Consider the following 57,671-nt stretch of genomic DNA (forward strand, 5'->3'; position numbering starts at 1 on the left):
ATGGATATCATCGATCAGTACATTGTTCAGCATCTGACCCGGAAAATTTCCGTGTCGCAGCTTGCTGGTCTGGTGTTTCTGGGAGAAAGTCAGTTCCATTTCCTGTTTAAAGAACAAACCGGTATGACTCCGCACCAGTATGTACTGAAAAAACGTCTGGAATTGGCGCGTGAGCTGATTGAAGAATCCAAACTGAGTGTGGCGCAGGTTGCCCACAGTACCGGCTTTGCCAGCCAAAGCAGTTTTACCCAGTCATTTACCCGTCTGTTTGGTAAGCCACCGGCACGTTATCGCAAAGATAATCAGGGCTATTGAGCCAGCGTTCCGCTGTTTGCCCACAAAATCTGTCTTCTTGTTTTTTGTTTGGTTAAGTGTCGAGCTTTCAACCCTCTCACCTTCATTTCTTGTGACAACAGTGCGTTTACGACAATGCTTGCGGCCTCTCTCGGCACTGCCGCATGAGTGGCTGAATCGTAAATGGCCACTGTCAAATCAGGCGTTGTTTCTGTAACAACTCAGCCTTGTTCAGAATGGCTGATGTTACCCGCTGTTAGCCTTCTTTTTACATTTTCCCGTCAGCGCACTGTACCCGTGTATGGCTTTTATCCTTCCGTGATCATCGTTCCACCTCTCTGGTCTGTTTCTGACCATCGTTAACTGGTGGGTTTGTGACCTTTTTTATGCTACCGGTTAAGTAAAAATGCATCATTTCTAAAAATCCTGGGTCGATTTTTGTTAAAGGCCGGACTTTTTCTAAAAATTATCGGAGAATACAGCAAGACTCCAGGGTTGCCGGAAAATAAAATCTCCTCAACAGTAACACTGATGTAACATTTATCCTGGGGAAGGACATTCAGCCAACATATCTGCTGAGTTCTGGATCAGGTTCAATCATGAGGGAATCACTTATGTTCAATGCGGCAGAAGTACTTCAGCCTACTTTTATTGAGCGTCCATTAAGCGACTTGTGGTCGCTGATTTCACCGTTGTACGCGGTGGATGAGTCGCAATGGCTGAACCAGCTTATCCCGCTGGCAACACCGACCGAGCAAGAGCTGCAATACACAACGGAACAGGCTACGACCCTGATTGAGCGCGTTCGTGCCGATCAGAATGCGATCCAAATGATCGATGCGCTGCTGCTTGAATACAGTCTGGATACCAAAGAAGGGATCCTGCTGATGTGTCTGGCTGAGGCCCTGATGCGAATTCCGGATGCTGAAACTGCTGACGCGCTGATCCGCGACAAACTCAGTGTGGCAGATTGGAAATCGCACCTGAAGAACTCTGATTCGTTGTTTGTAAACGCTTCTACCTGGGGTCTGATGCTGACCGGTAAAGTCGTGACTATGGATGCCAAAGAAGACGGTACGCCAGGCCACGTGATTAACCGCTTGGTCAACAAAATGTCTGAGCCTGTGATTCGTCAGGCGATGAATCAGGCGATGAAGATCATGGGCCACCAGTTCGTGCTGGGCCGTACCATCGCCGAAGCGATGAAAAACGGTAAGACCAAGCGTGAGCAGGGCTTTACGTATTCCTTTGACATGCTGGGTGAAGCGGCGCTGACTGCCCAGGATGCGGATAAATATTTCAAAGACTACATCATGGCCGTCGAAGCCGTTGGCCGTGAAAATGACAAGAACAACTTCAGCCGTTCGCCAGACCCAACCGTGTCGATCAAGCTGTCTGCACTGCATCCACGCTATGACGTATCGAACGAAGCGCGTGTGCTGGATGAGATGTACGTGTCAGTGCTGTCGCTGCTAAAACGTGCACGCGAACTGAATGTCGGCATCACTATTGATGCGGAAGAAGCTGACCGTCTTGAGCTATCGCTGAAGCTGTTTGAAAAACTGTACCGTTCTGATGTCGTTAAAGGCTGGGGACGTTTTGGCCTCGTGGTTCAGGCTTATTCCAAGCGCGCGCTGCCGGTGCTGACTTGGCTGGCTGCTCTGGCGAAAGAACAGGGTGATGTGATCCCGCTGCGTCTGGTAAAAGGCGCCTACTGGGACAGCGAACTCAAGCTTTCTCAGCAAAGTGGTTACGCCGGGTACCCGGTCTACACCCGCAAAGAATCAACGGATACCTCTTACCTCGCGTGTGCCCGCTTCCTGCTGTCGTCTCACCTGAAAGGGTTGATCTATCCGCAGTTTGCCAGCCATAACGCCCACACGGTATCGGCGATTGTCGCCATGTCTGGCGGTAACCGTAACTTTGAGTTCCAGCGTCTGCATGGGATGGGTGATGCGCTGTACAACCATGTGATGGCCATGCACGGCACCAACGTGCGTATCTACGCGCCGGTAGGCAGTCACAAAGACCTGCTGCCATACCTGGTTCGTCGTCTGTTGGAAAACGGGGCTAACAGTTCGTTCGTTCACCGTTTGGTGGATGCAAACTGCCCGGTTGAAACGCTGACTCAGCATCCGGTGGATGCGCTGCTGTCACGTCCATCACTGAACAACAGCCTGATTCCATTGCCGTCGGCGATTTTCGGAGAGTCACGTAAGAACTCTGCCGGGGTTAACATTGAGATTGAATCGGAATGGGCACCGTTTGCGGCGTCGGTTGCGAAGTTTGCTGAACATCAGTGGCAGGCCGGCCCGATTATCAACGGTGAAGTGCGTACCGAAACCAAACAGGGTTTCGGCGTTAAAGCGCCGTACGATCGTCGTGAAGCGGTCGGGCACGTCGCTTTTGCTGATGCTGAGATTGCTGCTGAAGCTATTTCCGTGGCTGAGCAAGCGTATCCGGAATGGTCCACCCGTCCGGCCAGCGAGCGTGCAGTCTGCATCCAGCGCCTGGCTGACCTGCTGGAAGACAATCTGGGTGAACTGGTTGCTTTGTGTCATCGCGAAGCCGGTAAAACCATTCAGGACAGCATTGACGAAGTGCGCGAAGCCGTAGATTTCTGTCGTTACTATGCGGATCAGGCGTCTGTGAATTTCAGCCAGCCGAAAGCGGTAACGGGTTTTGATGGCAATGTGAAGCAAATCAGTTATCAGGGACGCGGTGTCTTCACCTGTATTAGCCCGTGGAACTTCCCGCTGGCCATTTTCCTGGGACAAGTATCTGCAGCACTGGTGGCCGGCAATACGGTTGTGGCTAAACCCGCAGAGCAAACGTCGCTGATTGCATTCCGTGCGATTGAGATGATGCTTGAAGCTGGGGTCCCGGCTGGTGCGGTTCAGCTGGTACCAGGACGTGGTCGTGAGGTGGGTGCTCCGCTGACATCCGATGTCCGCATCGCTGGTGTGGCTTTTACCGGTTCGACTGAAACGGCTCAGGCGATTAACCGTAGCCTGGCGGCGCGTGACTGTGCACCGGTGCCGTTTATTGCTGAAACCGGTGGCCAGAATGCGATGATCGTCGACAGTACGGCCCTGCCAGAGCAGGTGGTACGTGATGTTGTGCGTTCATCCTTTGCTTCTGCCGGTCAGCGTTGTTCTGCCCTGCGTGTACTGTTCATTCAGCAGGATATTGCCGATCGTGTGATTAGCCTGATTAAAGGGGCTATGGCTGAGCTGTCTGTGGGTCGCCCGCAGTTGCACTCAACCGATGTCGGCCCGGTCATTGATCTGACTGCCCGCAATAAACTGATGACGCACATTCAGTCCCTGAAGAACCAAGCCAAGCTGGTTGCCCAGGCGAAGCTGGATGATAGCTGCCAGCACGGTGATTTCGTGGCGCCTACAGCGTTTGAAATTCCGTCTATTGATGTGCTGAAGAATGAGAACTTCGGACCAATCCTGCACATCGTTCGTTTTAAAGCCTCCGAACTTGATCAGGTCATTGACCAAATCAACAACACCGGCTTTGGCCTCACGATGGGGGTTCACAGCCGTAACGAACGTACCTACACCCATATTGAGCGTCGTGCTCGTGTGGGTAACTGCTACATCAACCGTGATCAGGTCGGTGCGGTAGTTGGCGTTCAGCCGTTCGGCGGACAGGGGCTGTCTGGTACAGGCCCGAAAGCAGGTGGTCCACACTATCTGTACCGCTTTACCAAAGATGTTGTTGAAGCCTGATGGCGGTCGAGAAATTTAAGGAGTGATCATGACTATTGCGACGTTAGTAAAAAACAGCTCGGCAGCTTGGGAAGGGTGGAACAACCTGGGGTTTGAAACCCGTATCGATATCCTGCGTCGCTGGACAGAGCAATTGCCGGCGGAAGGCCGCGCAATGGTGGAGTATCAGTGCCGTAATGCTGAGGAACATGTTGCTAAAACGGAACTGATGCCGGGGCCAACGGGGGAAACCAACGAGCTTTACTGTGCTGGCCGTGGTGTATTTGTGGTTACGGCTGACAATGATGCACCGCTGGTCGCGGTACTGGGTCAGTTGGCTACTGCGCTGCTGACCGGTAACACCGTACTGGCATGTTTCCCGGCGGGCTTTGCCCTGTCGGCTAAAGAAGTCGTCACACAGCTGGAACACTGCGGCTGTGTTGGTGGTGTTATCACTGCCATTGACAGTGACCAGCTGTCTGAGCTGGTCAGTCATCCGGCGGTAGCGGGCGTTGTGTACGCCGGTTCACCGTCAACCACTATGGTGCTTGCGCGCCAACTTGCTGCCCGTGACGGACAATTAGCGCAACTGATCAGTGAATCTGATTACGCGCAGTTGCCGGTGATTGGCAGTCCAACGTATTCACTGCGCTTTGTGACCGAGCGGACACGAACCATCAATATTACGGCAGTAGGCGGTAACGCGACTCTGCTGGAGTTGGGGAGCGGTGAAGAACATTAATCCATAACTGCTCAACGGGGTTTAGGGAAGGTTGTTTTTCTGACCCCCGTTGGTAACAGCAGTGTGCTGCACAACAGCAAATAAGCAAAAAGCCCCTGCTATGGACAGGGGCTCAAAGTGAGGGAACTCAATAATGATAGAAAATAGCTTCGCTATTACCGGCACGTTTATCGCGTACCTGATTGCCATGTTGCTCATCGGTTACGTGGCGTACAAACGTACCTCGAACTCCGCAGATTACTTCCTGGGTGGCCGTACACTGGGACCGTGGCCTGCGGCTCTGTCGGCAGGTGCATCAGATATGAGTGGGTGGCTGCTGCTGGGTCTTCCGGGTTATGCCTTTGCGGCGGGTCTGGAATCGCTGTGGCTGGCTGGTGGTCTTCTCCTGGGAACATATCTGAACTGGCTAATCTGTGCGAAACGTCTGCGTACTTACAGTATTACGACGGAGAACGCATTGACGATGCCTGAGTTCCTGGCACGTCGCTTCGATGACAACTCCAAACTGATTCAAACCATCTCAGCGTTCTTTATTCTGATGTTCTTCCTTTTCTACACCAGTTCTGGTTTGGTTGCAGGTGGTAAACTGTTTGAGACCGTATTCGGTCTGGACTACTCGATTGCGGTTATCGTCGGTACAGTGTGTGTGGTGTCTTACACCCTGTTTGGTGGTTTCCTGGCGGTATCCTGGACTGACCTGGTGCAGGGGCTGCTGATGGCCGCGGCACTGATGATCGTACCCATTGCGGCTATGTCAGGTGGGCCAGTTGATCTGGCGGATTCGCTGTCAGCGAAAAACCCAGAACTGATGACGCTGTTTAATGACGTGAAAGGCCAGCCGTTGTCTGCCATTGCGATTATCTCGCTGGCAGCATGGGGTCTGGGCTACTTCGGTCAGCCGCATATCCTGGCGCGTTTTAAAGCGACACGCAGCAATGCCGATATCAGTACGGCGCGTCGTATTGCGGTGGGCTGGACGGCTCTGTCAATGGCCGGTGCGATTCTGGTTGGCCTAGTAGGTATTCTGTATGTTGATAACCAACTGGCAGGTAGCCTGGATGACGGCGAGCGTATCTTTATGCTGCTGGTTAACTCAATTTTCCACCCTGTGATGGCGGGTATCCTGCTGGCCGCGATTCTGGCGGCAATCATGAGTACAGCGGATTCGCAACTGCTGGTATCGTCATCGGCGCTGGCAGAAGACTTCTACAAACAAGTTTTCCGTCCAGACGCGTCGTCTGATGAGATCGTTATGGTTGGTCGGGTTGCGGTTATCGTACTGTCTATCATTGCCCTGGTACTGGCGATGAACCCGGACAGCACAGTGCTGGGTCTGGTGTCTTATGCCTGGGCTGGCTTCGGTGCGGCATTTGGTCCTGCATTGCTGATTAGCCTGTTCTGGAAAGACATGAACCGTCATGGTGCTCTGGCTGGTATCATTACCGGTGCCCTGACGGTGGTGATCTGGAAACAGCTGAGCGGTGGTATTTTTGACCTGTATGAAATCGTCCCTGGTTTCATCCTGGCGAGTGTGGCTATCGTTGCTTTCAGTAAAGCTACCGGCGGTGCACCGCAGAAAGTCAAAGCCCAGTTCGACACTTACGAAAAGAATCTGGTGGAATTTAAGTAATTCGGCCTGAGGGTAATACAAAGAAGCCACTGCATATGCAGTGGCTTTTTTTTATGTGCTGTTTTTGTTCGGGGACGATTGATATGAGGCCGATTATTCACAAGGTGGAGCCAGGTGGATCATTGCCAGTCCGCCCAATGACGTTTCCCGGTATTTCTTGTTCATGTCTTTCCCGGTCTGGTACATCGTCTCAATGACTTTGTCGAGGGAAATCCGAGATTTGCTGTTGCGTTTCAGAGCCATGCGCGAGGCGTTAATGGCTTTGACAGCACCCATGGCATTTCGCTCAATGCAGGGGATTTGCACGAGTCCGCCAATCGGGTCGCAGGTCATGCCTAGCGAATGCTCCATCGCAATTTCTGCCGCCATGCAGATTTGCTCGTTACTGCCGCCACGAATGGCCGTCAGGCCGGCAGCCGCCATAGACGATGACACGCCGATTTCGCCCTGACACCCAACCTCAGCACCGGAAATTGAGGCATTCATTTTATAGAGCATTCCGATGGCGGCTGAGACGGCGAGAAACTCCCGCAGTTGTTTCAGTTCAAGTTCACAAATGAACTGGTTGTAGTACATCAGGACTGCCGGGATCACCCCCGCCGCCCCATTGGTCGGTGAAGTTACAACCTGGCCACCCGCCGCGTTTTCTTCGCTGACGGCAAATGCAAACAGGTTTACCCAGTCAAGGACCGTCATCGGGTCATTATCAATGCCCTGACTTGAGACCAGTTTTTTCAGCAATGCGGGGGCTCGCCGCACCACATGCAATCCTCCTTCCAGCACGCCTTCTGTTTCAAACCCTTGTTCCATGCAGTTGGTCATGACCTCCCAGACCTGCAGGGTTTTGGCATCAAATGCCTGCTGAGTGCGAAAGGCCAGCTCATTGCGCTGAATCATGGCCCCCAGGCTGATCCCTTCTTTCTCGCTGAGGGTCAGTAAATCATCCGCACTGTGGAATGGATAGGGCACCTTAACCTGGCTGCTGCTGATGCCGTTTTGCAGTTCGTCGGCGGTTGCGATAAATCCTCCGCCGATAGAGTAATAGGTTTCCAGCAGGATTTGCTCACCAGCCGCGTTAAACGCGGTGATCGTCATGCCGTTCTCATGCAGCGGCAGATTTTCCTGATGAAAAAGCAAATCGGTTTGCTCATCAAAGGGCACGGTGTGTTGTCCGGCGAGAGAGAGGCTTCGCGTTGTTCTGGCATCACTGAGTGCCTGATTGGCAGTTGCAATGTCGATGGTATCCGGCTGATTACCCATCAACCCTAACATCGTGGCCCTGTCGGTGTGGTGCCCTCTGCCGGTCAGTGACAATGAACCGTACAGATTCACCTGTACCCGGCTGATAACATCTAATAACGGAAGGGCTTTCTGGCTGAAATCAAAGCCGGCCAGCATAGGCCCGTTGGTGTGTGAACTGGAGGGACCAACCCCCACTTTGAAAATATCGAAAATTGACAGCATGCTTCATTCCCTGCCTGTCCGAATCATCATCGAACGTAATTACATCTTGATAAATAAAGCATATACGCCGCTTCGCCGGTTGGTGCAGAAAAGCAGTAAATTGTGCGTTCAGGCAGGTTGCCAGCGGATAAATGGCTGACAAACAGGAGAGAGCCAAACCCAACATGAGTCACTGAAGTTTGTGTCATCGAACGGGGCAAGAATGAAAGGGGGGAGAAACAGGCACCAAACGGAGGGAATGTTCGGTGCCAGAATCAGTAGCAGGCGCATGCCCAGCTCGGATCAGTGATCAAGGAACAGGTAGTTTTGCCAACTCTTCATGCGTATCAGCACTTTTCGCATGATGGAAACATGTTCGAAACTGTCGGAATACACCGCAATCTCGACGTTAGCTCCCTGCGGCAGATGATAGGAGGAAATGTCATCCGTGATGATCAGCTTAACCAGAGGTCGTCCCTGATTGAGCAGACGATCGCTGCCATACAGCACGCCGGATGCCTGGATTTGGCTTTCGCCGATAGCAGGCAGCACCTCGACCACTTCACCCTGGAACGTTTGCCCCGGCAGTGCCCGGAAAATGAAATCCGCTTTGAAGCCCGGCTGCAGGCGCATCAGGGAATTCTGCCGGAAAGCCCCGACGAAGTACTGGTCTTCTTTGTGAATAAAGGTCATCACCGGGCGCAGCGGAAGGGGGACAGCCATCATTCCGGGGCGCAACGCTACCTGTGTGACATAGCCGTCAGTCGGAGCCCGGACCACCGTTTCGGCCAGGTTAAACTCAGCTTGTATCAGTTGGGCACGGACTTTGGCGATACTGGTATTTTCTCCCATAATTTCGGATTCATACGCCAGCTTAGCCCGGCGCTCTTCCGCCCGTGCCGCGTCAAGCGTTGCTTCGGCGCTGAGAAAGAACTGGCGCCGGTTATCCACTTCCGCGGCGGTAAAGGCACCACGTTTGAAGCCTTTTTCATAGCGCTTGAACTGCTCGTAGGTGCGATCCCGCTCTGCGATCGCTTTGGCGGTTGTGGCTTGGGCAGCTTTAAATGAAGCCTCCAACCCTAATACATTCTGCTTGGCTTCAGCCAGTGCTGCTCGTTGCAGGTTCACTTCGGCCTGATAGGTAGTGGCATCGATTTTGAAAAGAATATCGCCCTTGTGGATCAGGGTGTTGGGAGTTACCGGCACTTCTGTCACCTTGCCTGTAACGACCGGGACGATGGGGGTCGTAACAAAAAACTGCCCGCCAAGATTGGTATGCGGATGGTTGTAGTTCATTAGCAGAATCAAGGTACCTATCAGCAGGATGCCACCCAAGGCGGCAGTGGGGACGGTCCATTTGTTGAGTGGAATCTTGAAGATTTTAAAAATCGCCACACAAAGGGCGACGTATGACAGGATGAGTAATAAATCCATTAGCGCTCATCTCCCTGTTGTGGTTTCTGTGGTCGTGGCGTTGGATTACCAGAACTGGCCGACGGGGAATGATGGGTGTGGCGGTGCTCCAGCTCCGTTAGTTTCTCGCTCAGTTGCTCCACTTTTTGGCTGAGCTGCAGGACTTCATGATGCAGCTCGTTTTGTTCATTCTGAATCTGGGTGAAACCCCATCCCCTGTCCTCTCGCCACAGCGTGGCCCAAATCCACAAAAACGGCCACAGGACATGAAGGGTGAACAGGCTGACCCAGCCTGCATAATGGATCGCATCCTGATGCGGATGATTACGTTTCTTGGCGATTTCATACGGAATATCGTGAATCGCGATAATGCCGTAGAAGAGTACAAACGCCACAAAAAACAGCATACCCAGGGCAAAATAGTCGAGAAACATCCTTGCTCCTTATAATCAGAGTGATAGGTGAGGATGATGTTTAAGTCATAGACGCATTGCGTAATATTTAGCGCTTCATTTAATTTAGCACTCAATCCTGTGGGTAGTTGATTTAGCTGCAATTAATCGTCAGTCTCAGAGAGAGGGCAACAGGCACAGAACCCGGAAATTTCCTCCAGTTTTGTTCACATTGGCCGATAAACGGACTAATAACTCAAATATCAAGAAAAGTGCAGTTGAGGGACTATGGATAACCTTCTGATTGGCCTGAGTGTGGCTGGCGGGCTGCTTGGGTGGGTGATCTACCGGTACTTTGTGGCCAAAGATAATGATAAAAAAGCGGCCATTGAGAAACGGCTTAAAGAGGAAAAATACCGTCTGGTGTTGGAAAAAGCCAGGCTGGCGGAACGTGAAGAAAAAATCTTTAAGGCGCAGACCGGCCATGTGCCTAGCCAGTTGTCGCTGGCCAAGGAATACGAACTCAGCAATATTCGCGAGGCATTGCAGTGGTACACCAAAGCGGCGTTGCTGGACAATGATATAGCGCAGAACGCGCTGGCGAGACTGTGTAGCAGCGACAGTAACGATCCCCTGGGGGAAGCGAAGTCGGCGTATTGGACACAAGTGGTCAAAGCCAAACACAATGATCCGATCGCCAAATTTGAGCTGGGCAGTTTCCAGCTACGTGGCTACGGTACGGATGTTGATGAAGACGCCGGAATAGCGAACATAACTGCTGCCGCTGAAAGTGATTACTTACCTGCGATGTTGTTACTTGGAGACTGGTACTTGGCTGATACCACATCTCAAAAGAAACCTGAGGAAGCATTTCTCTGGCGGTTGCGTGCGGCGCTGCTGGGGGATAATAAAGCCTGTATCAAAATGGCTTATTGCTACCAGGCTGGTATTGCTGTCGCGAAAAACCGGCTGCGGGCGGTGTACTGGCTGGAACGAGCGGCTGAGCAGGGGGATACCGAAGCGCAGTATCTGGTGGCTAAAATGTTGGGAGAAGGCGGGGAAAACGATAAAGCGGTTGCTTACATCTGGCTGTCTCTCGCCTATGCCGGAGGTAATCGCGACGCCAAAGTTTTGCGCGATAACGTGGTGCAGTACATCGGTGTTGACGCGATTGTCGGGGTGCAGAATGTGGCAAATACCATATATCGGGTAATGCGCCAGGGAAATGTAAAGCCACATGGCATTATTAACTTGCTGGATCAGGTGTATGGCCGGGAGGGATACCGCCCGGATGAAGAAACCCTGGCAAGGCTGGCTGCCGGCGATTTAAGCAGTGAGCAGGCTGCGGAGCCGGACGACTCTGGTTTGGTGAAAGCAGAAACAACGACAGGCGGAGGTGAATACGCCGGTGCTACGAAAGCTGAACTAAATAAAAACGATGCCATAGAGAAATCTGGGCCAATCGCGGATTCCCATAGTACAGAGCTACATCGTCAGGAAAAGCAAGATAAACCCGGTAAGCGAACACATACTTCAAATAGTCAGTCATCAACGGCTAACTGGGACAGCAACTGGTCAGGTTGGCAGACCGAACAAGGCGATAGCTTTGCGGTACCTGACGTTACATCGCCCCGTAAACCTGAGCCGGATTAAGCGTCTCGTCTGTTTTTATCATTTGTTTATCTCTTACTCTTTCGCAAAAAACGGCCGCGCAGGCCGTTTTTTGTTTTGATCGTAAGTGATTTGAGCCTAGGTATTTTGATTTCAGGTGACTTGCTCTCAGATGCTTGAATTTCATTCAGGTGCTTTAATCTCAGGTGCTTTGAGTGTCGGTGTGTCACGGTTCCAACAACGTGACTCGCTCACGGACAGCCTGATAAATCGCCTCCCCATTACCCAGCGCATTGCGCAAATCCACATCCCGCTCTTCAAATTGTCTGCGGCGCGTCGTCTGTGTCTGCTGTTGTGACGGGTATTCGGAGCCTGAGGCGGTTTGGTTGCGGCCTCTACAATGGAAATAAATGTCATTGAGAATGCCGGGATCGAATTTATTGACGATATGCACCCGCTCCCGGATGAGGCGAGGAAACTGGCTGATGGTGATATCAACAAACTTATCGTCTACTTCGACCCAGACATGACTAAGGATTTCCGGGTAGTCAGCCAGATCATTGCGACACCAGATGATTTTAGGATTGTAGCCTTGCTCACGCAGGTAAAGCGCCAGCATGTTGTTTGCCAGATCGCAGGATCCTAAAGGGAAGGCGTTCAGTTCTGGCCAGCGTGGTTCATGGCAGAGCCGGTGTGATTGGGTATCTATGATAGCCGTTAGTGCATTTCGGAATACATGTACATAATAATTCAGCAATTGTCCCTCCTGCTGCCTGGTAAAACAGTCTCTCCTGTAAAGTGATGACGTTAAATGCGTCTGTTGTGAGTATAGGCAAAGTGCTCTTTGGCTGCCGTCTGACGTCGTGATTCAGAGGGCAGTGTGAACCGACCCATGTTCGAGCCGGTAATGACCGCGGATTGACGGAAGCAGGGGTGTGTTTGATGCTTACGACGGTTGCACTAGATGAAAATCGCCCGCGAAAGTTTTGCTGCTTGGTTCACGCCTTCTGCATCAGTTTTAGGAATTCAGCTTCCGTGGCATAGTCAGCTTTGTCGGCGCGGTCGAGAAAAACAATGCCGTTCAAGTGATCCAATTCATGCTGGAAGATACGGGCGATAAAGCCTTCCATTCGGGTGCTGACCTCTTCGCCAGTGAGGGTGAGGTAGCGCACCTCGATAGACGTGTGGCGGTTAACCCTGGCCCGCATTCCCGGAATACTCAGGCAACCTTCCCAGTCTTTTTCCATGTCATCGCTTGTCCAGATAAGTTCGGGATTTAGCATCAGCGTCGGTGACATCAGTGGCGCATACGGATAACGGGCGTTCGGACGGGAGGCCACGATAAAGGCCCGGACCGATTCACTGACCTGAGGGGCGGCAATGCCGACGCCGTTGTGGGCCAACATTTTTTGCTCTAATGCCGTAAAAAAAGGAGCCATGTCTCGATACTGGGCGGTGCTTAATGCGCGAGCATGTTCTCGCAGAATCGGGTTACCCAGCTGCGCAATGGTCAGAGATGGTGGGGGCGGAGAATACGTCGTTGTGTCCATGATTCTTGTCCTTTGTCCGGCGACCGGTTTCAGCAGATCAGCTTGTGTTTCTGATGGCTCTTCGCGGAAACATATAGCTTAATAATAATTAGCCTTGATGCAAACAGGGAGCCGGAGCTCCCTGTGAATCAGGTCTAACTTTGCCCTTACGCGGCACTTACGCCCTTACATTGTTGGCGTGTTTTTCCCGTGCCCACCCCTGCAGTAGGTAACCAAGCTGGGTAGTGTGGTTTCGCTAGTCTTTCATGCAAAAAATAATCACGGCGGCCAAGGCCAGGAACGCGGTCATCATCAGGAATACGTCGTTATAGGCCATAATCGCGGCATCACGCTGCATGGCAGCGGCCAGCGCCGACTGTGCCTGCATCAGGGCCGTGCCGCCGTCACTGCCGGTTCGGACAAAAAACTCACTTTGCTGCAACAGCTGTTGCCAAGCATTGGTGCTGACCGCAGGCAGTGACTCTTTGATGTGCGTGAGATGTTCGCGGGCTTTGTTGTCCAGCAGGGTCGCAATAAACGCAATACTGAACGCGCCACCCAGATTACGCATGACATTGGTCAGCGTTGAGGCGTCAGGTGTGTCGGCCTTGCTGATGTTTTTCATCGCAACCAGTGACAACGGTACCATAATGAACGGACTGCCTACGGCGCGAAGCAACATTGACAGGATCAATTGATCGCCGCCGAAATCAGCACTCATGTGAGTGTTGACGTAGCAGCTCAGGCCATACATGGCGAAGCCAAAAGTGACCAGATTCTTGGGTTTGATGACGCGAGTCAGTTTGGGCACAATCGGGAAAAAGATCAGCTGGGGGAAGCCCATCCACATCAGCACCTTGCCGATTTCCATGGCGTTGTATTGCTGAATCTGCGTCAGGTACAACGGCAGGACATAAATGGATCCAAACAGTGCCATGCCAAGGATCAGGTAGGCCAGGCATGACATCGCAAATTGCCCCTGCCGGAGCAGGCGCAGGTTCACCAGCGGTTGCTTGTGCTGTAACTCATTGATCACGAAATAGACCAGACTAACCGCAGCGATGATGCTCAGAGTGACAATAAAACCGGAGCTGAACCATTCTTCCCGATTCCCTTCTTCAAGCATCACTTCCAAACAGCCGAGCCCAAGCCCCATGGTCAGAATCCCGATCCAGTCTGCTTTGAGCAGGGTGCTGAGGTTCAGTGGCTCCTGATCCAGCCCGTACCGGATCATGCTGATCACTAGAATGGCCGGCGGAATATTGATGTAAAAAATGTAATGCCAGGACAGATTTTCCGTCAGCCAGCCACCGAATGTTGGACCGACTGCCGGCGCAAAGGTGGCGGTGATGCCAAACAGGGCCATCCCGACGGCCCGTTTATGGATGGGCAGCAACTGGACCACCAGTGAAAATGCCAGCGGGATCAGGGCACCGCCACTGAACCCCTGCATCGCCCGAAAGGTGATCATCGAGCCCAGATTCCATGACATGGAACAGAGGAAAGATGACAGGGTAAAGATCGCGGTCGTCCAGGTGAGGTAGCGTCGTTTGCCCAGAGAGCGAGAGAGCCAGCCACTGAGCGGGATCGCAATCATCTCCGCCACCAGATAGGACGTCGAGATCCACGAACTTTCATCCAGGGTAGCAGAAAGCGCCCCCTGAATGTCTTTCAGTGAGGAGTTGGTGATTTGGATATCCAGAATCGCCATAAATGCTCCGAGCAGCCCGCCGAACAACGCGATCCAGTGACGACGGGGCACTGATGTGCTGGTGGGGGTAGCTAGGCTGTCAGGGGCGACAGTAACGGCACTCATGGTCAGCCTCGGGTATCAACGGTGGCAACAACAGACAGCCCCGGGATTAGCCGGCCTGCCAGCGCTTTTTGATTCGGGATGGTGATTTTGACCGGCACCCGCTGAACAATTTTGGTGAAGTTGCCGGTCGCATTCTCCGGCGGCAACAAAGCAAATTTGGCGCCAGTAGCCGGAGAAAAACTGTCGACAACCCCTTCCAGGGGCTGATTCGGAAAGGCATCCAGCTCAATGGTGACTTTCTGCCCCTGATGAATACCGTTGAGCTGAGTTTCCTTGAAGTTAGCCTCAATCCAGATATCGGAGGTAGGCACCAGACTCAGCAGCGGCATGCCTGGCTGGACATACAGGCCGACCCGTAGGCTGCGTTTGCCGACAATACCGTCTACCGGGGCATAAATCTTGGTGTAATCCAGATCCAATTGTGCCCTTTCAACCTGGGCGCGGGCTTCGGTGACGGCGGCTTTAGCTTGGTTGATTTGGCTGGCCAGAACGGTGAGCTGATCACTTTCGGCCTGATAGCCGGCTTTTTCTTCGTTGAGCTCTGCCCGGGTCACTTTTTCATGTGCCAGCATGCTGTCGAGTTCATCTTGCGACGAGTAGTGGCGTTCAAGCAGGCTGCGGGTGCGGGAAACCTGTTGCTGGGCGCGCTCGAATTCGGCCTGCGCGGAGGCAACTTTGCTGGCGGCCTGACGGATTTTCGTATGCTGTAGCTGCTGTTGTGCCAGCAGGTTGTCCACGGCCGCCTGCGTGACCGCCAGATTGGCGGTGGCCTTATCGAGTGCCGCGACATAATCACGATCATCTATGGTGGCCAGCAGCGCCCCGGCTTTAACCTGCTGGTTGTCTGCAACCAGAGAGCGGGTGATGTAGCCGGTGACTTTCGGACTGAGTGTCGTGATGTCTCCCTGGAGATAGGCATTATCGGTGGACTCAAAATACTGCCCGTAGCCCAGCCAGTAACCGCCTCCGGCAGCGCCGAGCGCCAGCATAACGAGGGTCGCGATCAGCGGTGCTTTCTTTTTCTTTGATCGTGCCGCTGTGGGAAGGGCGGAAGTGTTGTTCGCGATGGCGGATTGGTCTGCCATTGATACCTCATTGATATAGAACGTGGTTAAGCATAAAAGTGTTACAAAGTGTAAACGAATTGATTGGTTGGTAAGATAAGAAGAAAGGGAAACACTGTTGCAGGAATCTGAATAATCACTATGGCGAGACCAATATGGATCTGAACAGCGTCGCAATTTTTGCCCAGGTCGTGGAAGGCGGGAGCTTCACCCAGGCCGCCGATATGCTGGATCTCACTAAATCTACCGTCAGTCGAAAAGTGGCGGATCTTGAGCAACACCTTGGCGTACGTCTGATCACGCGTTCGACCCGTAGCTTGGTGTTGACCCCGGAAGGTGAACGTTTTTATCAGTCATGCGTGCAAATGCTTGAAATTATGAGTCAGGCTGAGCTGGAAGTGACCGCGAATCAGGATTTGATTCGTGGCCGGCTTAACGTCGTGATGCCGGTTGAACTGGGTCATCAGGTGATGGGGCAGTTTATCAATGATTTTATTAAGCTCTATCCCAATGTACTGGTTCATCTCGAGCTGACAAACCGGGAAGTGGATATCATCGGCGAGGGGATTGACCTGTATGCCCAGGTCGGCGAAATGGATGACTCCACTCTGGTTTCTCGGCAGCTGACTGAATCGGTGAGGGTTTTGGCGGCCAGCCCGGCTTATCTGGAGCAATACGGCCAAATTCAGACTCCGGCTGATCTCAAGCCGCCGCACCATCAGGTGAAGGTGTATAACAAAGCTGTGAAGCTGCCCAATTGGCACCTGATGGAAGACAACGGCAATACCATTATCATCGACTTACCCTATAAGCTGCGGGTGAACACGATTACGTCATCACTGAGTGCTTGTCTGGACGGGTTAGGAGTGGCGATTTTGCCGGAATTCATCTGCCGTGAGCACTTCGCATCCGGTAAGCTGGTGTGTCTGCTGCCCGATTGGAATATGCCTGCTGTCCCAGTCAGTCTTGTTTACCCGCAGCGTAAACTGTTGCCCAAACGGCTGCGGGTGTTCATTGACTATCTGATCGAGCGTTTTGAACAGCGTGATAAAGAGATCGGGACGGCGGCGTATTTACAATGTAAATCTATGCCGTGACGGAGCACTGAGACACGGCAGAATAAGGGCCATTTTTTGCCCTTACAGTTGATGACGATAGCCCAGAGAAAAAGCGATGTCGGTACTGTTGTCCATGTTAAACATATTTTCAACCATGGACACTTCTATCGCGCCATGCTTGGTGTGATAACGGTAGCCGAGCAAGACCTCGGTGGACGGCTCACTGAGATCTGAGGTGGCATCCGAGGCGCCTTCATAAACATGCAGCTCGGTGAGCAGGCGATGTTTGGGACTCAGGACATATTGGTAACTGACGCCGCCGGACAATGCGAACTTGTTGTATTTGATCCCGGATAATACTTCGTCACTATGGCGATAGGTCATGCCGAGCAGGGTGTAAACCCGATGTCTGCCATTGCGGTAGCTGTAATTGGCCTGTATGCCCTGTTCAAAATTACTGACTTTAAAAGGGCCACTACCGACATAGTTGTAATACAGAGTGCCGCCAACAGAGAGGCCATGGTGCGCATTTTCCAGCAGCTGATAACTGGTGTAAAAACTGAAGGCGTTACTCATGGTTTCCCCTTCGAAGTCATGAATTTCGACGCCGTACTGCGGAACGGAAATGTCAAAAGAATGGTCATCGACCGTGTCCCGGCCGTTCTGGCCGAGGCCGAAAGTATCATGGAATGCTTTGGTCAGGTTATCGAGATGGTTGTCGGCGGCAAAACGCCAGGTGTACCCCAGCTCCATGGCCCAGCGATCATTCAGCTGCCAGTATCCTCCGACCGATAAGGCATTCTGGTAATAGTCGGCCCGGTAATCGTCGGTTTCTGCCCACACACTGGCGATGGTCGCAGTGGCAAACAGCTCCACAGTGTCGGGCTGATAACTGAAGCCGCTACGCACGAGCGGTGTCAGGCTGTTGGACTGCAGCGGCGACTGAGCGTAGGTTTTCAGTGGGCCGTAGTCGATTTCTGTGTTGGCCAGCTCGGCAGCATCAACGGGTAGCGCAGCGGCGAAGAGGCTGATTCCGGCCAGATGATAATGGCACTTTATAGTTTTAATTTTCATGGGAAAGCCGTTAATCGAATGGAAAGCGGATTAGCGAAAGCCCCTTTTATAAGGTAAAACAGCTGTGTAGGAGCTGAATCAGTCAAATTGTTGGTAAATTGTTCCGCTTATCACGATTTTGTCGCTGAATGTTTGCTGAATCACGTTTGATGACAGGATCGTGATGGCGCATTGTGATGACACGAGATGACATCACACGATACGTGTGAAGCAGTGCTGGTGACGACACAAGGCGTAAATTTGTTGTCGCTTGACTGCTCATTAAGAATATTCTTATCAATAAGAATAGCAGAGTGGTTTCAGACAGTTGCTTTAATTGTGCGTCGTTTCTCCTTGCGGTAGGAGCGATGGTGTGTGTCCTGAGAGGTTATGACAGTCAGGAAACCGAAGCCAGGCACCACGTTCATAAAATCACATTAGGCAACAATCATGAACCAGTGGCAGACCGAATGGCAGGGAACAGTGACAAAGAAATACCACAACATAGAACTACAACAAGGAAGAACAGCATGCTGAATTATATTGAACCGGTCTTTCGACCTCCCTCAGAATGGAAATCACTGATTTTGCAGGTGACAAACGGCTGCAGCTATAACCACTGCACCTTCTGCGATATGTATACTCAGCCGCAGAAGAAATTCCGGCCGAAAAAACCTGACGATATTGAGCGGGAGTTGCAGCTGATCGCAGCGTCAGGGGCCCGGGTAACCAGAGTGTTTCTGGCGGACGGTGATGCAATGACCTTGCCGTTTGCACGGTTGCAGCACATTTGCTCTTTGATTAATCACTACCTGCCGACCGTTCAGCGCATTGCCAGCTACTGTCTGCCCCGTAATTTGACTAACAAGACGCCAGCGCAGCTCTCTCAGTTGCGTGATCTTGGGCTAAGTCTGATGTATGTCGGCTGTGAAAGCGGTGACGATGAGGTGCTGGCTAAAATTGAGAAAGGCGAAACGTTTGCCTCGTCTCTGGCAGCGCTGGAAAAAATCAAAGCCGCAGGCATGAAAAGCTCGGTGATGATTCTCAATGGCCTTGCTGGCCCTGCGTTAAGTCGCCAGCATGCATTAGCCTCAGCACGACTGATGAACGCTGCTCAGCCGGATTATTTATCAACGCTGGTGGTGTCATTTCCGTTGGGAACTGAACGTTTCGCGTGCAATTTTGACGGGCAATTTCGGCTGCTGACCCAGCCGGAATTGTTTCAGGAAATGGCTTGGCTGCTTGAACATTTGGAATTGGAAAAAACGGTGTTTCGTTCCGATCATGCATCCAACTATCTGGTACTGAAAGGCATTTTGGGACGAGACAAAGCGCGCATGTTACAGCAGGTCAGTCTGGCTCTGACCCATCCTGACTGCATGCCACTCCGTGAAGAGTGGCAGCGAGGTTTGTAACGTTGGATCAGGCGGCTGAAAGCCACATGCTGCCGATAGCCACTGGCAGCATGAATCTTTACAAAATGACGTGGGGCAGATAGCGCGACAGATCCTGCGTGACCCGTGACTGGTCTTCACGAATGGAAATCCCACCCGCTTTGTCATTGATCAGCCAACTGCCAATCAGGGTATAGCTGCCGTTAAATTTCGGCAAAGGATGATAGGCCTGATAGATCATCCCTTCGTCGCCATACGGGCCTTCTACCCGCAGGGTCTGACGGCCCTGTTCGACAATGCTGATGTTGGCACCTTCGCGGGAAAAAATCGGCTTGATGACATAATCGCCCAGCTCGCTGAGGTGGCGATCATCCGGGAAATAAGCCGGCAGCAGGTTCGGGTGCCCTTTGAATTTTTGCCACAGCAGCGGCAGCAGGGCTTTATTGCTGATGAGGGATTTCCACATCGGCTCGAGCCAGTTCACTTTGGCCTTTGTCAGATTGGCGGCATATTCTTCTCGGAACATGAATTCCCACGGATAGAGCTTGAACATCCAGCGGATTGGTCTGTCCTGTAAATCGGTAAACTCCTGTTTGCTGTTCAGACCGATATCCTCCATGAAGACGAAAGCGGTTGATAACCCGGCCTCCTTGGCACAGTCTTCCATGTACTGCACCGTCCCGCGATCTTCCTCGGTCTCTTTGCAACAGGCAAAATGCAGCGTCTGCCCCGGCTGCTGACGGGCCAGCTCGACAAAACGGGCCATCATCAGTTCCTGCAGCAGGTTAAACTGGTCGGCGTCTCGGCGAATCGCGCCGCTGTTCACCATGTCTTCCAGCCACAACCACTGCCAGAATCCGGTTTCGTACAGCGAGGTTGGGGTATCTGCATTATTTTCATACAGCTTAGCCGGGCCGTTGCCGTCGTAGGCAAAATCCAGTCGGGAGTAGAGCGACGGTTCGCGGCTTTTCCATGAATCTAACACCGGTTGCCACATGGTTTCCGGGATCTGGAATTTTTGCAGCCAGTAGTCGTCTGCGACCACGCTATCGACCACCTCCAGACACATCTGGTGAATCTCTTCTGTCGGGTCTTCCAGATCACGCTCAATCTGTTCCAGGGTGAACTGGTAATAGGCGGACTCATCCCAGTAAGGTTCGCCGTACATGGTATGGAACCCAAAACCGAATTCTTTGGCTTGCTCGCGCCAGTGCGGGCGCTCCTTACTGTTAATACGTAGCATGTGCTTCCTGCTGATGATCACAACGAAAGGCGTATTTTTACATGGAAAGCCGGACGGGCAACAGGGGGGAAATGGGGAAGTTGGATCGAGAACAAACAAGTTTCCGGCACAACCGAGCGGTTGTGCCGGGATTTGGATTACTGTTGCGCTTTGAGCCAGTTTTCAATGCTGGTTTCAACGACTTCCATTGGCTGGTCACCGTATTTCAGAAGCTGGTCGTGGAAAGTGGCCCAGTCGAACTGGTTGCCCTGCTCGGCTTGTGCTTTGGCCAGCATCTCTTTGATTACCAGATAACCTGACTTGTAAGACACAGCCTGACCGACATACGCGGCATAACGGAAGCTTTCAGACTCAATGTCACCATCGCCTAACGCGGAGTTCTTGTTCATGTAGTCTTGTGCTTGCTGGATGCTCCAGCCTTTGGCATGAATGCCGGTATCTACCGCCAGACGCATATTACGCAGCTGGGCTTCGTTCAGGCTGCCGAAGTATTGTAGGGCATTACATTCTTCGGCATCGGTGTAGACCCCGCCCTGGAACGTAGCGTAATCAAGATCGGATTTACACATCCCGGTGGCATTGACGAAGGTAGGCTTGCCGTCGCTGTTGAGCTCGCCGTAAATGCCCATCTCCAGGCCCAGCCATTCTGTGTACAGAGCCCAGCCTTCAGCATAGGCGGTGTACCAAACTCCCTGAATGTATTCCGGCTTGTCGGCAGGTGGGTATTCAGTGGCATAAGCGTTCTGGAAGTGGTGGCCCGGCGCAGCTTCGTGCAGTAGCAGGGTGGAGACATTCCATTTTTGCAGGCTGTAATCCGGATGGGTATTCAGGTTAAATTCGTTTCCGCCGTAGGACGCCACGCCGTCATATTTTTCCCGGTTGGCCGGAACCGGCACTATGGTGTAATCGGTTTTGATCGGCTTGAAGTATTTTGCCACTACATCGTTAGCATCGGTTTTGAAAATATTGTAATCCACCAGTGCCGCTTCACAGGCCGTCAGGCTGGAGGCCGCCGCACACAGTGCGGCATACGGGGTATTCGCGATAGTGCGGCCATCACGGCCGTAGAAGAATTGTTCGCTGTTGAGGTAATCGAAGAACTCATTCAGGTTTATGTTGCCTTCGGCATCGGCCAGGACAAATGTCCGCTCTTCAACAGTGCTGTCGTTTCGCCATTTGGCTTTGATGCTGGTGCCACGCTTGTCGATCACCAGTTGTGCTACCCGCTCCATTTCAGCTTTTGCATCGGCGACCAAATCTTCGCCCAGCTGGTGAAGCTCGGTGGCCGGTTTACCGGTGGTGCTGTTTCTGTCCAGCTGCCACTGGTACCAGGCTTGGCCGTTCGGCAACGCACCCCAGCCTATGTTGGTGTCAGTCACTTTCCCTTCACCCCGAGCGCCGGTCAGGTAGTCACTTTGCAGAAAATCAACCAGACGGGTGGTTGCCAGCTCGGCATCGTCCACGACTTTTGTATATTCGGCGAGGGTTTCGTCGCTGTATTGATCGGCATGCGCCAGCATGTCATTCAGCCCGCGTTTGAGCAGGCCGTAATTATCCGTGCCTACGGCTAACGCATCTTTGGTACTGTCTATCAGACGTTGGGTCAGGATTGTTGGCAGGCGGGCTTCGTCGACAATCGCCAGAGAGTATTGAGAATAGAGGTTATCGATCCAGGCGGTGTACTCTCGGATGACCTGAATATGTTTCTGGTAGTCTTCCGGGGTGTCTTGTGTGCTGCCTGCGTGGCTCGCATTCCAGTCTATGTAGTTATAAAAGTGGGTGATCGGAATGGCGAAATTACCGAAGCGGGTATTCGGATATGCTGCGCCACGAATCGCAATGTTACGGTCGAACAGAAATGTGTCGTAATAGATTTTGTCTTCGTCAGACAGTGCACTGCGATCAATCTGCATGAGTTTGTCCAGATACTGGCGATCGACCGCCAGCCTGGAGCCGGCCATCTGGTCATTGACCTGCCCAAACGTGGTGCTGTCGAGCGTGGCCATGGCGGACTGGTATTGGCTCATAACCGTCCGTAGCTGCTCTGATGGTTTTTCGGTTTGTTTGGGTTGCTCAACGATGGTGGTGTCGTCATTACAACCGGCCAGTACGGTCAGGGCGAGGAGGGCGATAGCCAGAGGGCTCTTGCGGGGCTTACTGCTGTTCATGTTAATTCCTTCTGCATGAGTATTCCGTCTTCAGACGCGCTAAGGGTAAGGGTTTGATATCTAATGAAATGTGAAAACGGTCACAAGGCGTACAGGGAAAATAACTATGCAACATCAGCATAATGGTGTGTAAGCAAAAATATGCATTCGATCTCATTGGGTGGTTGGTTTTTTGAACAATCATGCCGTTGTGGTGGCGAGATATTCATCAACACAGTGCCCGGGGTGCAAAAGTTTGTGTCGAAATTGGGCTGAAGATCGATTTTTGCTCAATAATGTGAAGTGAAAACTGATAATTATGCGCGCAGCAGACAAGAAAGGAAAAGGTCTCTTCAATGGTCGTTGGTTAGTGTTGGAGCACAAAGAGACCTCATGTACCAAACGGATCCGGCCCGTATGTGGTACGAATTTCCCGAAGGAATGCGGTATTAGGGTAATGGTAAGACCTAGAGTAGGGAACCTAATTGACGATAAGATGAACAGAATGTTTTTTTTACCGGGGCAAGCGCTTCAGGGGAATGGATTCTCATGAATCGATCCCCATGAATCGAACGCCATGAATCGAACGCCATAAACTGCAATCGCAGAATGTCCGACCGTCAGTAACAAAAACGCCCCGTTTCAGTTGGGGCGTTTTCTTGTTATGGCAAGCTATAGGGGGGAATTGTCGAGGGAGGATAGACAGTGGAGGCTCTCCCGATTACCTCTGCAATTTGTATTATCTGTAAATTCCCAATTTATCCATCTCTTCTTTACGACAGCTCTTTGACGACAGCTTGCTCGGTGAATTTATTTACAAGCGGAAAAATAACTGACTGAACGGGTTCAGCAGTGTCGCCAGACCAGAGGTGAAATGCAGCGGGGCATCGAGCAAAGTCAGGCACAGGCAGTCTTGCCCGCTTCGGGTTTTCGGGACGTGCTGGTTGGCAGAAGTCTGAATGATAAAATCGCCCGGCCGGTATGTGCCCTGGTCATCATAAAATTCACCCGCCAGCACCAGCGTGATTTCCTGCCCCTGATGGGTATGTTCCGGTAAGGCACTGTCAGAATCCATATAGATGAAATTCATTTTCTGAGGGCCACCGACATCAACGGCAGCCCGCTTGAGTTTACCCGGCAGGCGTGACCACGGGCCAATGCGATCGCTGTGTCGCTGCAGTGCTCTTGGCAATGGGTAGGTTTTATCACCCAGGATTAAGGCCGTCGGCATCCCCGCTGAGACCGAGTCATCGCCAGATTCGATCTCAGGCTCTACATCAGGTTCGGACGTGGTCATGATGGCGTGCATCATCGTCATCAGATCCGGAGAAAGGGGGGCTATCGTGTTTTTTGTTCCCGCGTGTTCCACTTCCGGTGTCTCTGATGCCAGAACAGCGGCGGCCTGTGAGTCTTCGATAGAACAGGCAAGCTGCCGGCAGTGCGGGCAGTATTCCAAATGGGTGCTAATCATGATGCTCGATGCCGGGTCTAAATCACCGGAGGCAAATCGCTGCAAAGTCTCGCTAAGCGGATGGAAGCGAATATTACTCATCCAGAGCCTCCTTCATTTTTTGCAATGCTAAACGTAATCGGCTTTTGACCGTTCCTAGGGGAATCCCAATTGCATCGGCCACATCCTGATGCGATGCGCCTTGTAAGCAGATCATGCGCACGATTTCGGCCTGGGCAGGGGGAAGGGCGTTGATCAGGGATTCCAGCTCGCGACTGACGATGGCCCGAAATTCTTCAGGCAACTGATCCGGCTCCGGCTCTTCGTGCAGCACAGGCCATAAATCATCGCCCTGAACCCAATCCTGCTGGTGTTTGGTTTTACGCAGCAGATCGAATTTAACGTTACGGGCAACAGAATAGATCCAAGTCAGTGCTGCGCCTTTAGATTCATCATACAGATGCGCCTTCAGCCAGACTTTAAGCATGGTTTCCTGCACCACTTCCATTGCCAACGACTCATCCCTTAGTTGCTTGCGGGTAAAACTCAGCAACTTGGGGGCGACGTAAGTAAATAGCGTCTCGTAACTTTTTCGGCAACGGGATTCAGCAATTTGCGCGAGCAAGCCAGCCACATCCACAGCGGGTAATGTGTCGTTATTCATAAACTCCTTGTTTGTCTCGGAGTGTACTACCTCAGACTGTTCTACAGGTATGGGTCTCATCATTACTCTATCTGCAAGCATGGGGGCCGTGTTCCAATAACGCAACCACTAATGGTAACGATCACTCTGTCGGATAACTTTTTTCAGGTAGCGCAGACAGTTCCGCGCCGAGGGTTGCTTGAGTAGGCGCTGTTTGGTCTTCAGCGAGAGCGGCAGCAATTCCAGCCAGCGCAGGCATACCCAGTTGGCACAGAGGGGCGTCTGGTTGGTCACCCATTCCGGCCAGACCAGGCCAAATTCAGCCTGCCACTGGTGCAGCCGGGTGATCAAAACATCATCTGCCGCAAGCGACACCGACGAGGGAGACCACCCGCCGTACAGCTGGCCGGTAAGCCGGGTTGGCTGAGCGGGAGCGTCGGAAGAGCGCATAATCCGGCCAAATGAGAGTGTAGCGATGTGCACCTGAATCTGCTGTTGGCTGAGCCAGTCCACGGACTCAATCACTGCCAGCGTCATGACATCACCATCGGCCATGGCGGGGTAACCGCTGCTGTCCTGCATCACCAGCCAAATGCCCCCGGCTTGTTGTCCGGCGCGGATAGTTTGGGTAAACAGCCAGCCACTGCCTGTCAGGCAGTGACGGGTCATCGGCATCCAGTGATCGGTGGATGTCAGGAAAGGCAGCTGCTTTGTTATGCACTTGGGGGGATTTGGCGCGAAATACACAGGACAGGCCTCCTTTTTCTTTCCATTACTTTCTGACGAGTTCTTTTTGATACTGCTTCGTTACCGGTGCTGCTTAACCAGGTCTTATCTCCATTACGCAGCGCAGGCCAAAGTGGATGAGTGCGCCTGAGAATCTCTTTTTGATAAGACCATCATATGTGCATCGGGGTGATCCTGTTGCAGACACACCTACGTATATTCGCGAGGTAACTGTTCGTAGGCAGTACACAAACAGGCGATACACAACGAGGAATATTCTTATGAATATGAAATCTGTAGTGAGCGTTCTTGGACTGAGTGTGTTTTTAACGGGCTGTCCTCTGGAAGACGACGATGTTTCACAAATTCGGATTACCCATGCAAGCAGTGACGCCCCGCCGGTGGCAGTGCTGCTGAACGGCGAGACGGTCGGCGGGCTGGAAAATGTCGATTATCAAACCGGCAGTCAGCTGCTGAATGTGGAGTCAGGTACCTACAATGTTGGGGTTGAGGCATTGCTGCCCGGAGATGAACGGCTCTCAGTCATCAGTGCCAATCTCGATTTTTCGCCGGATATGCAGTACGACATTGTCGCGGTGAATCAGGCTGAAAGCATTGAACCTGTGGTGCTTAGCCGACCGGATATCTTGCCCTCTGGCAATGAAATCCGGGTTGATGTGCTTCATGCCCATCCTGATGTGCCAGCGGTCGACATTTATCTGAATACTGAAGAGGATATTTCGGCGGTTGAACCGGCGGTGGCCGGACTGGCATTCAAGGAAGATCATCCAGAACTGCCGGTGATATTACCGGCTGCAACCTATCGTTTACGCCTGACTCTGGCTGGCAGCAAAACGGTAGCTTATGACAGCGGGCCGGTTGAGTTGAACGGCGGCAGCGACTTGTTGATCACGGCGGTGCCAAATGTCAGTGGTGGCGCGGTTTCTCCGGTGAACCTGCTGGTGGCTGATGGCGAGCAAACCACGGTGCTGCGTAATCTCGGTGAACAGGCGGAAGTGCGAGTTGTGCATGCTGTTGCGGATGCCCCGAATGTGGATGTTCTGGCCAGTGGCAGTGTGGTGGATGGGCTGTCCGACATTGCTTTTCGTGAGTTCCGTTCTGTCCGGCTTGCCCCCGAACATTATGACCTGAGTGTCGCGGCGGCTTTCGATAACTCTGTCGTTGTCATTGACGCGCCGGATACCTCATTTGCAGCCGGAACCAGCACCAGTCTCTACGCTGTGGGTAAGCTGAACAGTGTCACTGACAGCACCATCGAACCCTTGATCATTCCAGAAGATCTGCGCCCGGTGGCGGCATATGCCAAGGTTCGGGTGGTACATGCCAGCTCGACAGCCGCCGGGTTGGGACGCGTTGATATCCATGCGTCGGTCGATGGGGTATTTGATGCTTCTACTGTAGTGCTGGAAGGTGTTGATTTCAAACAGACCGCTGTCCTGAATGTGCCTGCTGGCACTTATCAACTGGCGGTGATACTTCAAAGTGATCCGTCTTACACCCCTGCCGTAACGGCCAGTGCCGAGGTGGAGAACGGCGGTGTGTACTCGGTCGTTGCGACGGACGACTTTGCCGGTGGATTGCTGCTCAACGTGGATAATACGTTGTAAGCATTCGACAGGAAATGGAATAAACAAGCTGGCCAACGGGAAATCCTAATAATCAAAATCCTGTTGGCAACGGCCACGCTCATCTGCTGTAACCGGGCCCTGCTCAATCCGCGGGGTCTGTTCTTTTTCTTCGTCGTGTGTTTCTGTCTGGCTTTCCAATCTTTTCTCCATTGTTGATACTTGAAGGGATCGGAATCTGACTCAAAAAGGAGCTTTGTTGTCTATGAGTACTGACAGACAAACTGTGCTGAAACGCCAGTTGCAATTGATCGACGGTCAATCGAGTGACCCGTCGGCCCCGTCCCTGCACAAGCATCGCAAGATGGCGCTGAGCCCGTTTCAGTTTTTTAGAGGTTCAGCACAGCTGTTTTATGCCGACCTGGCATCCGGTGTGTTGACACTGCCCAGTTTGCTGGCTGCAAAACCCGGCATGACCACCATCATGGGCGACTGCCATCTGGCCAATTTTGGCTTTCTGACAGAAGAAGGGTCGCAGGGTGATCAGGTGATTTTTTCCCCGAATGATTTTGATGACGCCTGTATGGGCTACGCGGTGTGGGATATCGCCCGCTTTCTGACCAGCGTGGCGCTGGTGGCAGATCTTGGCCGAGGTATCCTCGACGGGCGTTATATCAGTGACGGCACAGACTCAGCGTCAGGCAGTGATTACCATGCACCAGATAACGACGCGGTCGTTGCCGCGTGCCGGGGCTTTTTGCACGCGTACAGCGACACTTTACAGAAAGTGATTGTTGACAGCGATATGCGGTACAAGGTGCTCAAGAAATTTCCTGACGATCACACGCTCTATAAAACCTGGCGCAAGGCCTGTAAACGGGCTGCAGGCGGGAAAGACTTCCTGACTAAAAGCCAACTGGCCAAATCAACCCGGTTTGAGGGTGGAGTACTACGGTTTGTTGATGAGCCGGAAAAATATCAGGTGCTGGCTGAAAACGAAGTCAAGGAAGTCGCTGCGGTGTTTCGGCCTTATCTGGATGATGACATTCTCGACTGTGTTGCCCGCCTTGGTGCCGGCACCGGTTCGAACAATATGGAACGGTATTACCTGTTGGTGGGGCCAGAGGATTTGCACAGCCTTGATGAGCTGGCAATGTGTCACATTGTGGAGATCAAGCAGCAGCGTCAGGCCGCGCCGATTTTTGCGTTTCCGGATATCAGTCCGGTCAACAAGCTTAACCCGGCGCATCTTACCGCCGACTGTCAGCGGAATATGCAGCGCCGTCCGGACTTACTGCTGGATGAGGTCGTCTGGCGGGGCAAACATTGGCTGGTGCGCTCCCGTCATCATGCCCGTGCGGCACTTAAACCGGATCAGTTGGTGGTGACGCGCAAAGATCCGGCAATCCGACTCAGTGAGTATGCGCAGAGCTGTGGTGAGGCGTTGGCGCTGGCCCATTCTCGCGGTGATCGGCGCTCCTCGCGGTTTGAGCTGTTTATGGTGGAGTCACTGGCTAATTATATCGATGAGATGATTGAGGTTTGTCTGAACTACAGTGAGCAGGTTATTGCTGATCATGCTCTGCATGTCGCGATGTTGGATTAATTTTGCTCTGTATGTGGCCTCCGAACCTTGTTCCTGATGTATTTTTTGAAACGATGTTTCGATAATTATTTTTCATCGCGCTGCCGAGCGGTAGAATAGTCGCCAGCGAAAATCATGAAAGGATACTGTTATGTTTGTCGGTAGCACATCGCATCTTACATTTACGCACTGCTTGTCACCCAAGCTGACGGCAGTGATTGCGGAGGTTCTCCAGCGAATTGCCTCGCCTCTGGAAGACGGTCGTTACGATCTTCAGGGAGACAGCGCGTTCTTTTTGGTGATGAGTGATCATACGCAGCTATTGGCGCACCGTAAGTCAGAATGTCATCGCCGTTATCTTGATGTTCAGTTGCTGCTTGAAGGCACTGAAACATTCGGTTACGGCATATTGCCGTTTGCGGGTCTGGATGAAGATTATCTGGGTGAGAAAGACCTTGCCTTCAGCGAACAGCTTCAGGGGGAGGAGCGATTTGTCACTATCCGTGCCGGAGAGTTTATTGTCTTTTATCCGGGGGAGCCTCATCGTCCGCTCGTTGCAGCCTATGATGATCCGGCACCGGTTCGTAAAGTGGTGATTAAAGTAGACAAAGCACTGTTTGAGTAATCTTGTCATCAAGCTTGAACAGCCCTTTACTGGCTGTACTTTTAGCTGGCTGTCTCTGTTATTTACTCGATTTTGCTATTTACTCGATTTTGTTTTGTTACCGACTAGATTTTGTTGAACAGGAGTCTTTGCCACCCGTTTGCCTTGAAATGGAGGGAGGCGGGGGGAGACCTGGGCTGAGCGAGTCTATCTGTCGATTTCACGCACACTTGAGGGCTGAGACCAATAGCAAGTGCAAGGGTGAAAACAAGGGATCACCAGATCTCACAGGGTATCTTAGCAAACCCTCGAATAAAAAAGAGGCGCATACAGCGCCTCTTTTTTCGTCATTGGAAGCCAGCTTTGAGGCTGTCTTATCATCTCCGGAACCAGATCTAGCTCCAGATCTTTAATCAAATGCGTTGCGGGTCGGGTAAAGAGACCGTCAGCACGGTTTTGTCCGGGCTAGTCTGCTCAAGTGCCTCGCGGGATGAGTAGACCGGCTTCAGACGGAACTGCACAAAGTCCTCATACTGATCGTTATAGTGAGCGGAACGTTCCCCGTTGGGTGAGATAAACCCGGACTGCCCTGGGGCGGCGACTTCAAACGCTTCAATTTTGTCACGACCAAACACCGTCATGTTGTTTTCCGTGCCGCGATTGAGTGCGATTGGGGTGTCGGTAACTTCATCCTGCCCGGCCTGCGGTACACCAATATAATTTTTATGGCTAAAGCGCAGTACATCGACCTCATTATGCCAACTGTTGCTATTGGTGCCGTAGCGGGCGGTCACGTGGTCAATGGCAGTGCGCAGTGCATTCAACTTGAGCGAGTCTGCCTCTTGCGTGGTCAGGTACGTCGGGTTAGACCAGATGGCAGCCAGTGCTTTCGTCCCGGTCTGAATGTTATAGCTGTTGGTCAGCACGCGTTCTTTGTTGCCATAACCGGGGTTGGTAAACCAGCCGCGTTGGGGATCCGGAAGCAGCGGCGTGTAGGTCAGGGTCAGTGCTTCGGACAGCCAGGTACGGAACAGGGTCGAAGCCGGGTGATCATAGCGGCCGTCACCGTTGTCATCGGTATTGCGGTAGTCCCAGGACGCCAGCACCTCAGCCGCTTGTTGAAGGGTAGGATCCTGGCTGTGACGGGCCAGGGTCACTAACTGCGGAACAAAGTGACGTGCGTTAGGATCGCTGAGCGATGCGTCCATCATTAGCTGCCAAGCGTCCTGTGCAGTGAGCAAGCTGGCAGCATCGACCCGGCGGGTAATTTCAAGATTTCGGTCGACGGTATTCCAGCTGTACCACCACTGATCCGGATTCGGAAACCCTTTGGCAGGGCGATTGTTCCAGTTGGCAATGTAACCGCTGCCCGGATTCAGTACCTGCGGGTTGGTGGAAAACGGATACAGGCCCAGCCAGTCGGCGCTGCCGTCACCGTTGGTGGGCAGGCGACCATCGACGCCCGGATGGCGTACCGGGTAATGGCCGCCGAGCGCATAGGCGATATTGCCTTGCTGGTCGGCATAATACCAGTTCACGTTAATGGCACTTTGCGCGACTTGCTGCTGCCATTCTTGGTGGTTACTGGCCTGGGCGACTTTGTTCCAGGCCAGCAGGGTAGACAGCTCTTTACCGGCCCAGCCTCGCTGCTTGGCAAAAGCGATCTGATTCTGTGGGTCATAGTTGATCACAGGGCCATGCACGGAACGGTATACTGTAATGGTACGGTCGGCTTCACCTTTGACTTTCACCGTCTGATGCTGCTTATCGAAGGCAATATAGCGGCCTTTATACAGGTATTCTTCCGGGTTATCCGGGTTTAGCGTGAGCCGGAACAGGTCCACATTGTCCCCTGCACCCCAGGTACTTCCCCAGGAAATATGCTGATTATGACCGAACTGCACCAGCGGGTAACCAGCCGGAGAGTTGCCTACGACGTCATAACCGGCGCCGTGCAGGCCGACGGAATAGGTGTAGGCTGGACGATAGAAGCCAAACTGCGGGCCGTTGATCAGTACCGCGTTGGCCCCCGCAGTTTTCGCTTTACCCAGTACCAGAATGTTACTGAAAGGGGCTTCCTTGAAACCGCGCCAACCCAGGGTGCCTTCAAGGCCGGTTCTGGCGGCGAGGGTTGTCTCATCCGTAAATAGGGCTTGAGTGGTTGGGGCGGCAGACGTCTTGGCGATCACCGCCCCTTCGCTGTTGGTCTGGCGAAGCGCGGCGACGCGCTCATTTCTGATTTTCTGACGTGCCTGCGCAGTCCACTCACCGTCGGGAATGGTATCAACGGCCTGTTGGCTCTGGTACGGCAACAGGGCATCAAACAGAGCCCGGCCTTTGGTTTTTCCGTGTTGTTGTTGCAAGGCCTGCAGTAACTGTTGGTTTTCCAGCTCGGTGTTGTAATCCCCGAAACGGTTAATCATCGAACCGACAAACACCATCACGACATCAAATGGCTGCCATTGAGTCGGGGCGAAGTGGCCGTCCAGAAACTGTTTGGGCATCAGGGTGTCTGGTGACTGTTCGATATGGCGAATCCAGGCGTTGAGGCCATCGGCATAACCCTGAAAAATTTCGGCATCTTCGGGCGGGAGTGCGTTCAGGGCCTGACGGATCGCATCCGGGTTGTAATGCTCGCGGACTTTGATATCCAGCGGCAGGTACTCTTTGCCCAGCACTTCAGCAACCTTGCCCTGCGCGCTGCGCTTGGCCGTTTCCAGCTGATACAGGCGATCCTGCGCAATGGCATAGCCAAAGCCGTAGAACAGCCCATAAGTGTTGTCGGCGTAGATATGCGGAGTACCGTAGTTATCGCGCAGAATGGTAATGTCTTCCTGTGCGGCTTGTCGGGTCTCTGCCAGCGAGGCTTCGGGCATCGGCAATGAAGAGCAGGCTGTCAGCAGTGACAGACTTACCAGAGCAAGGCAGGGAGACAAAGTGTGTTTTTTCATGCGTTGAATAGTCCTTTACGTCGTAGGGATAAATGTTTTTGAGACAGCCTGAAATCAAAAACACGAATGGAATAAAAAAAGCCGGAAAACAGTCACAGAATGAAATCCGGCAGAAAAAACGGGTGTCAAACCGGTGTTAACAAATTTCGGATATCGAAAAGTAGGGATATCAAAACGTACCAGTGAACATACGGGCGGCAGGAACCGCCCGTAACCAGCACAACAATCAGTGCTGGATTAAGTGGTATAGAGCATGCCTGGCAGCCAGAGGGATAGCGCCGGAATAAACAACAACAGCATCAGCCGGATAATGTCGGCGCACCAGAACGGGGTGACCCCTTTGAAAATCGTGCTGGTTTTTATGTCTTTAATCACACCACTAAGGACAAAAATATTCAGTCCGACCGGCGGAGTGATCAGGCTGATTTCCGTCACAACCACGACAATGATGCCAAACCATACCAGATCAAAACCCATGCTCTGAACCAGCGGGTAAAACACCGGAATGGTCAGGAGTAACATCGACAGGCTTTCAAACACGGTGCCCAACAGTATGTAGATACCAATGATGGCCAGCATCACCAGAATTGGCTCGGCACCGACTGACGAAATCAGATTCACCAAATCGTCGGGTAGACCGGCCCGGTTGACAAAATTGGAGTAAATCAGGGCGCCGATAATGACGCCGAACAGCATGGTACTGGTTCGGGCGGTTTCGATCAGGATGTCCTGCAATATCGCCAGTGTCAGGGTTTTGCGGTACAGCGCAATCAGAAATGCCCCGCCAGCGCCGATGCCTGCGGCTTCCGTTGGCGTGAAAATCCCACCGTAAATCCCCCCCATGACCAGCACGAACAGACCGAGAATGGCAGAGACAGAACGAATTGCATGCCACTTTTCTGCCTTGCTCATGCGTTCGCCGCAAGGGCCGGCTTTCGGGTCACGCCACACCACGTAGCGGGTCGCCAGCATGTACAGCACAATCCCTAACATCCCCGGCAGAAAACCGGCGGCAAACAGGTCGCGAATACTCTGCTCCGTCAGCACGCCATAGATAATCAGGATCACACTGGGTGGGATCAGAATACCCAGCGTACCGCCTGCCGCGATTGAAGCGGCGGCCAGCCCGTCGGAGTAGCCGTATTTTCGCATCGACGGCATGGCGACTTTGGCCATGGTTGCTGAAGTGGCCAGACTGGAGCCTGATATTGCAGAAAATCCACCGCAGGCGGCAACAGTCGCCATTGCCAGTCCGCCTTTTTTGTGGCCAAAAAAGGCATAACAAGCGCGGTACAGTTCCTGAGACAAACCGGCCTTAGTGATGAAATTGCCCATCAGAATGAACATCGGGATCACCGACAGGCCGTAATCCTGAGCCGTGTCGATCAGGCGTTTGGCACTGATCGACAGTGCACCATTGATGTTCCAGTCGCCCAGCGCGGCATAGCCGATGAATCCGACTATCCCCATCGCAAACGCAATCGGCATCCGGAGCAGAATCAAGACCATTAGCACAGCGAAACCAATCAGTGTGGTCAGCATGTTGCGTCCTCCTGGTTGTCATATTGCTTGCCGCAGAACTGGGTAATGCACAGCACCAGTGAGGTCACGGCGGTTAACCAGCAGGAGATCGCCAGAAAGTAAATAAAGTAGTACAGCGGGATTTCCAGGTATTCGGTGATTTCACCATAACGCTGAGACCGTACCGCCAGATCCCAAATTTTGATCCCAATTGTTACCAGACTGAAAGCAACCGCCAGACTGAACAGCGCATCGCGAACCCGCTTCACGCCGGTCGGAATAATGCTGTCGGTCAGATCGACACTGATGTGTTCCTTGCGCCAGGTGATCAGCGGCAAGGTGGCAAAAATCAGGCTGCCGAGCAGCAATTCCGTCAGCTCAACACTGCCGGTCAGCGGCATATCAAAAAAGTAGCGTCCTACGACATCGACACAGGTGATGGTCATCAGGCCGAACAGCAGCAGGGCGGCTACCCGTTTGAGTAGCCGGTCGAGATGCCGGGCGCCCCATTCCCAGCATCGGGTGAAAAAGTGTATTCCTTGCTTCATGACACGACCCTATAGCTCGATCGGCTGGTAGTTGCGCGCTTCCTGGCGGAAGGCATTCAGGGCGGTTTTCGCATCCACGCCACGGCGATTGGCGGCTTTGACCCAGTCTTCATCCATGCCCTTAACCGCTTGCTGGAAAAACGCCACATCGTCGTCAGAGGCATTCACTACTTTGCTACCGCTGGCAATGATGTCTTGCTCGCCCACATCATCGGCGGCGGCCCAGGCACGACCGGCTAGCGCGGACAAACGCTCACCGGAAACTCGACGAATGGCTTCACGATCTTGTTCCGACAGCTGCGCCATGAAATCAGGGCTGAGGAAAATACCGAATGATCCCATGTACAGGCCATGCGGCAGCTTGATGGTGTAAGGGGTAACATCTTTGAACCGGCCAACTTTCATCATATCCATCTGCATGAAAATACCATCAGCCACGCCCTGCGAAAGCATCTCGTAAGCTTTATTGGCAGGAGCATTGACGCCGGTGACGCCCAGACGCTTACCGATTTCCGTGGAGACGCCACCGCCGACCCGGATTTTTTTGCCGGCCAATTCGCGGATGCTGGCAATAGGGTTTCGCAGGTGGATCTGTCCCGGTCCGTGGACAAACAAGCCAGCGACTTCAACGCCATCGTACTCACCGGCCTTCTGGAAATATTGCTGGTTGATGCGCCAGTGAGCGACAGAAACCGCTTCGGCACCGGCATCCAGCCCCGGCAGTTCGGTCATCTGTGAGAGCTGAAAGCGACCCGGCAGATAGCCGTGGAAGGTCCAGGCGGCATCAATAGCTCCGTCTTCGACCATGTCGACCAGGCTTTTCGGGTGACCGACATCGTATTCCAGTTTGATTTTCACCCTGCCTTCAGTGGCGTCTTCTATCCATTGTCCCCAGGTCGGAAACACGTCCTGATTCATGGTGTGGGTCGGACTGAGCCAGGTCGCGATACGGAGTTCATGCTCGGCGGCTATAGCACTACCGGCGAACATCCATCCTGCGGTGATCCCGGCAGTAAACGTCATCATGGCTTTTTTCAGCATAACAATTCCTTTTTTGTAACGGTTGGCCAGAGGTAAAAATAAACATGACACACAAAATAAAATTTAACAAAGAAATTGTATCGTTTTTATTTGATGTTTGTTGTTTGGATGTTACATTTGTGATCGATAACGAGATGACACAGCCTCTGCATTCCCTCTCTGGCGACTGCCTGAAACGGGTGAGACGTCATCGCTGATACGCCAAATTAGGAAGGACACGATGGAAACGTTACATAGCTACGTAAAAGGAAACTGGTATGTCGGTGGCGGGAAGCCACGGGTGATTTGCAGTGCGCTGAATGGCGAAGCCATTTACCAGCTCGACAGCAGCGGGATCGATAACCAGGCCATGCTGGCGTACGGGCGGGAAAAAGGCAGCCGGGCACTGGCCGGTATGACGTTCCTGGAGCGGGCCACAATGCTGAAAGAGGTGGCCAAATGTATTCTGGCACATAAAGAAGAGCTGTATGCGCTGGCGGCCGAGACTGGTGCAACTCGCACCGACTCATGGATTGACATTGAGGGTGGTGCAGCAACCTTTTTCAATTACGCCAGCTTGGCGAACCGCGAACTGCCGAATGATACGGTATGGCCGGAAGACGATCTGATTCCGTTGTCAAAAGAAGGTACCTTCGCCGCTCGCCACATTCTGACGTCAAAGCCTGGGGTGGCAGTACATATCAACGCTTATAACTTCCCGTGCTGGGGGATGCTGGAAAAACTGGCGCCAACCTGGCTTGGCGGCATGGCGGCCATCGTAAAACCGGCTTCGGATTCGGCCTATGTGACCCAGGCCGTGGTACGCATTATGGTTGACAGCGGCTTGGTGCCGGAAGGCGCGATTCAGTTGGTATGCGGTTCAACCGGCGATCTGCTTGACTGCCTGGATACCCAGGATGTGGTCACGTTTACTGGCTCGGCCCAGACCGGTCAGATGTTGCGTGCCACGCCAAACCTGATTGAAAAATCCATTCCGTTCACCATGGAAGCCGACTCAGTCAACTGCGCTATTTTGGGGGATGATGTGACTCCGGAATCCCCTGAGTTTGCACTGTTTGTCAAAGAAGTATGCCGTGAAATGACGGTCAAAGCGGGTCAGAAATGTACGGCGATTCGCCGTGCCATGGTGCCGCAGCATTTACTGGAAGCCACCAGTCAGGCACTGGTTGAGCGACTGTCACGGGTAGTGGTTGGTGACCCGGCGCAGGAAGGCGTGACGATGGGCTCACTGATCAGTCAATCGCAGCGTGATGATGTGCAGGAGCGTGTGACAACGCTGTCTAATGTGTGCCGGGTTGTGACCGGCGGTACGCTGGACGGGTTTGAGCCACAGGGAGCGGCACAGGGGGCGTATTATCCGCCAACGCTGCTGGTGTGCGATGATCCGTTCAACGCACCAGCTGTGCACGACACCGAAGCATTTGGTCCGGTTTGTACCCTTATGCCATACCAAAACCGCGATGAAGCGGTGTCCTTGGCTAAGTTGGGACAGGGCAGCCTAGTCGGTAGTCTGGTGACTGCCAGCGGCGCGTTTGCCGCTGATATGGTGGCCCGTATTGGCCATGCTCACGGGCGTCTGCATGTGCTCAATGCTGAATCGGCCAGAGAGTCTACCGGGCACGGTTCACCACTGCCGATGCTGGTGCATGGCGGCCCCGGTCGTGCTGGTGGCGGCGAGGAAATGGGCGGCTTGCGCGGGGTGAAACATTATATGCAACGTACCGCTATTCAGGGCTCACCGACCATGCTGGCCGCGATTGGCCGTGAATGGGTACGGGGTGCGGAGAAAATCCGCGATGTGGTGCACCCGTTCCGTAAGCATTTTGAGGACATTGCGATCGGCGAATCACTCACCACGGCACGACGTACCATTACGGAAGCTGACATTGTTAATTTCGCTTGCCTGAGCGGCGATCATTTTTATGCGCACATGGATGAGATTGCTGCCCGTGAATCCATGTTCGGTCAGCGGGTTGCACATGGCTATTTCGTGATTTCCGCTGCGGCCGGTTTGTTCGTAGAAGCGGCGCCGGGGCCGGTGCTGGCCAACTATGGGATGGAAAATCTGCGCTTTATCGAACCTGTAGTGATTGGGGATACCATCCAGGTCCATTTGACCTGCCAGCGGAAGATCAAAAAGCCGCAGCGCCGACCTGAAGATGTGCCTCAGGGCGTGATTGTATGGGATGTGGAAGTGGTGAAGCAGGACGGCTCTACGGTTGCGTCATACAGCATTCTGACGCTGGTCGCCCGGCGGGAAGGCGATGTTGCCTGAGCCTTCGCGTCTGTCCGGGATGCCTGCGATGTAAAGTGGTTCTGCTGTTTATAGGGTTAGAGGCTTGTAGCTCAAAGCTCAAAGCTCATAGACGGGGTTTTCGCAGGTATCCCGGTATTTACTGCGTTGTCAGCATCGCCACAAGTCTGATTTGTATTGTGTTTTTCTCCATTTTGGGGACGGCTTGACCGTCCCTTTTTTTCACCGTTTTGGTGCCTATTTTCCCCGCCTGCCACTACCCCGATAACTCTCTTATCAATTTTTTATTTCCCTTACCTGCTCGCTACTCTTTTCTCCTGCTGACTCCTCACCCTTTTAAATACAGATGTAATCACTTTGTGAAAAATATTTTGATTGCGCGTATTGCTAAAGTAAAAATAAGTGATACATTAAAAATCACAAACGATAATTTAATGTGTCATATTGGAGTTGGATGATGAATGAGTCCGCGCTGTTCGAACAGAAGGTCGCCAGTGAAACGGCGATAGAGCCTAAGGATTGGATGCCTGAGCACTACCGCAAAACCCTGATCCGCCAGATTGGCCAACATGCCCATTCGGAAATTGTCGGCATGCTGCCGGAAGCAAACTGGCTGACCCGTGCCCCGACGCTGCACCGTAAGGCCGTACTGCTGGCCAAAATCCAGGATGAGGCCGGTCACGGCATGTATCTGTACAGTGCAGCGGAAACGCTGGGCGGTGATCGCACCGAGCTGTATCAGAAGATGTTGGCTGGCGAGATGAAGTACTCATCCATCTTCAATTATCCGACTCTGACCTGGGCGGACATCGGCGTGGTGGGCTGGCTGGTCGACGGGGCGGCAATTGTTAATCAGGTGGCGCTGTGCCGGACTTCGTACGGCCCTTATGCCCGTGCGATGGTGCGCATTTGTAAGGAAGAAAGTTTTCACCAGCGTCAGGGCTATGAAGCTGTGACGGCACTGGCGAATGGCACAGAAGCACAGCGCGCGATGCTGCAGGATGCCATCAACCGCTGGTGGTGGCCGTCGCTGATGATGTTCGGTCCGAATGACAGCGAGTCGCCGAATTCCGCTCAGAGCATGGCGTGGAAAATTAAACGTCTGAGTAATGACGAGCTGCGTCAGAAGTTCGTGGACAACACGGTTCACCAGGTTGAGGCGCTCGGCATGACGGTGCCGGACCCGGATCTCAAATGGAATGAAGAACTCGGCCACTATGAGTTTGGTGAAATCGACTGGGAAGAATTCAATCAGGTCATTCAGGGTCACGGGATCTGTAATCAGGAGCGCTTAGATGCCAAGCGCCGCGCCTGGGATAACGGTGCCTGGGTCCGCGAAGCCGCACTGGCTCACGCCCGTAAGCAAAACGTTCGACAGGTAGCATGACAAGGAGAGTAGAAATGAACACAGCAACTTGGCCTCTGTATGAGGTGTTTGTCCGAAGCAAACAGGGATTGGATCACAAGCATGTCGGCAGCGTTCGCGCCGCTGACAATCAGATGGCACTGGAAGCGGCCCGCGATCTGTATACCCGTCGCAACGAAGGATGCTCAGTATGGGTCGTGGAATCTTCCAGCATCACGGCTTCCCAGCCGGAGGAGAAAGGCGCGTTTTTTGATCCGTCGGATGACAAAGTGTACCGCCATGCGAGTTTCTACACTATCCCGTCCCATATCAAGCACATGTAACGGGGATTGGATCATGACTACCTCGACCTCTGCAAACGGCACAACTGAATCGTCGGCGTTGTTGCAACGCTATGTACTGCAACTGGCAGATACCAGCCTGATATTGTCTCACCGCTTATCCGAATGGTGCGGTGTCGCACCTGAACTGGAAATCGACATGGCGCTGTCGAACATCGCATTGGATCTGCTGGGTGAAGCCCGCCATTTGTACCAGTATGCCTCTGAGCTGGACAACCAGCAGCGCACGGAAGATGACTTCGCGTTTTTACGCCATCAGTCCGAGTTCCATAACCTGCTGCTGGCCGAACACCCGAATGAGGGGTTCGACATTACGCTGACGCGCCAGTTCCTGTTTGACAGTTACCACTACCTGTTGCTTGACGCGCTGCAGCAGAGCAGCGATCCGCAACTGGTAGCCGTTGCCCGAAAATCTCTGAAAGAAGTCAGCTATCACCAGCGTTTCAGCCGCGGCTGGCTGATCCGACTGGGAGACGGCACGGCGGAGAGCAAACAGAAAATGCAGCTGGCGCTTGATGCACTCTGGCGTTTCACCCCAGAGATGTTTGTCTGCTCTGACGCCGAACAGGCGCTGGCTGAACAGGGTATTGCGGTGGATGTTGCCAGCCTGAAAGCACAGTGGCTGGAGACGGTAACTGAGGCCTGCCATGAAGCCGGGCTAAATGTACCGCAAACCGCCCATCGTCGGGTTGGCGGCAAAGAAGGCCGCCACAGTGAGCACCTGGGCTACATCCTGGCGGAAATGCAGTTCATGCAAAGGGCCTATCCCAACAGTCAGTGGTAAGGAGGGGAGATGGTAACGCAGAACATCTCACAGCTTGGCCATCCGGCACAGGCGAAGGTCTGGCAGTTGCTCGGCGCGATTCCGGATCCTGAAATCCCGGTGATCACCATTGCCGAACTCGGCATGCTGCGCAAAGTGGACTACCGCGGCAACGAATGGGTGGTGACTTTCACACCGACCTATTCTGGCTGCCCGGCGACAGAGATGCTGATCGCCGATATCCGCCAGACCATGGAAAGTCACGGCTACCTGCCGGTGCGGATTGAAATCAGGCTCGATCCGGCATGGACCACTGACTGGCTGACGCCGGAGGCTCGGAATAAGCTGACCCGATACGGCATTGCGCCGCCGCAGGGACAAGCGTGCATGACCCGCTCCCTGCCGGATGAAGTGCCGTGTCCACATTGCAGCAGCACCCAGACCCGGCTGATCAGCGAGTTTGGTTCGACAGCCTGCAAGGCACATTATCAGTGCCGCGACTGTCTGGAGCCTTTTGATTACTTCAAATGTATTTAAACGAGAACAAACCATGACAGATTTTTACCCCTTGACCATTCAGGACCTTGAAAAGGAAACAGCGGACTCAGTGGTAGTGACGTTCTCGTTGCCTGAAGCGCTGAAAGCATCTTTTCGTTTTACACCCGGCCAGTACCTGACCCTGAAAGCGACCGTCAATGGTGAGGAACTCCGCCGTTGTTACTCCATTTGCTCGGCAGCCAACGACGAAGCACTCAAAGTCGGTATCAAGGCAATCCCGGAAGGGCGCTTTTCCCAGTTCGCCAACAGTGCGTTGCAGATTGGTGACTCGCTAGAGGTCATGGCACCGCGCGGCCACTTCGGCTTCCAGCCGGATGCGGCCAACCGCAACAACTACCTCGGCATTGCCGTCGGTTCCGGGATTACCCCGATTCTGTCAATGCTGAAAAGCTGCCTGGCGAGTGAGCCGGACAGCCAGTTTACCCTGCTGTATGGCAACCGCAGCCTGAGCAGCACCATGTTTCAGTCTGAACTGGCGGACTTGAAGAATCAGTACCCGGATCGCCTGCAGGTGGTGTACCTCTTTTCCCGGGAACGCAACGAAGCGGCATTACTTAACGGGCGTCTGGATGCTGACAAACTGCGTGAGCTGGGTAACAGCCTGTTCAATTGGGGGGACTTTGACGCCTGCTACCTGTGTGGTCCTGATGAAATGCTGGAACCCGCATATGTTGCCCTCAGTGAAGGCGGGTTGGCGGAAGATCGTTTCTTCGTGGAACGTTTCAATACCACGCCAGCCAAGCGGGCTGAGATTAAAAACCAGTCAGCCTATACCAAAGTGCATCTCAAGCGGGACGGACGGGTGATGACCCTGGAAATGACCGCGCAGGATGACAACATCCTGGATGCCGCGCTGCGTCAGGGGGCGGATTTGCCCTACGCCTGTAAAGGCGGCGTATGTGCCACCTGTATCTGTAAGGTGAAATCCGGACAGGTTGAAATGGGGCTGAACTACAGCCTGGAAGCCGATCAGATTGAACAGGGCTATGTGCTGAGCTGTCAGGCGGTGCCGACCTCAGACGAAGTCACTGTCGATTTTGATGTGTAAGACTGGCCATTCGTGCAAGGAGGCACTATGCAGGCGGAACAAACAACAGCACAACAGGCTGAGCAGCCGCAATCTGAACTGGCATCACACCCATATGAGTATCTGGCGTGTGACCTGACCCGCCGCGTACTGACGATCCGTTTTACTCATTATCAAAAACGCAATGCCCTGACCAATGACTGTCTGGCGGAGCTGGCGGCGGTGCTGGAGATGGCAGATGGCGATGACAACATCGGGGCGGTGGTGCTCACCGGCGGTGCTCACTGTTTTGCTGCCGGGGCCGATCTCAACGAACTGGCCAGTCAGGATGCGGTGGCAACCTGGCAAAATCCCAGACCTCAGCTGTGGCAGCGTATCGACAGCTTCAGCAAACCGCTGCTGGCAGCGGTGAATGGCTATGCCTTTGGCGCAGGGCTGGAGCTGGTGCTGCTGTGCGACGTGGTGATCGCCGCCGAGCAGACCCGTTTCGGCCTGCCGGAAATTACCCTAGGGCTAATGCCGGGGGCTGGTGGCACACAGCGACTGAGTCGTACGGTCGGTAAATCGCTGGCCAATCAGATGGTGCTGACCGGCATGCCGATTGATGCCCGCCAGGCTTGTAGCGCCGGATTGGTCAGTGAGGTGACACTGGCGGCGCTGACACTGGAACGCACGCAACAACTGGCTGTAGTGATAGCCAGCCGCGCACCGCTGGCCGTGAAAGCCGCCAAACAGGCACTTAAACAAGTACCGGAATTGCCGCTGAGTCAGGGCCTGAAACAGGAAAGACAACTCTTCTCACTGTTGGCTGCGACACAGGACAGACAGGAAGGCATCGACGCTTTCTTTTCAAAACGCACACCGAAATATCAAGGAAATTAAACACATGGAACAGACAGTTCTTTACTCTGCGGAAGCCGGAGTGGCTTTGATCACCCTGAATCGGCCTCAGCAGCTCAACAGCTTCAACCCTGAAATGCATCAGGCCCTGATGGCCAGTCTGAAACAGGCCGAGGCGGATCCGGCTGTGCGTGCCATCGTGCTGATCGGAGCCGGGCGTGGGTTCTGCGCCGGACAGGATCTCAACGACCGCAACATCAGTGCCGATCAGCCGATGCCGGATCTGGGCGAAAGCATTGAACGTTTCTATAACCCGCTGGTGAAGAAAATCACGCAGCTGAATAAGCCGGTGATTGCCGCCGTCAATGGGGTGGCGGCAGGTGCCGGTGCCAATCTGGCGCTGGCGTGCGACATCGTGATAGCCGCACAGTCTGCCAGTTTTATTCAGGCATTTTGCAAGATCGGTCTGGTGCCGGACTCGGGTGGTACCTGGATTCTGCCGCGCCTGATTGGTCCTGCACGGGCAAAAGCCCTGATGTTGCAAGGTAACAAAGTGAGCGCGGAACAGGCCGCTGACTGGGGCATGATCTGGCAATGCGTGGCTGATGACGTGCTGGCGAGCGAAGCCATGGCGCTGGGTCAGCAGCTTGCAACGCAGCCAACTACCGGACTTGGATACATCAAACAGGCCTTGTTGCATAGCAGCACCAATACCCTGGAAGAGCAGTTGGATCTCGAACGCGATCTGCAGCGACTGGCGGGTCGAACTGAAGACTACCGTGAAGGGGTCGCGGCCTTTTTTGCCAAGCGTCAGCCGACGTTCAAGGGGTACTGATCATGGCAGGTATTCAACACGTCGCCGTGATTGGTGCCGGAGCCATGGGAGCCGGTATTGCCCAGGTCGCGGCGCAGGCGGGTTTTCGTGTGTCACTGTTCGATCTTGCCGTGTCACAGGCTGAACAAGCGGTGCAGCGCATTGCTGACGCGCTGGATAAGCGGGTGGCTCGCGGCAAGCTCAGTGCTACTGAGCGTGATGGTACGGTATCCCGTCTGCACTGCGTTTTCCAATTGGCAGAGATTGCCGACGCGGATCTGGTGATCGAAGCCATTGTCGAAAATCTGGCCGTAAAGCAGAGCCTGTTCCGGGATCTGGCTGCCATCTGTCGCGAAGACTGCCTGCTGGCCAGTAATACCTCGTCGATTTCGATCACCGCCATTGCCAGTGCGGTCAACCGTCCTGAGCGGGTTGTGGGGCTGCACTTTTTTAATCCGGCACCGGTAATGAAACTGGTTGAAGTTATCCGCGGGATTGCCACCAGTGCGCAGACCGCCCAGATGGCGCTGGATTGGGCACGGCAATGCGGCAAGCAAGCGGTGCTGGCGCGTTCGACACCGGGATTTATCGTCAACCGGATCGCCCGTCCTTTTTATGCCGAAGCATTGCGTGCATTAGAGGAACAGGTAGCCGAACCGGTACAGCTGGATTACCTGATGCGCCATGCCGGCGGGTTCAATATGGGGCCGTTTGAACTGATGGATCTGATTGGCCATGACGTCAATTACGCCGTGACCAGTAGTGTGTTTGAAGCCTGTTATCAGGACCGACGCTATCTGCCGTCCCTGATTCAGAAAGAGCTGGTAGATGCCGGATACCTTGGCCGTAAAACGGGCAAAGGCTTTTACGACTATGCCGAAGATGCGCCGCAGCCAGCGTTGAATTTATTGCTGCCGGGTGCAGGTGCCAGCCAGTCAAGTTTGGCGGCTCGCAAACTTGGGCAATGGTTACCGGCGGATCACGGTCTGTTGGAGCTGGTTGCAAATCAGCTCACCCTTGAAACCAAGGACACTAACGCAACTGGTGCCACAGGTTCGGCTCAATTGGCAGCCGTTACTTTTCCTGCCGAAAGCGGTCCGGCCCGCCTAGAGGTGAACGGTGTTCTGCTGGTGCCGACCCGTGGTGAGAGCGCGACCATGCTGGCTGCACGTTTTCAGCAACCGGTGGTGACCGTAGATTACTGCCGTGATTACCGTCTTTCCCCGGTAATTGCACTGGCACCTGCGGCGCAGAACACTCCGGAGCAAACTCGCCAGGCCATAGCATTTTTCCAGGTGCTGGGTAAGCAGGTACTGCAGCTCAAGGACTATCCGGGCATGGTGGTCTGGCGCACTGTCGCCATGCTGGTCAATGAAACGTTGGATCTTGCCAACAAAGGCGGTGCCTCGCTGGCGGATATCGACACGGCGATGTGTTTCGGCGTGAACTACCCGCAGGGCCCGGCCGCTTGGGGCTGCCAGTTGGGCTGGTCGGCCATTTGCGACACGCTCGACGGACTGACCGCGTTTTACGGTGAAGAGCGTTACCGCCCGTCACCAATGTTGCGTGAATTTGCAATGATAAACAAGGAGTTGGTATGACGCCACAACAGCAACTGGCATGGCAGTGTGCGGAGAAAATGTACAGCCAGGACGGCTGCTCCAACCTGCTGTCCCTGAAAATTGAACAGATGGACCAAGGTTCGGCGACAGTCAGCATGACGGTGACCCGCGATATGTTGAACGGCTTTGAAACCTGCCACGGCGGGATGATTTTCAGCCTGGCGGACTCAGCGTTTGCATTTGCCTGCAACAGCGAAAATCAGGTGGCGGTAGCTGCCGGATGCAGCATCGAGTATGTCCGTCCGGGGCGGGCGGGCGATACCCTAACGGCTGTCGCGCAAGCACGCTCGCAGGGCAAGGTGACAGGTACATACGACATTGAAATTACCAATCAGGACGGCAAGTTAGTGGCGCTGTTCAGAGGCAAGGCACATCGGTTGGGCAGACCGGTACTGGAGGAGACACCATGAAAGACGCGTATATCTGTGATGCAGTAAGAACCCCGATTGGCCGTTACGGCGGCGCGCTGGCGCAGGTTCGCCCTGATGATCTGGCCGCGGTGCCGCTCAAGGCACTGATGGAACGTCATCCGGCGCTCGACTGGCAGGCGGTCGATGATGTGATTCTGGGGTGTGCCAATCAGGCCGGTGAAGACAACCGCAATGTCGCCCGTATGGCGACCCTGCTTGCCGGACTGCCACAGGAAGTGTCGGGCACCACCATTAACCGCCTGTGCGGTTCGGGGCTGGATGCGCTGGCCATGGCTGCGCGCAGCATCAAAGCGGGTGAAGCGTCGCTGATGATTGCTGGTGGGGTGGAATCAATGTCCCGGGCTCCGTATGTCATGGCGAAGTCGGCCTCAGCCTTCGATCGTGGGGTACAGATGTTTGATACCACCATCGGCTGGCGTTTTATCAATGCGCAGCTTCAACAGGTGTATGGGTCGGATTCTATGCCGGAAACGGCGGAAAATGTTGCTGCCCGTTTTGGCATCAGCCGAGAGGATCAGGATCGCTTTGCCCTGCGCAGTCAGCAGAAAACTCAGCAGGCACAAGCGGCCGGTATTCTGGCGCAAGAAATCGTACCGGTGACGATTCCCGGTCGCAAAGGGGCGACGACAGTGGTCAGTGAAGATGAGCACCCGCGTCCGGAAACCACGCTAGAGCAGCTGGCTGCGCTCAAAGCGCCGTTTGCCGCCGAAGGCAGCGTGACCGCCGGCAATGCATCGGGCGTTAATGACGGTGCGGCAGCGCTGTTGGTGGCCGGTGAAGACGCCGTGAAAAAATTTGGTCTGACTCCGAAAGCCCGGATTGTCGGCAGTGCCACCGTTGGGGTAGAGCCCGCCATCATGGGCATTGGCCCGGCACCGGCAGCCAAAAAAGTGCTGGAGCAGACCGGGCTGGCCATCACTGATATGGATGTCATTGAACTCAATGAAGCCTTTGCATCTCAGGCACTGGCCGTGCTGCGTGAGTTGGGGTTGCCGGATGATGCTGAGCATGTGAACCCAAATGGCGGTGCCATTGCGCTGGGTCACCCGTTGGGCATGAGCGGGGCACGTATTGCAATGGCTGCGGTGAATGAGTTGCACCGGCGTCAAGGGCGCTATGCGCTGTGCTGCATGTGTATTGGTGTCGGACAGGGGATTGCGATGATCCTTGAGCGCATCGAGGCGTGAGCAAAGGCGCGTTCTGGAAGAAAGATCGGGTGCGATAAAGCACTGGGTCTTGAGCGTAACGATTGTTCAAATTAACATCTAATTAACAATTATATTAATTACAAAGTCAGCAAAAGATAACGCCAATCCAAAAGGAAGCAAAGGAATGACACATCAACACCTTGAGGCGATTGAAACGGCCTCGATCGACGAGCTAAGAGCGTTACAGTTTGAACGAATGAAATGGACTCTGGAGCACGCGTACCGTAACGTGCCGATGTATACCCGTAAATTTGATGAAGCCGGTGTACACCCTTCTGATTTCACGTGTTTGGAAGACATCAGCAAGTTTCCTTACACTACCAAGCAGGACTTACGCGACAATTATCCGTTTGGCACTTTTGCCGTTCCGATGGAGCAAGTAGTGCGGGTGCATGCGTCATCCGGCACGACCGGCAAGCCGACAGTGGTGGGTTATACCCAGAAAGACATTGATACCTGGGCGACCATTGTGGCGCGTTCCATCCGTGCGGCGGGCGGCAGTGCCAAGGATATGATCCATGTTGCCTATGGTTATGGCTTGTTCACGGGCGGTTTGGGTGCGCATTACGGCGCCGAAAAACTCGGGGCGACAGTCGTGCCGATGTCTGGCGGCCAGACCGAGAAACAGATTCAGCTGATTGAAGATTTCAAACCGACCATCATCATGGTTACCCCGTCATACTGTCTGAACCTGCTGGATCAGCTGGAGAAAAAGCACGGCGGTGATGCGTCTGGCTGCTCACTGAAAATCGGAATTTTTGGTGCTGAGCCGTGGTCAGACTCCATGCGTGAAGAAATTGAACGTCGTCTTGGCATCAAAGCGCTGGATATCTATGGCCTGTCGGAAGTGATGGGGCCGGGTGTGGCGATGGAATGTGCCGAGACCGCTGACGGGCCAACCATTTGGGAAGACCACTTCTTCCCGGAAATCATCGACCCGAGTAACGGTAATGTCATGCCGGAAGGTGAGCACGGGGAGCTGGTGTTCACGTCGCTGACCAAAGAAGCGATGCCGGTCATTCGCTATCGCACCCGTGATCTGACCCGCTTGCTGCCGGGCACTGCCCGCACCATGCGCCGGATGGATAAGATCACCGGCCGCAGCGATGACATGCTGATCATCCGTGGGGTGAATGTGTTCCCGTCGCAGATCGAAGAGCAGATCCTCGAAATCAAGCAACTCAGTCCGCACTATCAGCTGGAAGTCAGTAAACAAGGCAATCTGGATACCCTGAAAATCAAAGTGGAGCTGAAAGGCGCCACCAATACCGAGTGTGGCAATCAGGTAGTCAGTGAGTTGCGTCACCGTATCAAGACTATGGTCGGGATATCCACCCTGATTGAGCTGCTTCCGGATGGTGGGATCCCGCGCTCCGAAGGCAAGGCGCAGCGGGTCATTGACCTTCGTCACGCCTGAGTCTGACGGGTACTGTCCCGGGTTGCCTGACGCCAGACTGTCAGTATCCCGAACCGCCAAATGAAAGCTTGAAAACACACAGCGCTGCCGGCTCGGCAGCGCTGTGATATGTCACTGATATCCTAATTAATCGTCCAGTTTGCTGTGAAAGAAAAAGGTCACTTGTTATGATGCCTGGCAGGAAAAAGAAATAGATTCATGGAGTTGCTTTTGGAAAGTCGTTTTGACGCGTTTTACTCTTCAGCTATCGATCACCATTCCATCAGCGGAACCTCGCTGGTGATCACCTTTCTGGGCGATTATTTGTGCCACTCCGGTGGCGGTATCTGGATGGGCAGCCTGATTAAATTCATGGAATCTCTGAGCTTTAACCAGCGCTTTGTCCGTTCATCGGTGTTTCGTCTCAAGCAGGACGGCTGGCTGGATGTCAAAAAGCAGGGGCGCAAAAGCTACTATTTCATGACGCCGGAACGTTTTGACGAAGTGCGTGCGGCCAACCGGAAAATCTACAGTGTGGAAAGTGCGAGCTGGAACGGCAAATGGAATCTGGTGCACATTCCATCCTCCACGCTGCTTGATGCGAAGGTGCATGGCAAAACCCTTTCCCGACTGGGATTCGGTGTACTTGATAAAGGCGTTTATATTCAGGCTGATCAGGGCCAGCTCGACGCGATGGATATTGATGCCATCAACCAGGCGTTCCCAAATGCCCACGTGTTCCAGCACGCGGATATGGCCGGTTTAACGCAGCGTGATATGCAGAGCTTTATTTATACAACTTGGGAACTGCAGCGTATTCAGGATGATTATCAGGCATTTTGCCAGATGTTCAATCCGGTATGGCAACAGCTTAAAGACATGCCTACTGAGGAACTTAACCCGGAAGACTGTTTCAAGCTGCGTTTGTTGCTGATTCATTTTTACCGGCGGATCATTATTAAAGATCCGCTTTTGCCAGGGGAACTGCTACCGGAAGACTGGCCGGGCGGTGTGGCTCAGAGCCTGGCTATGAACCTGTACAAGAAAATTCACTTGAGTGCCCGGAACTATGTGACCGAGCACGGCGAGACCATTGTCGGACCGGTTCCGCTGCCTGCTTCCGATTACTACGCACGGTTTGGCGGCTTAACGGCCAGCTGACGGCCTCGCGCTTAACGCAAAGGACATGCTTATGCCTGTGTATCAGTTAGATGGAATTACCCCGGTGATTCATCCGGACAGTTTTGTCCATCCCAGTGCCGATATAATCGGTGATGTCATTATCGGGGCCCGTGTTTATATCGGCCCCAGTGCATCGATTCGTGGCGATATGGGGCGTATTATCATTGAAGACGGCAGTAACGTGCAGGATAACTGCGTGTTGCACGGGTTTCCCAATCAGGAAACGGTGCTGGAAGAAAACAGCCATATCGGGCATGGGGCGGTGATCCATGGCTGCCGGATTGGCCGCAACACCCTGGTGGGGATGAACGCTGTGGTGATGGATCTGGCGGACATTGGCGCGGAGTCCATTATTGGTGCGCACAGCTTTGTTAAGGCTCGCAGTGTATTTGCCCCCCGCAGTATGATCATGGGCAGTCCGGCTGTCTGTACCCGTCAGGTACGAGATGATGAGCTGGCCTGGAAAGAGAAAGGAACGGCGATGTATCAGCAGCTGGTGACCCGCTGTCTGACGACGCTGAAGGAAGTGACACCGCTGCCGAAGCCGGAACCTAACCGTCCAACTATGGTGTTTGACACTGCGCCAGTACCGAAAAAAATGCAGGCGGAAAGCGATGCCCAATTCGATGACGCATGATCCGGTACATGGTTCGCTATGTGGTGTGTGAGGTGCCTCAAGCCAAGTTTTCTCAAAAAAAATCGTGCCGGAGCACGATTTTTTTTTTGAGAGAGAGAAGGACATTATTCTTGGCAATCCCTGAGCCTGTTTCATGAGCTGCTCATAAAGCTCGTCAGGCAGGGGATGAGGCAGGGTTATTTGCCTTTCTTCTCTTTATGGTCTTTCTTGTTGCCTTTGCCTGGGTTGTCATCACCATGGATACTACGGTTTTCCTGGTTCTGTTTTTTCCACTGCTCACATTCTTCAGACGTAATTTTGATGTTGTCTGATTCCAGTTTCAGGCAGTCTTTGCTGAGTTCGAAACCGTTACCGGAAATTTTAACTTCAGCGTTTGCTAGCGGGCTTAACGCCAGTGCTGCCACAAGTAGGATGCGTAGCATGGTGATCTCCTGTTGATAATGTTCAGTGTTAAATATGCTATACGGGTTATCGGGATCATTCCTTGATCGCATAGGCGGAAATAAACTGTTTTACCACAGAGTGAATTGCCGCGCTTTTTTCCTCTTCAGATGCAGTGCGGTTCGTCATCAGTTGCGGCCAGAATACAACAGCTTTCAGCCCGCTGATGAACTGTTCAGCCACGATTTCAGGGCACGGCACATCCAGTCGCCCGGCTTCTAAGCCGTCCCGTATCCAGCGTGACAGCCCGCAGCCGCCTTCCAGTTTTTCGACTTTTTCCATCATCAGCTCGCCAATGTCGCTGGAACGCAAGCATTCCATGATCACGACCTTTGCCAGACATTGGAAGTCAGGGTTACTTAACAAATCGGCTTCCTTGCGGGCAATGCTAAGCAGTTGAGTGTCCAGCGGTTGCTCCGGTTCAAACCGGATTTGCCGCATCACCGTAATTTTAGATAGTAAACGCTCGATAATGACGCAAAAAAGGCTTTCTTTGGTGGGGTAGTACTTATAAAGCGTACGTTTTGACACCTCGGCCTGTTTGGCGATGGCTTCCATGCTTGCTTGCTCCAGCCCTTTTTCTGCAAAAATTTTCAGGGCGGCGCAAATGATACTTTCCTGTTTTATTTCAGTCACTTTACTCATTGGTACTATCCCGTCCAGGGTTCCTCGTCACGACCAAAGTAAACACATGTGTTTACTTTGAGCGGTTCTTGGTTATCATAAAAGTATACACCTGCGTTTACTTTTAAGGCTAGAACAAATGAAAACATCTCTGAAAGCATCGCTGGTCGCTGTAATGGGCGTACTTGGGGTCGCAGCTTACAGTGGCGATGATGTTGATGGCTGGCATGTACAGAGTGAAGAAATCCGCCAGGAGCGGATTGCCCGCTCTCCACAATTTGACAACGGTACCGCTATCAGCCGCCTGCCTCAGGTTGATCACAGTGAAGGCATGTTATCGGTGATGTGGAAATTTTTCATGGCGCGGGATCAATACAAGCCACATGACCGGTTGACATTTAAGGCGGTGGATACGGCCAAGCTGGTGGAGCCCAGCCAGGATTTGCGGGTGACCTGGCTGGGGCATTCGTCGTTGTTCGTGGAGGCTGACGGGGTGCGGATGCTGATAGATCCGGTGTTTGACTATGCTTCGCCATCGCTGTTTTCGCGCTGGTTCAGTCGCAATGTTGATGCCCCGGTCAGCCGCGAGGCATTGCCACTGCCGGATGTCATTCTGATTTCCCATGACCACTATGATCATCTGGAAGAGAGCACGGCGCGTTACTATGCCGATAAAAACGTCACTTTTTATGTGCCGCTCGGGGTGGGACGTCATCTCGAAAAGTGGGGAGTAAACCCGGCTAACATCCATGAATTTGACTGGTGGGAAAGTCAGCGTGTCGGCTCGGTGCGCATTACTTCGGCCCCGGCCAATCACACCTCCGGCCGGGGATTGTTTGACAAAAACCAAACCCTGTGGACGTCATGGGCGATTCAGGCCAACGCCGGCAGCGTGTTCTACAGCGGTGATTCGGCGTACGGTGAGCATTTCAAGGCGATTGGAGAAAAACTGGGGCCGTTTGACCTGACCTTCCTGGAAGTGGCCGCCAATCTGAAAGCGGACAGCGGCTATCCGGTTGAAGGGTGGGGCCATATGCAGGCCGCCCATACCATGCAGGCGCATCTCGATGTGCGGGGCGATAAATTGTTTCCGGTTCACTGGTCGACCTACGAGTTGTTTCTGAATAAATGGGACGAGCCGGTGAATGATCTGATCGATGAAGCCGCGTCATACCAAGTTGAACTGGTCACCCCGATGATCGGCGAATCGCTGGATCTGTCCCAGCCGATCAGAACGGCTTATTGGTGGCAGTCGCGTGAATCCTGGTATGACTTATCCAAGCTGGCAATGGCTGCCAACAAATAGGTGACAGCCGAGCCCGATTACCCATTGCTTATCAGGTTGTATTGATCAACAGTCCGCGCTGAATTGTGGTTCAGCGTGAGCAGTGGTTCAGCATGAGCGGTGGTTAAAGCAATTAACGGGGTAAGGCTGCGCTTTTCCCCGTTCCCTGATCGTCTTCTGGTGTGATTACTTCGGGGATACGTCTCCCGATATCGGGGTGGAGGCTCACGTGACCGGGGAGTGGCGTTGGCCTTCCTCTGTTCTGTCCGGTTCTAACTTGGCGGCAGTCTGGCAGACGTTGATCTTGTCGGCTCGGTTACCTTCCACACGGGTGACCGTGAAGCGCCAGCCTTCCCATTCGATGACATCATCCACCTCTGGCAATCGGTTCAGGCACCACATCAGCATGCCACTGAGAGTGTGGTAACCATGGTGTGTTTCGTCCGGCAAAGCCGTTAAGGCCAGTAGGTCTTTAAGCACCAGAATGGGGATCAGCCCGTCCATCAACCATTGCCCCTCTTCTGTTTCCAGTGACCAGATATCTTCCGGCGCACGGATATTAAACTCGCCAGTCAGTGCTTCGAGAATGTCATGGGGAGTCACAATTCCCTGAACATCGCCGTATTCATCCACCACAAACACCATGGTGTCGCCAGATTGACGGAAATGTGCCAGCAGCTGAGTACCGGTCCAGGTTTCAGGTACAAAGACGGCAGGTTGCAGGGAGTGGGTGAGCGTAGAGCCCGACCGGGCAATCTTGTGCTGCAAGAACTGCTTGGCGGAGCTGATGCCAAGTGGATTATCAATGCTCCCTTCAACCACCGGAAAGCGTTCATGGCCGGAAGCCAGCAGGCGATTAATGTTGCTGTCTATCGGCGTATTGATATCGAGCATTTCAATTTCGCTGCGCGGTGTCATCAGGGATGTGACGCGCCGATCATCAAAGTGGAACACGTTTCGCACCATGTCGTGTTCCTGTTTTTCGATCGCCCCGCACTCGCTACCTTCCGTCAGCACCGCCCGGATATCCTCTTCGGTCAGGCTGTCACCGTTGTTCTGGTTGTTTTTGCCAAGCAGCCGCAGGATTAAGTCGGTAGAGCCGGAAAGCAGCCAAACAAATGGGCGAGACAGCTTTGCCAGCAGTGCCAGCGGAAAGGCCATGACTCGGGCGATACTCTCAGGATGAAACTGGGCAAGGCGCTTGGGCACCAGTTCGCCGATGACAATGGAAACATAGGTAATGCCCACCACCACTATGGCTGTCGCAGTGACCGAGCTGGTTCTGGTGCTCAGTCCGTTCTCGTGCAGCAGGTCAGCCAGCGGAGCCGCCAGTGCGGCTTCTCCGAAAATACCGTTGAGGATCCCGATAGCCGTGATGCCAATCTGGACTGTTGACAAAAAACGGGTCGGCTCTTCGCCGAGCTGAATGGCCAATGCCGAACTGGCATCCCCCTGGCTCGCGAGTTTTTGTAATCGACTTTTCCGGGCCGTCACCAGCGCAATTTCTGACATGGCAAACACCCCATTAAGTAGGATCAGTGCGACAAGAATCAGCACGTCCATAACCGTCTCCTTGAATCCTCAAACATTGCTTTGCTGTTGCTGAGTATCGCGCTAATCGGAGCGGGAAGCGGTGAGGTTTTCCGCAAGTTTTTCTTTGTATTGATGAAATTTTTTGCTGGATGGTGATGGGCATAAGGGCTGGACACACGAAGAGGTGAAAAAAGCCTGCGTTACCCCTCCAAATGAGAGGGGGATGCAGGCCAAAAGGACTAAAAAGGACTAATCAAGTCTAGGGAAGGGTAATTTTACAAAGTGACTCCGTTTTTCCATATCGCGAGTTCACGTACCTGATTTTGTTCGTTTCGGGTTGTCTCCCCATTTACCACTGCCACCAGTTTATCGAGCAATTGATCTCTGAGTGCTGTCATGCTGATTTCTGAGGACACAAGCTGACCCGCATCAAAATCAATCCAATGGGGTTTTCGCTGTGCCAGTTCGCTGTTGGTGGCGATTTTCAACGTGGGGACAAAGCCGCCATACGGGGTACCGCGTCCGGTAGTAAAAAGCACAATGTGGCACCCGGCTGCGGCAAGGGCACTGGTTGCAATGGCATCGTTGCCCGGGGCGTTGAGCAAATTTAGTCCCGGGGTTGTGAGCTGTTCAGCATAGCCGATGACATCGACAACCTGGCTGGTCCCAGCTTTCTGGGTGCAGCCAAGGGATTTGTCTTCCAGTGTCGTAATGCCCCCGGCCTTGTTACCCGGAGATGGATTTTCATAGACCGGCAGATTGTGCTGCAGGTAGTAGTCTTTGAATTCATTGACCATAGTGACAATTTTATCGAATACTTGGCGGTTTTTGGCCCGTCCCATCAGTAACGTTTCAGCGCCGAACATCTCAGGAACTTCGGTCAATACTGTGGTGCCGCCTTGAGCCGTCAGGTAATCGGAGAGTTGTCCGAGCAACGGATTGGCGGTGATACCGGACAGGCCGTCACTGCCGCCACACTCCAATCCCAGTTTGATCTCGGCCAGTGTGCCGGGGGTTCGCTTGTCGTGTCGTATGGTCTGATAAATATCATGCAACAGTCCACACCCGGCTTCCAGTTCATCCTCAACCTGCTGACTGATTAGGAACCGGATACGCTGCGGGTCAAAGTCTCCCAGTCCTTCCTTAAACGGTTGAATCTGGTTGTTTTCACACCCCAGACCGATGACCAGAACCCCGCCGGCATTGGGGTGTTGGGCCATACACTGAAGCAAGCGTTTGGTGGTGTCGTGATCATCCCCCAGTTGGGAGCAGCCAAACTGGTGTGGGAAAACGTGCACACCGTCGATATCACTGGTGTCATGATTGGCCAGAAAACGTTCTACCATACGCTGTGCCATTCCGTTAACACACCCGACGGTCGGAATAACCCATAGTTCGTTGCGAATACCGACGTCACCGTTGGGACGGCGGTAAACATGCACGGTGCGAGGGGGCGTAGCCTCTGGCTGAGCTATTTCAACCGGTTGGAAGCGATAGTCGGCTTTCTCATTCAGGTTCGTACGGGCGTTATGACTGTGTACCCAGCTTCCGGCAGAAATAGCCTGGGTGGCATGGCCAAACGGCTCTCCGTATTTGAATAACTTGTCGTCTTCAGCCAGATCGGTGAGTGCGACCTTGTGCCCTTTGGTAACCGGTTCCTGTACGGTCACGCTCCGGCCGTTGTCGAGATTCAAGGTGACCCCTTCAGCCAGCGGCTGAAGGGCGATAGCGACGTTGTCGGTCGGATGAATTTGGATCCAGGTTTTCATTTTGCCTCCAGCGTCAGTTGAAGAACGGTACGCACGCCCGTTTCCAAAATGGCGTCAAGTTGCTCTGTGACAGTGTCGACCAGCCGTGAGTATTGAGTCAGATCTTCTCCCCAGTGCTCAGAGTCACTCAGTACGGTGCTGACCAGTTCACGTGTGGTGATCGCGCGCTGTTCAACGGCATTCCAGAGTTCGGCAAACCGATCTAGCCATACTTGATCATCGCATAGGGCAATGCGTTCCTCACCGCGCTTGCCACGATAGAACAGTAGCTGAGCGGCAAGGGCTAACGACATCAGTTGAGGGGGCTGGCCGCTAGCCGTCATTGTGGTTACCAGTTGAGGCAGCAAGCGGGTACGGAATTTGGTCATGCTGTTGAGTGAAATCGACAGCAGTTGATGCTGGATATAAGGATTTTGAAAACGCTGGATGACACTTGCTGCGAAGCTGTCCAGTTCATCGCGAGGCAGGTCCAGAGCCGGAATCACTTCTTTTGCCAGCAAACGGTCAACAAACGCGCTGAGGTCAGGATCTTTCATGGCGTCCCCGACGGTATCAAGACCACACAAGTAGGCTACCGGAACCAGAGCGGTGTGGGCGCCGTTAAGGATCGCGACTTTGCGTTCTTTATATGGCTTGATGTCATCGACAATTTTGATATTGAGGTTGCACTGCGACAGACGTAGCGCATCAGCCAGTGCCTGAGGCCCCTGAATCACAAACAAGTAGAAGTACTCGGCAGTTACCATGAACTGATCGGCGTAGCCAACTTGCTCCTGTAAGGCCATGTGTTCGTCACGGGGATGGCCGGTCACGATCCGATCAACCAGCGTGGAGCAGAAGGTATTGGCGGTGGTTAGCCAAGTGGTAAACGCGCTTTCCAACTGCCATTGCCGAGCATATGCCAGGACATATTCCTTGAGTTTTTCGCCGTTATAGTCAATGAGTTCGCAAGGAATGATAAACAGCCCTTTGTCGGCATCACCGTCGAAGTAACGGAAGCGTGCGTACAGCCATTGGGTCAACTTGGCCGGAAAGCTGCTGGCTGGCGAATCTGCCAACTGATCGTCCGGATGATAACTGATACCGGCTTCTGTGGTGTTAGAAAAAATGAACTGTAAGTCAGGATGTTGGGCTAACGCCATGTAGCGATCCACATTTTGATAGACAGCAATTTCTTCATTCACGGAGCGGATTAGCCGGGTATGTTCAACGGCTTGCCCTTGCTCATTGATGCCTCGAATGACGGTGGTGTATAGACCGTCCTGGGTGTTTAGCAGAGGGGGAAACTGGCTGTCGATCGGTCTGATAACGGCGATCCCGGCATTGAGGTCGGTTTGTTCGTTCAGGATATCCAACTGCCAGTCAATAAATGCCCGCATAAAGTTGCCTTCGCCAAACTGCATCACTTTGGTCGGGTAAGTGTTGCCCGGAAAATCGGTACGGTTAAGCGTCAGCATCATGCGTTCTCCTGAGTGTGGTGTGACAGATTGAGGTTGAAATAGCGGTTAGCGTTGTTAAAGCAGATGTCCTCTACCATGGCTGACAGCAGTGCCATGTCCCGGGGGGCTTCACCGTCGGCAACCCATTGGCCAATAAGTCGGCACAGTAAGCGACGGAAGTATTCGTGGCGGGTGTAGGACAAGAAGCTGCGGCTGTCAGTCAGCATGCCGACAAAGCGGCTCAGCAAGCCAAGCTGGGAGAGCTGTTCCATCTGACGTAACATGCCGTCTTTTTGATCGTTGAACCACCAGCCAGAGCCGAACTGGAGCTTGCCTTCGGTACCACTTCCCTGGAAGTTGCCGCACATGGTGGCCAGCACTTCGTTATCGCGAGGGTTCAGGCAATACAGAATGGTTTTCGGCAGGCTATCATCACGATCTAACGCATTGAGCAGTTTTGCCAGGGGTGCGGCAACCAGACCATCGTTGATGGAGTCAAAACCGGTGTCCGGACCCAGTTGGTGCAGCATACGTTCGTTGTTATTACGCAGTGCCCCTATATGGTATTGCTGTACCCAATGGCGGCGGGCATATTCTTTACCGAGGAAGATCAGGACTGCCGTTTTAAGCTGGGCAGCTTCGGTCGCACTGACCCATTGCCCGTTCAGTCGCTTGGCCAGAATGGCATCCAGAGTTTGCTCAGATGCATCCTCATAAACCACGGTATCCAGCGCATGATCGGCAATGCAGCAGCCGTGAGCGGCGAAGTAGTCCAGACGCAGATTCAGCGCTTCACACAACTGATGGAAGCGGGAGATATGAATATTCGTTAGCTCGCCAAGTGTGTGTAGATAATCGACATACTCAGGGGCGTTGATGTTGAATGCTTTGTCCGGGCGCCAGCTAGGAAGCATACGAACTGAAAAACTCTTGTCGCC

At 53.4% G+C, this 57,671-nt stretch carries 49 protein-coding genes (2 of these 49 running past the window's edge); 25 read left to right on the forward strand and 24 right to left on the reverse strand.

Annotation, left to right across the window (positions count from 1 at the left end; genetic code table 11):
• The 4 genes from PGW97_RS24405 to putP all read left to right on the forward strand — a co-directional run.
• Positions 1–315, forward strand: partial view of a helix-turn-helix domain-containing protein gene (locus PGW97_RS24405; protein ID WP_047884972.1) — the end only. Its footprint begins 477 nt before the window's first position; only the last 315 of its 792 coding nucleotides appear in the window; the start codon falls outside the window, past its left edge; it ends in the stop codon at positions 313–315.
• A 593-nt stretch (positions 316–908) separates the two neighbouring features.
• Positions 909–4,034 (forward strand): bifunctional proline dehydrogenase/L-glutamate gamma-semialdehyde dehydrogenase PutA, encoded by a 3,126-nt coding sequence (putA, locus tag PGW97_RS24410; protein WP_273860659.1) that lies wholly within the window; start codon positions 909–911, stop codon positions 4,032–4,034.
• A 28-nt stretch (positions 4,035–4,062) separates the two neighbouring features.
• Complete coding sequence (locus PGW97_RS24415; protein ID WP_047884970.1) at positions 4,063–4,755, forward strand: aldehyde dehydrogenase family protein; 693 nt, start codon at positions 4,063–4,065, stop codon at positions 4,753–4,755.
• Between the two features lie 133 nt (positions 4,756–4,888).
• The gene (gene putP / locus PGW97_RS24420) at positions 4,889–6,385 is read left to right on the forward strand and encodes a sodium/proline symporter PutP (protein WP_047884969.1); all 1,497 of its coding nucleotides are present in this window, start codon (positions 4,889–4,891) and stop codon (positions 6,383–6,385) included.
• Positions 6,386–6,478: 93 nt separating this feature from the next.
• On the opposite strand, the gene PGW97_RS24425 is transcribed toward putP, so the two are convergent.
• The 3 genes from PGW97_RS24425 to PGW97_RS24435 form a co-directional block, all read right to left on the reverse strand.
• Positions 6,479–7,849: an L-serine ammonia-lyase gene (locus PGW97_RS24425; RefSeq protein WP_217391496.1), complete on the reverse strand. Its 1,371-nt coding sequence runs from the start codon at positions 7,847–7,849 to the stop codon at positions 6,479–6,481.
• A gap of 282 nt (positions 7,850–8,131) precedes the next feature.
• Complete coding sequence (locus PGW97_RS24430; protein WP_273860103.1) at positions 8,132–9,262, reverse strand: HlyD family secretion protein; 1,131 nt, start codon at positions 9,260–9,262, stop codon at positions 8,132–8,134.
• The gene (locus PGW97_RS24435) at positions 9,262–9,675 is read right to left on the reverse strand and encodes a DUF3302 domain-containing protein (protein ID WP_273860104.1); all 414 of its coding nucleotides are present in this window, start codon (positions 9,673–9,675) and stop codon (positions 9,262–9,264) included. The genes PGW97_RS24430 and PGW97_RS24435 overlap by 1 nt, the downstream gene beginning before the upstream one ends.
• Before the next feature lie 246 nt (positions 9,676–9,921).
• Between PGW97_RS24435 and PGW97_RS24440 the strand changes: the two genes are divergently transcribed.
• Positions 9,922–11,286, forward strand: a complete 1,365-nt coding sequence (locus PGW97_RS24440; RefSeq protein ID WP_273860105.1) for a tetratricopeptide repeat protein — start codon at positions 9,922–9,924, stop codon at positions 11,284–11,286.
• Positions 11,287–11,470: 184 nt separating this feature from the next.
• On the opposite strand, the gene PGW97_RS24445 is transcribed toward PGW97_RS24440, so the two are convergent.
• The 4 genes from PGW97_RS24445 to PGW97_RS24460 all read right to left on the reverse strand — a co-directional run bounded on the left by PGW97_RS24445 (position 11,471) and on the right by PGW97_RS24460 (position 15,674).
• On the reverse strand, positions 11,471–12,001 hold the full coding sequence (locus PGW97_RS24445; protein WP_273860106.1) for a hypothetical protein: 531 nt from the start codon (positions 11,999–12,001) through the stop codon (positions 11,471–11,473).
• A gap of 241 nt (positions 12,002–12,242) precedes the next feature.
• A complete protein-coding gene (def, locus tag PGW97_RS24450) occupies positions 12,243–12,794 on the reverse strand; it encodes a peptide deformylase (protein ID WP_273860107.1) in 552 nt (183 codons plus the stop codon).
• Positions 12,795–13,029: 235 nt separating this feature from the next.
• Positions 13,030–14,589, reverse strand: coding sequence for a DHA2 family efflux MFS transporter permease subunit (locus tag PGW97_RS24455; RefSeq protein ID WP_273860108.1), 1,560 nt, complete (start codon positions 14,587–14,589; stop codon positions 13,030–13,032).
• A 2-nt stretch (positions 14,590–14,591) separates the two neighbouring features.
• A complete protein-coding gene (locus tag PGW97_RS24460) occupies positions 14,592–15,674 on the reverse strand; it encodes an HlyD family secretion protein (RefSeq protein WP_217391500.1) in 1,083 nt (360 codons plus the stop codon).
• Positions 15,675–15,808: 134 nt separating this feature from the next.
• Between PGW97_RS24460 and PGW97_RS24465 the strand changes: the two genes are divergently transcribed.
• Positions 15,809–16,750 (forward strand): LysR family transcriptional regulator, encoded by a 942-nt coding sequence (locus PGW97_RS24465; protein WP_047884963.1) that lies wholly within the window; start codon positions 15,809–15,811, stop codon positions 16,748–16,750.
• Between the two features lie 42 nt (positions 16,751–16,792).
• Here the strand turns inward: PGW97_RS24465 and PGW97_RS24470 are convergent, their stop codons facing one another.
• On the reverse strand, positions 16,793–17,785 hold the full coding sequence (locus tag PGW97_RS24470; RefSeq protein ID WP_273860109.1) for a DUF3187 family protein: 993 nt from the start codon (positions 17,783–17,785) through the stop codon (positions 16,793–16,795).
• 509 nt (positions 17,786–18,294) lie between these two features.
• Between PGW97_RS24470 and PGW97_RS24475 the strand changes: the two genes are divergently transcribed.
• Positions 18,295–19,179: a radical SAM protein gene (locus PGW97_RS24475; RefSeq protein ID WP_217391502.1), complete on the forward strand. Its 885-nt coding sequence runs from the start codon at positions 18,295–18,297 to the stop codon at positions 19,177–19,179.
• Between the two features lie 58 nt (positions 19,180–19,237).
• Here the strand turns inward: PGW97_RS24475 and PGW97_RS24480 are convergent, their stop codons facing one another.
• The 5 genes from PGW97_RS24480 to PGW97_RS24500 form a co-directional block, all read right to left on the reverse strand.
• Positions 19,238–20,401 carry a glutathionylspermidine synthase family protein gene (locus PGW97_RS24480; RefSeq protein WP_273860110.1) on the reverse strand — a complete coding sequence of 388 codons (1,164 nt, stop codon included), beginning with the start codon at positions 20,399–20,401 and terminating at the stop codon, positions 19,238–19,240.
• A gap of 137 nt (positions 20,402–20,538) precedes the next feature.
• Positions 20,539–22,569 (reverse strand): DUF885 domain-containing protein, encoded by a 2,031-nt coding sequence (locus PGW97_RS24485; protein ID WP_273860111.1) that lies wholly within the window; start codon positions 22,567–22,569, stop codon positions 20,539–20,541.
• Between the two features lie 793 nt (positions 22,570–23,362).
• Positions 23,363–24,100, reverse strand: coding sequence for a ChrR family anti-sigma-E factor (locus tag PGW97_RS24490; RefSeq protein ID WP_273860112.1), 738 nt, complete (start codon positions 24,098–24,100; stop codon positions 23,363–23,365).
• Positions 24,093–24,662, reverse strand: a complete 570-nt coding sequence (locus tag PGW97_RS24495; RefSeq protein ID WP_047884956.1) for a sigma-70 family RNA polymerase sigma factor — start codon at positions 24,660–24,662, stop codon at positions 24,093–24,095. Before PGW97_RS24495 ends, PGW97_RS24490 begins: the two co-directional genes overlap by 8 nt.
• Before the next feature lie 108 nt (positions 24,663–24,770).
• Positions 24,771–25,388: a hypothetical protein gene (locus PGW97_RS24500; RefSeq protein ID WP_273860113.1), complete on the reverse strand. Its 618-nt coding sequence runs from the start codon at positions 25,386–25,388 to the stop codon at positions 24,771–24,773.
• 260 nt (positions 25,389–25,648) lie between these two features.
• Between PGW97_RS24500 and PGW97_RS24505 the strand changes: the two genes are divergently transcribed.
• On the forward strand, positions 25,649–26,995 hold the full coding sequence (locus PGW97_RS24505) for a DUF4397 domain-containing protein (protein WP_273860114.1): 1,347 nt from the start codon (positions 25,649–25,651) through the stop codon (positions 26,993–26,995).
• Between the two features lie 45 nt (positions 26,996–27,040).
• Here the strand turns inward: PGW97_RS24505 and PGW97_RS24510 are convergent, their stop codons facing one another.
• On the reverse strand, positions 27,041–27,166 hold the full coding sequence (locus tag PGW97_RS24510) for a hypothetical protein (protein WP_273860115.1): 126 nt from the start codon (positions 27,164–27,166) through the stop codon (positions 27,041–27,043).
• A 52-nt stretch (positions 27,167–27,218) separates the two neighbouring features.
• On the opposite strand from PGW97_RS24510, the gene PGW97_RS24515 reads away from it, so the two are divergent.
• Together PGW97_RS24515 and PGW97_RS24520 are read left to right on the forward strand one after the other, a co-directional pair.
• A complete protein-coding gene (locus PGW97_RS24515) occupies positions 27,219–28,559 on the forward strand; it encodes a DUF2252 family protein (RefSeq protein WP_273860116.1) in 1,341 nt (446 codons plus the stop codon).
• 130 nt (positions 28,560–28,689) lie between these two features.
• Complete coding sequence (locus PGW97_RS24520; protein ID WP_273860117.1) at positions 28,690–29,163, forward strand: YhcH/YjgK/YiaL family protein; 474 nt, start codon at positions 28,690–28,692, stop codon at positions 29,161–29,163.
• A gap of 392 nt (positions 29,164–29,555) precedes the next feature.
• Here PGW97_RS24520 and PGW97_RS24525 read toward each other — a convergent pair whose 3' ends face one another.
• The 4 genes from PGW97_RS24525 to PGW97_RS24540 form a co-directional block, all read right to left on the reverse strand.
• Positions 29,556–32,093, reverse strand: a complete 2,538-nt coding sequence (locus PGW97_RS24525) for a penicillin acylase family protein (RefSeq protein ID WP_273860118.1) — start codon at positions 32,091–32,093, stop codon at positions 29,556–29,558.
• Positions 32,094–32,330: 237 nt separating this feature from the next.
• Entirely contained in the window at positions 32,331–33,635 is a 1,305-nt protein-coding gene (locus tag PGW97_RS24530; RefSeq protein ID WP_217391511.1) for a TRAP transporter large permease, read from the reverse strand.
• Positions 33,629–34,162, reverse strand: a complete 534-nt coding sequence (locus PGW97_RS24535; RefSeq protein ID WP_047884950.1) for a TRAP transporter small permease — start codon at positions 34,160–34,162, stop codon at positions 33,629–33,631. Before PGW97_RS24535 ends, PGW97_RS24530 begins: the two co-directional genes overlap by 7 nt.
• Positions 34,163–34,171: 9 nt before the next feature.
• Positions 34,172–35,203 carry a TRAP transporter substrate-binding protein gene (locus PGW97_RS24540; protein ID WP_084712535.1) on the reverse strand — a complete coding sequence of 344 codons (1,032 nt, stop codon included), beginning with the start codon at positions 35,201–35,203 and terminating at the stop codon, positions 34,172–34,174.
• Positions 35,204–35,423: 220 nt separating this feature from the next.
• Here PGW97_RS24540 and paaZ point away from each other — a divergent pair, with 220 nt between their 5' ends.
• The 14 genes from paaZ (at position 35,424) to PGW97_RS24610 (ending at position 49,642) form a co-directional block, all read left to right on the forward strand.
• Complete coding sequence (gene paaZ, locus PGW97_RS24545; protein WP_273860119.1) at positions 35,424–37,478, forward strand: phenylacetic acid degradation bifunctional protein PaaZ; 2,055 nt, start codon at positions 35,424–35,426, stop codon at positions 37,476–37,478.
• A 433-nt stretch (positions 37,479–37,911) separates the two neighbouring features.
• On the forward strand, positions 37,912–38,844 hold the full coding sequence (gene paaA / locus PGW97_RS24550; RefSeq protein WP_207103929.1) for a 1,2-phenylacetyl-CoA epoxidase subunit PaaA: 933 nt from the start codon (positions 37,912–37,914) through the stop codon (positions 38,842–38,844).
• A gap of 14 nt (positions 38,845–38,858) precedes the next feature.
• On the forward strand, positions 38,859–39,146 hold the full coding sequence (gene paaB, locus PGW97_RS24555; RefSeq protein ID WP_047884947.1) for a 1,2-phenylacetyl-CoA epoxidase subunit PaaB: 288 nt from the start codon (positions 38,859–38,861) through the stop codon (positions 39,144–39,146).
• A gap of 13 nt (positions 39,147–39,159) precedes the next feature.
• Positions 39,160–39,948 (forward strand): 1,2-phenylacetyl-CoA epoxidase subunit PaaC, encoded by a 789-nt coding sequence (paaC, locus tag PGW97_RS24560; RefSeq protein ID WP_047884946.1) that lies wholly within the window; start codon positions 39,160–39,162, stop codon positions 39,946–39,948.
• Positions 39,949–39,957: 9 nt separating this feature from the next.
• Positions 39,958–40,464: a 1,2-phenylacetyl-CoA epoxidase subunit PaaD gene (gene paaD, locus PGW97_RS24565; protein ID WP_047884945.1), complete on the forward strand. Its 507-nt coding sequence runs from the start codon at positions 39,958–39,960 to the stop codon at positions 40,462–40,464.
• A gap of 13 nt (positions 40,465–40,477) precedes the next feature.
• The gene (gene paaE / locus PGW97_RS24570; RefSeq protein WP_047884944.1) at positions 40,478–41,533 is read left to right on the forward strand and encodes a 1,2-phenylacetyl-CoA epoxidase subunit PaaE; all 1,056 of its coding nucleotides are present in this window, start codon (positions 40,478–40,480) and stop codon (positions 41,531–41,533) included.
• A gap of 27 nt (positions 41,534–41,560) precedes the next feature.
• Positions 41,561–42,394 (forward strand): 2,3-dehydroadipyl-CoA hydratase PaaF, encoded by an 834-nt coding sequence (gene paaF, locus PGW97_RS24575; protein ID WP_273860120.1) that lies wholly within the window; start codon positions 41,561–41,563, stop codon positions 42,392–42,394.
• Between the two features lie 4 nt (positions 42,395–42,398).
• The gene (gene paaG, locus PGW97_RS24580; protein WP_047884943.1) at positions 42,399–43,187 is read left to right on the forward strand and encodes a 2-(1,2-epoxy-1,2-dihydrophenyl)acetyl-CoA isomerase PaaG; all 789 of its coding nucleotides are present in this window, start codon (positions 42,399–42,401) and stop codon (positions 43,185–43,187) included.
• A gap of 2 nt (positions 43,188–43,189) precedes the next feature.
• Complete coding sequence (locus tag PGW97_RS24585; protein ID WP_273860122.1) at positions 43,190–44,767, forward strand: 3-hydroxyacyl-CoA dehydrogenase; 1,578 nt, start codon at positions 43,190–43,192, stop codon at positions 44,765–44,767.
• Complete coding sequence (paaI, locus tag PGW97_RS24590; protein WP_217391516.1) at positions 44,764–45,198, forward strand: hydroxyphenylacetyl-CoA thioesterase PaaI; 435 nt, start codon at positions 44,764–44,766, stop codon at positions 45,196–45,198. The genes PGW97_RS24585 and paaI overlap by 4 nt, the downstream gene beginning before the upstream one ends.
• Entirely contained in the window at positions 45,195–46,406 is a 1,212-nt protein-coding gene (gene pcaF / locus PGW97_RS24595; protein WP_273860123.1) for a 3-oxoadipyl-CoA thiolase, read from the forward strand. Before paaI ends, pcaF begins: the two co-directional genes overlap by 4 nt.
• 145 nt (positions 46,407–46,551) lie before the next feature.
• On the forward strand, positions 46,552–47,844 hold the full coding sequence (gene paaK / locus PGW97_RS24600) for a phenylacetate--CoA ligase PaaK (RefSeq protein WP_047884939.1): 1,293 nt from the start codon (positions 46,552–46,554) through the stop codon (positions 47,842–47,844).
• A gap of 210 nt (positions 47,845–48,054) precedes the next feature.
• Positions 48,055–48,984 (forward strand): phenylacetic acid degradation operon negative regulatory protein PaaX, encoded by a 930-nt coding sequence (paaX, locus tag PGW97_RS24605; protein WP_047885148.1) that lies wholly within the window; start codon positions 48,055–48,057, stop codon positions 48,982–48,984.
• A gap of 31 nt (positions 48,985–49,015) precedes the next feature.
• On the forward strand, positions 49,016–49,642 hold the full coding sequence (locus PGW97_RS24610; protein ID WP_273860124.1) for an acyltransferase: 627 nt from the start codon (positions 49,016–49,018) through the stop codon (positions 49,640–49,642).
• A gap of 176 nt (positions 49,643–49,818) precedes the next feature.
• On the opposite strand, the gene PGW97_RS24615 is transcribed toward PGW97_RS24610, so the two are convergent.
• Positions 49,819–50,064, reverse strand: a complete 246-nt coding sequence (locus PGW97_RS24615) for a hypothetical protein (protein ID WP_047884937.1) — start codon at positions 50,062–50,064, stop codon at positions 49,819–49,821.
• A gap of 55 nt (positions 50,065–50,119) precedes the next feature.
• Positions 50,120–50,728 carry a TetR/AcrR family transcriptional regulator gene (locus tag PGW97_RS24620; protein WP_273860125.1) on the reverse strand — a complete coding sequence of 203 codons (609 nt, stop codon included), beginning with the start codon at positions 50,726–50,728 and terminating at the stop codon, positions 50,120–50,122.
• Positions 50,729–50,846: 118 nt separating this feature from the next.
• On the opposite strand from PGW97_RS24620, the gene PGW97_RS24625 reads away from it, so the two are divergent.
• Positions 50,847–52,013 (forward strand): MBL fold metallo-hydrolase, encoded by a 1,167-nt coding sequence (locus tag PGW97_RS24625; RefSeq protein WP_047884935.1) that lies wholly within the window; start codon positions 50,847–50,849, stop codon positions 52,011–52,013.
• A gap of 204 nt (positions 52,014–52,217) precedes the next feature.
• Here the strand turns inward: PGW97_RS24625 and PGW97_RS24630 are convergent, their stop codons facing one another.
• The 4 genes from PGW97_RS24630 to uxaC all read right to left on the reverse strand — a co-directional run.
• Positions 52,218–53,555, reverse strand: a complete 1,338-nt coding sequence (locus PGW97_RS24630; protein WP_273860126.1) for a hemolysin family protein — start codon at positions 53,553–53,555, stop codon at positions 52,218–52,220.
• 245 nt (positions 53,556–53,800) lie between these two features.
• A complete protein-coding gene (locus tag PGW97_RS24635; RefSeq protein WP_273860127.1) occupies positions 53,801–55,294 on the reverse strand; it encodes a UxaA family hydrolase in 1,494 nt (497 codons plus the stop codon).
• Positions 55,291–56,754 (reverse strand): tagaturonate reductase, encoded by a 1,464-nt coding sequence (locus tag PGW97_RS24640; protein ID WP_273860128.1) that lies wholly within the window; start codon positions 56,752–56,754, stop codon positions 55,291–55,293. Before PGW97_RS24640 ends, PGW97_RS24635 begins: the two co-directional genes overlap by 4 nt.
• On the reverse strand, positions 56,751–57,671 hold the 3' portion of the coding sequence (gene uxaC, locus PGW97_RS24645; protein ID WP_273860129.1) for a glucuronate isomerase. The gene runs 513 nt beyond the window's last position; 921 of the gene's 1,434 nt are visible here — the last part of the coding sequence; its start codon lies off the right edge, out of view; its stop codon occupies positions 56,751–56,753. Before uxaC ends, PGW97_RS24640 begins: the two co-directional genes overlap by 4 nt.

It is taken from the genome of Photobacterium sp. GSS17 (assembly GCF_028621875.1).
Classification (GTDB): Bacteria; Pseudomonadota; Gammaproteobacteria; order Enterobacterales; family Vibrionaceae; genus Photobacterium; species Photobacterium ganghwense.

What these genes read in the sequence shown, in the direction of transcription:
- putA (WP_273860659.1), top strand. Translation starts at nt 909, where the DNA reads ATGTTCAATGCGGCAGAAGTACTTCAGCCTACTTTTATTGAGCGTCCA.
- PGW97_RS24415 (WP_047884970.1), top strand. Translation starts at nt 4,063, where the DNA reads ATGACTATTGCGACGTTAGTAAAAAACAGCTCGGCAGCTTGGGAAGGG.
- putP (WP_047884969.1), top strand. Translation starts at nt 4,889, where the DNA reads ATGATAGAAAATAGCTTCGCTATTACCGGCACGTTTATCGCGTACCTG.
- PGW97_RS24425 (WP_217391496.1), bottom strand. Translation starts at nt 7,849, where the DNA reads ATGCTGTCAATTTTCGATATTTTCAAAGTGGGGGTTGGTCCCTCCAGT.
- PGW97_RS24430 (WP_273860103.1), bottom strand. Translation starts at nt 9,262, where the DNA reads ATGGATTTATTACTCATCCTGTCATACGTCGCCCTTTGTGTGGCGATT.
- PGW97_RS24435 (WP_273860104.1), bottom strand. Translation starts at nt 9,675, where the DNA reads ATGTTTCTCGACTATTTTGCCCTGGGTATGCTGTTTTTTGTGGCGTTT.
- PGW97_RS24440 (WP_273860105.1), top strand. Translation starts at nt 9,922, where the DNA reads ATGGATAACCTTCTGATTGGCCTGAGTGTGGCTGGCGGGCTGCTTGGG.
- def (WP_273860107.1), bottom strand. Translation starts at nt 12,794, where the DNA reads ATGGACACAACGACGTATTCTCCGCCCCCACCATCTCTGACCATTGCG.
- PGW97_RS24455 (WP_273860108.1), bottom strand. Translation starts at nt 14,589, where the DNA reads ATGAGTGCCGTTACTGTCGCCCCTGACAGCCTAGCTACCCCCACCAGC.
- PGW97_RS24460 (WP_217391500.1), bottom strand. Translation starts at nt 15,674, where the DNA reads ATGGCAGACCAATCCGCCATCGCGAACAACACTTCCGCCCTTCCCACA.
- PGW97_RS24465 (WP_047884963.1), top strand. Translation starts at nt 15,809, where the DNA reads ATGGATCTGAACAGCGTCGCAATTTTTGCCCAGGTCGTGGAAGGCGGG.
- PGW97_RS24470 (WP_273860109.1), bottom strand. Translation starts at nt 17,785, where the DNA reads ATGAAAATTAAAACTATAAAGTGCCATTATCATCTGGCCGGAATCAGC.
- PGW97_RS24475 (WP_217391502.1), top strand. Translation starts at nt 18,295, where the DNA reads ATGCTGAATTATATTGAACCGGTCTTTCGACCTCCCTCAGAATGGAAA.
- PGW97_RS24480 (WP_273860110.1), bottom strand. Translation starts at nt 20,401, where the DNA reads ATGCTACGTATTAACAGTAAGGAGCGCCCGCACTGGCGCGAGCAAGCC.
- PGW97_RS24485 (WP_273860111.1), bottom strand. Translation starts at nt 22,569, where the DNA reads ATGAACAGCAGTAAGCCCCGCAAGAGCCCTCTGGCTATCGCCCTCCTC.
- PGW97_RS24490 (WP_273860112.1), bottom strand. Translation starts at nt 24,100, where the DNA reads ATGAGTAATATTCGCTTCCATCCGCTTAGCGAGACTTTGCAGCGATTT.
- PGW97_RS24495 (WP_047884956.1), bottom strand. Translation starts at nt 24,662, where the DNA reads ATGAATAACGACACATTACCCGCTGTGGATGTGGCTGGCTTGCTCGCG.
- PGW97_RS24505 (WP_273860114.1), top strand. Translation starts at nt 25,649, where the DNA reads ATGAATATGAAATCTGTAGTGAGCGTTCTTGGACTGAGTGTGTTTTTA.
- PGW97_RS24510 (WP_273860115.1), bottom strand. Translation starts at nt 27,166, where the DNA reads ATGGAGAAAAGATTGGAAAGCCAGACAGAAACACACGACGAAGAAAAA.
- PGW97_RS24515 (WP_273860116.1), top strand. Translation starts at nt 27,219, where the DNA reads ATGAGTACTGACAGACAAACTGTGCTGAAACGCCAGTTGCAATTGATC.
- PGW97_RS24520 (WP_273860117.1), top strand. Translation starts at nt 28,690, where the DNA reads ATGTTTGTCGGTAGCACATCGCATCTTACATTTACGCACTGCTTGTCA.
- PGW97_RS24525 (WP_273860118.1), bottom strand. Translation starts at nt 32,093, where the DNA reads ATGAAAAAACACACTTTGTCTCCCTGCCTTGCTCTGGTAAGTCTGTCA.
- PGW97_RS24530 (WP_217391511.1), bottom strand. Translation starts at nt 33,635, where the DNA reads ATGCTGACCACACTGATTGGTTTCGCTGTGCTAATGGTCTTGATTCTG.
- PGW97_RS24535 (WP_047884950.1), bottom strand. Translation starts at nt 34,162, where the DNA reads ATGAAGCAAGGAATACACTTTTTCACCCGATGCTGGGAATGGGGCGCC.
- PGW97_RS24540 (WP_084712535.1), bottom strand. Translation starts at nt 35,203, where the DNA reads ATGCTGAAAAAAGCCATGATGACGTTTACTGCCGGGATCACCGCAGGA.
- paaZ (WP_273860119.1), top strand. Translation starts at nt 35,424, where the DNA reads ATGGAAACGTTACATAGCTACGTAAAAGGAAACTGGTATGTCGGTGGC.
- paaA (WP_207103929.1), top strand. Translation starts at nt 37,912, where the DNA reads ATGATGAATGAGTCCGCGCTGTTCGAACAGAAGGTCGCCAGTGAAACG.
- paaB (WP_047884947.1), top strand. Translation starts at nt 38,859, where the DNA reads ATGAACACAGCAACTTGGCCTCTGTATGAGGTGTTTGTCCGAAGCAAA.
- paaC (WP_047884946.1), top strand. Translation starts at nt 39,160, where the DNA reads ATGACTACCTCGACCTCTGCAAACGGCACAACTGAATCGTCGGCGTTG.
- paaD (WP_047884945.1), top strand. Translation starts at nt 39,958, where the DNA reads ATGGTAACGCAGAACATCTCACAGCTTGGCCATCCGGCACAGGCGAAG.
- paaE (WP_047884944.1), top strand. Translation starts at nt 40,478, where the DNA reads ATGACAGATTTTTACCCCTTGACCATTCAGGACCTTGAAAAGGAAACA.
- paaF (WP_273860120.1), top strand. Translation starts at nt 41,561, where the DNA reads ATGCAGGCGGAACAAACAACAGCACAACAGGCTGAGCAGCCGCAATCT.
- paaG (WP_047884943.1), top strand. Translation starts at nt 42,399, where the DNA reads ATGGAACAGACAGTTCTTTACTCTGCGGAAGCCGGAGTGGCTTTGATC.
- PGW97_RS24585 (WP_273860122.1), top strand. Translation starts at nt 43,190, where the DNA reads ATGGCAGGTATTCAACACGTCGCCGTGATTGGTGCCGGAGCCATGGGA.
- paaI (WP_217391516.1), top strand. Translation starts at nt 44,764, where the DNA reads ATGACGCCACAACAGCAACTGGCATGGCAGTGTGCGGAGAAAATGTAC.
- pcaF (WP_273860123.1), top strand. Translation starts at nt 45,195, where the DNA reads ATGAAAGACGCGTATATCTGTGATGCAGTAAGAACCCCGATTGGCCGT.
- paaK (WP_047884939.1), top strand. Translation starts at nt 46,552, where the DNA reads ATGACACATCAACACCTTGAGGCGATTGAAACGGCCTCGATCGACGAG.
- PGW97_RS24610 (WP_273860124.1), top strand. Translation starts at nt 49,016, where the DNA reads ATGCCTGTGTATCAGTTAGATGGAATTACCCCGGTGATTCATCCGGAC.
- PGW97_RS24615 (WP_047884937.1), bottom strand. Translation starts at nt 50,064, where the DNA reads ATGCTACGCATCCTACTTGTGGCAGCACTGGCGTTAAGCCCGCTAGCA.
- PGW97_RS24620 (WP_273860125.1), bottom strand. Translation starts at nt 50,728, where the DNA reads ATGAGTAAAGTGACTGAAATAAAACAGGAAAGTATCATTTGCGCCGCC.
- PGW97_RS24625 (WP_047884935.1), top strand. Translation starts at nt 50,847, where the DNA reads ATGAAAACATCTCTGAAAGCATCGCTGGTCGCTGTAATGGGCGTACTT.
- PGW97_RS24630 (WP_273860126.1), bottom strand. Translation starts at nt 53,555, where the DNA reads ATGGACGTGCTGATTCTTGTCGCACTGATCCTACTTAATGGGGTGTTT.
- PGW97_RS24635 (WP_273860127.1), bottom strand. Translation starts at nt 55,294, where the DNA reads ATGAAAACCTGGATCCAAATTCATCCGACCGACAACGTCGCTATCGCC.
- PGW97_RS24640 (WP_273860128.1), bottom strand. Translation starts at nt 56,754, where the DNA reads ATGATGCTGACGCTTAACCGTACCGATTTTCCGGGCAACACTTACCCG.